The 57,671-nt window shown below is 56.9% G+C and carries 50 protein-coding genes and 1 riboswitch (1 of these 51 cut by a window edge); of the genes, 29 read left to right on the forward strand and 21 right to left on the reverse strand.

What is annotated here, in order from left to right; translation table 11 throughout:
- Positions 1 to 123: 123 nt before the first annotated feature.
- On the forward strand, positions 124 to 1,716 hold the full coding sequence (locus H598_RS0120020; protein ID WP_028114595.1) for an ABC-F family ATPase: 1,593 nt from the start codon (positions 124 to 126) through the stop codon (positions 1,714 to 1,716).
- Between the two features lie 48 nt (positions 1,717 to 1,764).
- Here the strand turns inward: H598_RS0120020 and H598_RS0120025 are convergent, their stop codons facing one another.
- A complete protein-coding gene (locus H598_RS0120025; RefSeq protein WP_028114596.1) occupies positions 1,765 to 2,664 on the reverse strand; it encodes a LysR family transcriptional regulator in 900 nt (299 codons plus the stop codon).
- Positions 2,665 to 2,746: 82 nt separating this feature from the next.
- Between H598_RS0120025 and H598_RS0120030 the strand changes: the two genes are divergently transcribed.
- Both H598_RS0120030 and H598_RS0120035 read left to right on the forward strand, forming a co-directional pair.
- Positions 2,747 to 3,172: a PACE efflux transporter gene (locus H598_RS0120030; RefSeq protein WP_028114597.1), complete on the forward strand. Its 426-nt coding sequence runs from the start codon at positions 2,747 to 2,749 to the stop codon at positions 3,170 to 3,172.
- Between the two features lie 604 nt (positions 3,173 to 3,776).
- Complete coding sequence (locus tag H598_RS0120035; protein ID WP_028114598.1) at positions 3,777 to 4,388, forward strand: chromophore lyase CpcT/CpeT; 612 nt, start codon at positions 3,777 to 3,779, stop codon at positions 4,386 to 4,388.
- A 27-nt stretch (positions 4,389 to 4,415) separates the two neighbouring features.
- Here H598_RS0120035 and H598_RS0120040 read toward each other — a convergent pair whose 3' ends face one another.
- Positions 4,416 to 5,021, reverse strand: a complete 606-nt coding sequence (locus H598_RS0120040; protein WP_371878141.1) for a response regulator transcription factor — start codon at positions 5,019 to 5,021, stop codon at positions 4,416 to 4,418.
- A 158-nt stretch (positions 5,022 to 5,179) separates the two neighbouring features.
- Here H598_RS0120040 and H598_RS0120045 point away from each other — a divergent pair, with 158 nt between their 5' ends.
- The gene (locus H598_RS0120045; RefSeq protein ID WP_028114600.1) at positions 5,180 to 6,988 is read left to right on the forward strand and encodes a sensor histidine kinase; all 1,809 of its coding nucleotides are present in this window, start codon (positions 5,180 to 5,182) and stop codon (positions 6,986 to 6,988) included.
- On the opposite strand, the gene H598_RS26810 is transcribed toward H598_RS0120045, so the two are convergent.
- Complete coding sequence (locus H598_RS26810; protein WP_028114601.1) at positions 6,978 to 7,187, reverse strand: hypothetical protein; 210 nt, start codon at positions 7,185 to 7,187, stop codon at positions 6,978 to 6,980. The two genes, H598_RS0120045 and H598_RS26810, sit on opposite strands and share 11 nt — an antisense overlap.
- Positions 7,188 to 7,416: 229 nt before the next feature.
- On the opposite strand from H598_RS26810, the gene H598_RS0120055 reads away from it, so the two are divergent.
- The 9 genes from H598_RS0120055 to H598_RS0120095 all read left to right on the forward strand — a co-directional run bounded on the left by H598_RS0120055 (position 7,417) and on the right by H598_RS0120095 (position 18,194).
- Positions 7,417 to 7,710 carry a DUF3144 domain-containing protein gene (locus tag H598_RS0120055; RefSeq protein ID WP_028114602.1) on the forward strand — a complete coding sequence of 98 codons (294 nt, stop codon included), beginning with the start codon at positions 7,417 to 7,419 and terminating at the stop codon, positions 7,708 to 7,710.
- A 473-nt stretch (positions 7,711 to 8,183) separates the two neighbouring features.
- Entirely contained in the window at positions 8,184 to 8,735 is a 552-nt protein-coding gene (locus tag H598_RS26655) for a helix-turn-helix transcriptional regulator (RefSeq protein ID WP_156897122.1), read from the forward strand.
- Between the two features lie 179 nt (positions 8,736 to 8,914).
- Positions 8,915 to 11,320: a hypothetical protein gene (locus tag H598_RS0120065; RefSeq protein ID WP_028114603.1), complete on the forward strand. Its 2,406-nt coding sequence runs from the start codon at positions 8,915 to 8,917 to the stop codon at positions 11,318 to 11,320.
- A 94-nt stretch (positions 11,321 to 11,414) separates the two neighbouring features.
- A complete protein-coding gene (locus H598_RS0120070; RefSeq protein WP_028114604.1) occupies positions 11,415 to 12,101 on the forward strand; it encodes a TetR/AcrR family transcriptional regulator in 687 nt (228 codons plus the stop codon).
- Between the two features lie 357 nt (positions 12,102 to 12,458).
- Positions 12,459 to 14,738, forward strand: a complete 2,280-nt coding sequence (phsA, locus tag H598_RS0120075) for a thiosulfate reductase PhsA (RefSeq protein ID WP_028114605.1) — start codon at positions 12,459 to 12,461, stop codon at positions 14,736 to 14,738.
- A 12-nt stretch (positions 14,739 to 14,750) separates the two neighbouring features.
- The gene (locus H598_RS25100; RefSeq protein ID WP_035416328.1) at positions 14,751 to 15,323 is read left to right on the forward strand and encodes a 4Fe-4S dicluster domain-containing protein; all 573 of its coding nucleotides are present in this window, start codon (positions 14,751 to 14,753) and stop codon (positions 15,321 to 15,323) included.
- Positions 15,320 to 16,267: an NrfD/PsrC family molybdoenzyme membrane anchor subunit gene (nrfD, locus tag H598_RS0120085; protein ID WP_028114606.1), complete on the forward strand. Its 948-nt coding sequence runs from the start codon at positions 15,320 to 15,322 to the stop codon at positions 16,265 to 16,267. The genes H598_RS25100 and nrfD overlap by 4 nt, the downstream gene beginning before the upstream one ends.
- A gap of 138 nt (positions 16,268 to 16,405) precedes the next feature.
- On the forward strand, positions 16,406 to 16,714 hold the full coding sequence (locus H598_RS0120090) for a YqfO family protein (protein ID WP_028114607.1): 309 nt from the start codon (positions 16,406 to 16,408) through the stop codon (positions 16,712 to 16,714).
- 100 nt (positions 16,715 to 16,814) lie between these two features.
- Entirely contained in the window at positions 16,815 to 18,194 is a 1,380-nt protein-coding gene (locus H598_RS0120095; RefSeq protein WP_028114608.1) for an FAD-binding oxidoreductase, read from the forward strand.
- A gap of 6 nt (positions 18,195 to 18,200) precedes the next feature.
- Here H598_RS0120095 and H598_RS0120100 read toward each other — a convergent pair whose 3' ends face one another.
- A complete protein-coding gene (locus tag H598_RS0120100) occupies positions 18,201 to 18,701 on the reverse strand; it encodes a CBS domain-containing protein (protein ID WP_028114609.1) in 501 nt (166 codons plus the stop codon).
- 233 nt (positions 18,702 to 18,934) lie between these two features.
- Here H598_RS0120100 and H598_RS0120105 point away from each other — a divergent pair, with 233 nt between their 5' ends.
- Complete coding sequence (locus H598_RS0120105) at positions 18,935 to 19,840, forward strand: LysR substrate-binding domain-containing protein (RefSeq protein ID WP_028114610.1); 906 nt, start codon at positions 18,935 to 18,937, stop codon at positions 19,838 to 19,840.
- A 312-nt stretch (positions 19,841 to 20,152) separates the two neighbouring features.
- Positions 20,153 to 20,983 (forward strand): ammonia-dependent NAD(+) synthetase, encoded by an 831-nt coding sequence (gene nadE, locus H598_RS0120110; protein ID WP_028114611.1) that lies wholly within the window; start codon positions 20,153 to 20,155, stop codon positions 20,981 to 20,983.
- A gap of 53 nt (positions 20,984 to 21,036) precedes the next feature.
- Here the strand turns inward: nadE and lysA are convergent, their stop codons facing one another.
- Together lysA and H598_RS0120120 are read right to left on the reverse strand one after the other, a co-directional pair.
- Entirely contained in the window at positions 21,037 to 22,287 is a 1,251-nt protein-coding gene (lysA, locus tag H598_RS0120115; protein WP_028114612.1) for a diaminopimelate decarboxylase, read from the reverse strand.
- 60 nt (positions 22,288 to 22,347) lie between these two features.
- Entirely contained in the window at positions 22,348 to 23,928 is a 1,581-nt protein-coding gene (locus H598_RS0120120) for a Na+/H+ antiporter NhaC family protein (RefSeq protein ID WP_028114613.1), read from the reverse strand.
- 80 nt (positions 23,929 to 24,008) lie between these two features.
- Positions 24,009 to 24,207, reverse strand: a riboswitch (Lysine riboswitch).
- 272 nt (positions 24,208 to 24,479) lie between these two features.
- Here H598_RS0120120 and H598_RS0120125 point away from each other — a divergent pair.
- A complete protein-coding gene (locus H598_RS0120125; RefSeq protein ID WP_211227337.1) occupies positions 24,480 to 25,418 on the forward strand; it encodes a YeiH family protein in 939 nt (312 codons plus the stop codon).
- On the opposite strand, the gene H598_RS26660 is transcribed toward H598_RS0120125, so the two are convergent.
- Complete coding sequence (locus H598_RS26660; RefSeq protein WP_156897123.1) at positions 25,386 to 25,559, reverse strand: hypothetical protein; 174 nt, start codon at positions 25,557 to 25,559, stop codon at positions 25,386 to 25,388. The genes H598_RS0120125 and H598_RS26660 overlap by 33 nt on opposite strands.
- A 274-nt stretch (positions 25,560 to 25,833) precedes the next feature.
- Here H598_RS26660 and H598_RS0120135 point away from each other — a divergent pair, with 274 nt between their 5' ends.
- A complete protein-coding gene (locus tag H598_RS0120135; RefSeq protein WP_028114615.1) occupies positions 25,834 to 26,739 on the forward strand; it encodes a manganese-dependent inorganic pyrophosphatase in 906 nt (301 codons plus the stop codon).
- 57 nt (positions 26,740 to 26,796) lie between these two features.
- Here the strand turns inward: H598_RS0120135 and H598_RS25105 are convergent, their stop codons facing one another.
- Entirely contained in the window at positions 26,797 to 27,657 is an 861-nt protein-coding gene (locus tag H598_RS25105; RefSeq protein WP_035416330.1) for a hypothetical protein, read from the reverse strand.
- Between the two features lie 166 nt (positions 27,658 to 27,823).
- Here H598_RS25105 and H598_RS0120145 point away from each other — a divergent pair, with 166 nt between their 5' ends.
- Together H598_RS0120145 and H598_RS0120150 are read left to right on the forward strand one after the other, a co-directional pair.
- A complete protein-coding gene (locus tag H598_RS0120145; protein WP_028114616.1) occupies positions 27,824 to 28,219 on the forward strand; it encodes a group I intron-associated PD-(D/E)XK endonuclease in 396 nt (131 codons plus the stop codon).
- A gap of 168 nt (positions 28,220 to 28,387) precedes the next feature.
- Positions 28,388 to 29,665 (forward strand): O-acetylhomoserine aminocarboxypropyltransferase/cysteine synthase family protein, encoded by a 1,278-nt coding sequence (locus H598_RS0120150; protein ID WP_028114617.1) that lies wholly within the window; start codon positions 28,388 to 28,390, stop codon positions 29,663 to 29,665.
- A gap of 32 nt (positions 29,666 to 29,697) precedes the next feature.
- On the opposite strand, the gene H598_RS0120155 is transcribed toward H598_RS0120150, so the two are convergent.
- Together H598_RS0120155 and H598_RS0120160 are read right to left on the reverse strand one after the other, a co-directional pair.
- On the reverse strand, positions 29,698 to 29,910 hold the full coding sequence (locus H598_RS0120155; protein WP_028114618.1) for a DUF7661 family protein: 213 nt from the start codon (positions 29,908 to 29,910) through the stop codon (positions 29,698 to 29,700).
- 98 nt (positions 29,911 to 30,008) lie between these two features.
- Positions 30,009 to 30,752 carry an outer membrane protein OmpK gene (locus H598_RS0120160; protein WP_028114619.1) on the reverse strand — a complete coding sequence of 248 codons (744 nt, stop codon included), beginning with the start codon at positions 30,750 to 30,752 and terminating at the stop codon, positions 30,009 to 30,011.
- Positions 30,753 to 31,685: 933 nt separating this feature from the next.
- On the opposite strand from H598_RS0120160, the gene H598_RS0120165 reads away from it, so the two are divergent.
- Together H598_RS0120165 and H598_RS0120170 are read left to right on the forward strand one after the other, a co-directional pair.
- Positions 31,686 to 32,831, forward strand: coding sequence for an efflux RND transporter periplasmic adaptor subunit (locus H598_RS0120165; RefSeq protein ID WP_028114620.1), 1,146 nt, complete (start codon positions 31,686 to 31,688; stop codon positions 32,829 to 32,831).
- Positions 32,832 to 32,843: 12 nt separating this feature from the next.
- Positions 32,844 to 35,996: an efflux RND transporter permease subunit gene (locus tag H598_RS0120170; RefSeq protein WP_028114621.1), complete on the forward strand. Its 3,153-nt coding sequence runs from the start codon at positions 32,844 to 32,846 to the stop codon at positions 35,994 to 35,996.
- An 87-nt stretch (positions 35,997 to 36,083) separates the two neighbouring features.
- Here the strand turns inward: H598_RS0120170 and H598_RS25110 are convergent, their stop codons facing one another.
- The 5 genes from H598_RS25110 to H598_RS0120195 form a co-directional block, all read right to left on the reverse strand.
- Complete coding sequence (locus tag H598_RS25110) at positions 36,084 to 37,763, reverse strand: flotillin domain-containing protein (RefSeq protein WP_035416334.1); 1,680 nt, start codon at positions 37,761 to 37,763, stop codon at positions 36,084 to 36,086.
- Positions 37,763 to 38,428 (reverse strand): OB-fold-containig protein, encoded by a 666-nt coding sequence (locus H598_RS0120180; RefSeq protein WP_028114622.1) that lies wholly within the window; start codon positions 38,426 to 38,428, stop codon positions 37,763 to 37,765. The genes H598_RS25110 and H598_RS0120180 overlap by 1 nt, the downstream gene beginning before the upstream one ends.
- Positions 38,429 to 38,433: 5 nt before the next feature.
- Positions 38,434 to 39,099 (reverse strand): PspA/IM30 family protein, encoded by a 666-nt coding sequence (locus H598_RS0120185; protein ID WP_028114623.1) that lies wholly within the window; start codon positions 39,097 to 39,099, stop codon positions 38,434 to 38,436.
- Positions 39,092 to 39,586 (reverse strand): hypothetical protein, encoded by a 495-nt coding sequence (locus H598_RS0120190; protein WP_156897124.1) that lies wholly within the window; start codon positions 39,584 to 39,586, stop codon positions 39,092 to 39,094. The genes H598_RS0120185 and H598_RS0120190 overlap by 8 nt, the downstream gene beginning before the upstream one ends.
- Positions 39,587 to 39,815: 229 nt before the next feature.
- The gene (locus H598_RS0120195; RefSeq protein ID WP_028114625.1) at positions 39,816 to 40,511 is read right to left on the reverse strand and encodes a tellurite resistance TerB family protein; all 696 of its coding nucleotides are present in this window, start codon (positions 40,509 to 40,511) and stop codon (positions 39,816 to 39,818) included.
- Positions 40,512 to 40,915: 404 nt separating this feature from the next.
- On the opposite strand from H598_RS0120195, the gene H598_RS0120200 reads away from it, so the two are divergent.
- Both H598_RS0120200 and H598_RS0120205 read left to right on the forward strand, forming a co-directional pair.
- Complete coding sequence (locus H598_RS0120200) at positions 40,916 to 42,649, forward strand: hydrogenase maturation protein (RefSeq protein WP_028114626.1); 1,734 nt, start codon at positions 40,916 to 40,918, stop codon at positions 42,647 to 42,649.
- An 84-nt stretch (positions 42,650 to 42,733) separates the two neighbouring features.
- Positions 42,734 to 43,114, forward strand: coding sequence for a DUF2127 domain-containing protein (locus tag H598_RS0120205; protein WP_028114627.1), 381 nt, complete (start codon positions 42,734 to 42,736; stop codon positions 43,112 to 43,114).
- On the opposite strand, the gene H598_RS0120210 is transcribed toward H598_RS0120205, so the two are convergent.
- The 5 genes from H598_RS0120210 to H598_RS0120230 form a co-directional block, all read right to left on the reverse strand.
- Positions 43,111 to 43,737, reverse strand: a complete 627-nt coding sequence (locus H598_RS0120210; RefSeq protein ID WP_028114628.1) for a 3'-5' exonuclease — start codon at positions 43,735 to 43,737, stop codon at positions 43,111 to 43,113. The genes H598_RS0120205 and H598_RS0120210 overlap by 4 nt on opposite strands.
- Positions 43,738 to 43,788: 51 nt before the next feature.
- Positions 43,789 to 44,709 (reverse strand): YjjW family glycine radical enzyme activase, encoded by a 921-nt coding sequence (locus H598_RS0120215; protein WP_211227335.1) that lies wholly within the window; start codon positions 44,707 to 44,709, stop codon positions 43,789 to 43,791.
- On the reverse strand, positions 44,700 to 46,250 hold the full coding sequence (locus tag H598_RS0120220; protein ID WP_051252909.1) for a YjjI family glycine radical enzyme: 1,551 nt from the start codon (positions 46,248 to 46,250) through the stop codon (positions 44,700 to 44,702). The genes H598_RS0120215 and H598_RS0120220 overlap by 10 nt, the downstream gene beginning before the upstream one ends.
- Positions 46,251 to 46,388: 138 nt before the next feature.
- A complete protein-coding gene (locus H598_RS25115) occupies positions 46,389 to 48,353 on the reverse strand; it encodes a DNA topoisomerase III (protein ID WP_035416335.1) in 1,965 nt (654 codons plus the stop codon).
- A gap of 87 nt (positions 48,354 to 48,440) precedes the next feature.
- On the reverse strand, positions 48,441 to 49,211 hold the full coding sequence (locus H598_RS0120230; protein WP_051252910.1) for a TetR/AcrR family transcriptional regulator: 771 nt from the start codon (positions 49,209 to 49,211) through the stop codon (positions 48,441 to 48,443).
- A gap of 257 nt (positions 49,212 to 49,468) precedes the next feature.
- Between H598_RS0120230 and H598_RS0120235 the strand changes: the two genes are divergently transcribed.
- The 4 genes from H598_RS0120235 to H598_RS0120250 all read left to right on the forward strand — a co-directional run bounded on the left by H598_RS0120235 (position 49,469) and on the right by H598_RS0120250 (position 53,462).
- Entirely contained in the window at positions 49,469 to 50,992 is a 1,524-nt protein-coding gene (locus tag H598_RS0120235; protein WP_028114632.1) for a flavocytochrome c, read from the forward strand.
- A gap of 8 nt (positions 50,993 to 51,000) precedes the next feature.
- The gene (locus tag H598_RS0120240) at positions 51,001 to 51,375 is read left to right on the forward strand and encodes a cytochrome c3 family protein (protein ID WP_035416337.1); all 375 of its coding nucleotides are present in this window, start codon (positions 51,001 to 51,003) and stop codon (positions 51,373 to 51,375) included.
- Between the two features lie 214 nt (positions 51,376 to 51,589).
- Positions 51,590 to 52,306, forward strand: a complete 717-nt coding sequence (locus H598_RS0120245) for a cupin domain-containing protein (protein WP_028114634.1) — start codon at positions 51,590 to 51,592, stop codon at positions 52,304 to 52,306.
- A 22-nt stretch (positions 52,307 to 52,328) separates the two neighbouring features.
- Complete coding sequence (locus H598_RS0120250; protein WP_035416338.1) at positions 52,329 to 53,462, forward strand: hypothetical protein; 1,134 nt, start codon at positions 52,329 to 52,331, stop codon at positions 53,460 to 53,462.
- A gap of 216 nt (positions 53,463 to 53,678) precedes the next feature.
- On the opposite strand, the gene H598_RS0120255 is transcribed toward H598_RS0120250, so the two are convergent.
- Entirely contained in the window at positions 53,679 to 55,316 is a 1,638-nt protein-coding gene (locus H598_RS0120255) for a methyl-accepting chemotaxis protein (protein ID WP_028114636.1), read from the reverse strand.
- A 457-nt stretch (positions 55,317 to 55,773) separates the two neighbouring features.
- Here H598_RS0120255 and H598_RS0120260 point away from each other — a divergent pair, with 457 nt between their 5' ends.
- On the forward strand, positions 55,774 to 57,177 hold the full coding sequence (locus H598_RS0120260) for a wax ester/triacylglycerol synthase family O-acyltransferase (RefSeq protein ID WP_028114637.1): 1,404 nt from the start codon (positions 55,774 to 55,776) through the stop codon (positions 57,175 to 57,177).
- Between the two features lie 99 nt (positions 57,178 to 57,276).
- Positions 57,277 to 57,671, forward strand: the beginning of a protein-coding gene (locus H598_RS0120265) for a TolB family protein (protein ID WP_156897126.1). It continues 2,434 nt past the right edge of the window; 395 of the gene's 2,829 nt are visible here — the first part of the coding sequence; the start codon lies at positions 57,277 to 57,279; the stop codon falls past the right edge of the window.

Here is a 57,671-nt window from a genome sequence, read left to right on the forward strand (position 1 = left end):
CGCTCTGTCTGCCAACAGCGTTTTTTCCACTCTCACGGGTTGATGGCGCCCAAAACTTGCACAAACCCTGCTGGACAGGTACTCTGCGGCGTTTTTTCCATTTTCTAGTCCGGGACCACCACCTTGATCATCAGCTCAAACATTACCATGCAGTTCGGCGCCAAGCCGTTGTTCGAAAACATCAACGCCAAGTTTGGCGGCGGCAACCGCTACGGCCTGATCGGCGCCAACGGCTGTGGCAAGTCGACCTTTATGAAGATCCTCTCCGGTGAGCTGGAGCCTTCTGCCGGTAATGTGAGCCTGGAAGCCAACACCCGCATGGCCAAGCTGGGCCAGGATCAGTGGGCGTTCGAAGAGTACAGCGTCATCGACACCGTGATCATGGGCCACAAAGAGATGTGGGAAGTGAAAGCGGAGCGGGATCGCATCTACAGCCTGCCAGAGATGTCGGAAGAGGAAGGCATGAAGGTGGCGGATCTGGAAGTGCAATTTGCCGAGATGGACGGCTACTCCGCCGAAGCCCGCGCCGGCGAACTGCTGATGGGGCTGGGCATTCCCGAGGAGCAGCACTTTGGCCTGATGAGTGCCGTGGCCCCGGGCCTGAAAGTGCGAGTGCTGCTGGCACAGGTGCTGTTTGCTGATCCCGACATCATGCTGCTGGACGAACCCACCAACAACCTGGACATCCACACCATTCATTGGCTGGAAGAGGTGCTGAACGAGCGCAACTGCACCATGATCATCATCTCGCACGATCGTCACTTCCTAAACGGTGTCTGCACTCACATGGCCGACATCGACTACGGTGAGCTGCGCCTGTACCACGGCAACTACGACGAATACATGACCGCCGCCGAACAGGCCCGCGAGCGTCTGCTGGCGGACAACGCCAAGAAGAAAGCCCAGATTGCCGAACTGCAGAGCTTTGTCAGCCGCTTCTCTGCCAACGCCTCTAAGGCGCGCCAGGCCACCTCACGGGCCAAGCAGATCGATAAGATTCAGTTGGACGAAGTGAAAGCCTCCAGCCGCCAGTCGCCGTTTATCCGCTTTGAGCAAGAGAAGAAGCTGTTCCGGACCGCCCTGGAGGTGGAAGGCCTGTCTCAGGGCTACGACGAACTGCTGTTCAGTGGTCTGGATCTACGGGTGGAAGTGGGCGAGCGCATCGCCATCATCGGCCAGAACGGTGTCGGTAAATCCACCCTGCTCAACACCCTGGTGGGGCAGATGGCACCCAAAGCCGGTACCATTAAATGGTCTGAAAACCACAACATCGGCTACTACGCCCAGGATCACGCCGCCGACTTCGAACAAGATATGAATCTGTTCGACTGGATGGCACAGTGGTCCACCGAAGGCGCCGACGAACAGACCATCCGCTCCTTCCTGGGACGGATGCTGTTCTCCCAGAACGAAATCAAGAAATCCACCAAGGTGATCTCTGGCGGAGAGCAGGGCCGAATGCTGTTTGGCAAGCTGATGATGCAAAAGCCCAACATCCTGGTGATGGACGAGCCCACCAACCACATGGACATGGAGTCCATTGAGGCGTTGAACCTGTCACTGGAAAACTATCCGGGCACCCTGCTGTTCGTTTCCCACGACCGTCAGTTTGTGTCCTCGGTGGCCACCCGCATCATCGAGCTGAAGGCAGACGGCATCACCGACTTCCACGGCACCTACGATGAGTACCTGCGCAGTCAGGGCCTGGAAGGTTAACCTCAACCACCAAGTAGAAAAGCCTGCAGACGCAGGCTTTTTTTATGGTCACCGCTCCGAGGCTCCTCCGGCGACCAGCAATCCTTTTAACGACAGGCTCAACCACTGCAACGCCGGGCCGAAGCCCGCTTCGGGACGGGTCACCAGATCCACCGGCACCTGCCATTGTTGAGAATCAGACGGCATATTCAGCGCCACCAGTCGCTGCGAAAAAGCCGGATCTTGCACCAGGTGACTGGGCACATAACCCCAGCCAAAGCCGCGACAAGCTAACTCAGCGGTCATGTAGAAATTGTTGGATCCCCAGCAATCCTGACTCACCACAGGAAAATCCACCAACGGCTTGCCCTGAGTGCCCCGAACCTGCAGTTGACGATGACCACTTAGGCAACTCAAGGTCAGGTTCGACTCCCCCACCAGAGGGTGGTCCGGGGACACCACCGCCTGAAACGGTAGACTGCCGATGTAGCTGGCATCCAACTCTGCCGGATAGGGGATCTGGGAAAACATCAGCCCCAGGTGAGCCCGCCCCTGGTCCACCAAAGACACCACATCCGGGCTGGCCACCGTCAGAAACTCCAGCGAGGTCGAGCCAAATTGCCGGGTAAACTCTGCCAGGATGGACTCCAGTCCCGGCATCATCAGCACTTCGTCCAGGGCCAGCACCAGATGACTCTCCTCACCGGCACTCAGACTCAAGGCGCTGCTTTGCAGCCGCTGATGATGCAGCATCAGCATTTGGGTTTGCTCAAACAGCACTCGTCCTTCTTTAGTCAGCACCGGTGATCGCCCCTGGCGATCGAACAGGGTCAGGTTCAGATCGATCTCCAGGTTGGCAATGCCCTGACTGACCACCGATTGCGCTTTTCCCAGTTTGCGGGCCGCCGCTGAAAACGACCCCTGCTCTGCCGCCGCCACGAACATGCGCAGCTGTTCCAGGGTATACATATCTACAAAACCGATAGCTACTAACTTTCATCCATCTTAAAAGAAAATAAAATGGCCGCATAGTGATTTTTAGGAGCCGATTATGTCCACCAAAGAACGCATTTTTCATTCGCTGATGTTTGAGCTGATTGCTCTGGTTATCGTGATTAACCTTGGCAGCCTGGTTACCGGAGCCGGCCACAGCATGACCTGGGCCGCCATCGCCATGTCGCTGTTGGCCATGGCCTGGAACTATGTCTACAACCTGATGTTCGACCGCTGCTTCGGCAGCAATCGTGAGACCCGCACACCGATGATTCGTCTGGGTCATGGGCTGGGATTTGAAGTGGGCTTTATGGCGGTGTCTCTACCAATGCTGATGTGGATTCTGCAGATGGGGTTCTGGCAGGTACTGATGCTGGATATCGGCTTTGTGCTGTTCTTCCTGGTGTACGCCATCGCATTCAACTGGATCTATGACACACTGCGACTGCGAGTGCTGGGCCCCATCCAGGCTAAGACAGCATAATTTTGTTATTGAAGTGACTCGCCATTCACGCCCAGGGAGGGGAGTGAACCGACAACGGCGGCGGATTTACAGTAGACGCTTTCCATTTCAGCCCAGAATTCCACCAAACCCCACCCCAAACAGATCACACTTATGCACATATTTGTGACCGCCACAAGCCAGCCACTAACGCACCAACAACAAAGTTCACAGAGCCGCAAACTGGCGACTTTTCAGGCTTTTGTTTTGTTACTATCTCTACTTCGCCTTCCCTGTTTAGGCGAAAAGGAGCAATCGTTTCAGTCTCAGAGCCGTACCAAAGGCCCGATACTGGCACGAGGGTACCAGTCAACGGAATCCAGCAGTCAGTGAGCCGGACTCCGATTACTAAGACGCCATTGTACCGAATTATCGCTCGCCAACTTATCATCCAATTGGCCAGCCAACATTATCCAGGCGCTCCCCCGCACAACCCGGTTGTGCGGGGGATTTTTCTTTCTGCTCCGACGCCCTCTCCCGTGTGCGCTTTACCGCATAACGCGAAATTTTTGCCCTCGCTCAGCCCGCAAGCTTGCCACAATGTGTAACAATCCCATTTCAACTTTGATGCATGGAATTGGCCTTGATGAAGCTCCTGGTCAGCTTACTGTTGATGCTGCCACTGACCGCGAACGCCCAAACAGCGGGGGATTTGGCGACCCTAAGCCAATGGTTACAGGGCAACTTCAGCAGCGAACAGCAATCACAGCAACTGGAAAACTACTTCCACCTGCAACTGCATACCGTGTCTGTCTGGCCAAGCAGCGAGGCCCCCTGGCTGTACATGGAACAAGCGTCGGTCAAACGGCCGGAACGCCCCTATCGTCAAAGAGTGCTGCGGCTGCAGCAAACCGCCCCAGGCCAGTTCACCTACACGCCCTATACCCTAAACCAGCCGCAACGCTACATGCAGGCCTGGCGCTACCCCGCCCGTTTGGCGCCCCTGACCCCTGAGCAAATTACGCCTCGAAGCGGCTGTGAAGTCTACCTGCGCTGGCAGGCTGATAAGCAGCGTTACCATGGACAGACCCGAATTGGTACCTGCACCAGCAAAATGTACGGCGCCAGCTACACCACCATCGAGATCAGCGTCTACCGCGACAGGGTGGTGAAGTGGGCCCGGGGCTACGATGCCGACCACAACTTTATCTGGGGCGGCAACCAGGGGGGCTACCGATTTGATCGTTTAAACCCATAGCCCTCCATTCGTGGGCTGAGGTTAGCCTCAGTGATGCTCTCCCTCAAGCAGCGAGGAGAACTTCAGCAACCCTGCCATATTGCTGGCATTGAGCTTTTTCATCACGTTAGAACGATGCACCTCGATGGTGCGCACCGACACAAACAGGGTATCGGCCATCTGCTTGTTAGTATGGCCATTAATCACCAGCCGGAACACCTGCTGCTCACGCTCGGTCAACTCATTCAGCAGCGCCAGTTGCTGCAGGTCGTGATGCAGTTTCAGGCTGTGGCCCACACCCCGTTCGATGGCTTCATACAGCGCCTTGCCCTGCACCGGTTTCTGAAAGAAATCGAAAGCGCCGTTTTTCAACGCCTCCACCGCCATCGGCACATCACCGTGACCAGTCAGAAAAATCACCGCCAGTGGACTGTGGGCATCATTTAATTTCTGATGCAGCTCCTGCCCGCTCAGTTGAGGCATGCGGCTATCGAGAATGACGCAGCCAGGCTGAGACAAGTCCACCTGCCTCAGGAACTCGGCGCCCCGCTGAAAGCCGGTCAGTGTCACCCCGTAGCCCTCCATCAGGAAACTCAGCGAATCGAGAATGGCGGCATCATCATCCACCAGGTACACCGGCGTGTCGGCACTCAAGGTCATAGAAATTCCTAATACAGTTGTCTCTTATAGAGTGATATCTCAGTTCCCATCAATAAGCGAGATAAAAAGCAGTAACTTTGAATCGCTTCACATTGATTTAACCTCGACCTGCCTTATGGTTAAACCATTGTCCAGCCATTGCAAGGTCCCCTGTGAAACCGCTGCTGCCACTGTTGTTTGCCCTTACCCTCATCAGCCTGTGTCGTATAGAGTGTGCGCTGGCCCGCCAAAGTGGCGAGGCTGAGGAGCAGCACCTGCAGGTCGGAGTGCTGGCCAACTGGGGCTATCGCCAGGCCGAAGAGCGCTGGAAACCGATGATGGACTACCTGTCGGACCGGGTCGATGGGGCCCACTTCACCGTTCGCCCCGGCTCGTTCGAGGAACTCAACACCGCCCTTGGCGCCGGCGAGATTCAGTTCATCGTCACCAACCCGGGTCAGTACCTGTTTCTGTCCAATCAATTCCCGCTGTCGTGGCTGGCCACCATGCGTTCGCGCAAACACAACGGCACCACCTATGCGATTGGCTCCACCATCATTGTTCGCGCCGACAGTGACTACCGAACGTTGTACGATCTCAAGGGCAAGGTCATTGCCGCCAGCGGCCGCCACGCACTGGGCGGCTACCAGGCCACCGTCGGCCTGATGCACAAGCTGGGGATGAATCCGGACGATTTCTTCGACGAAGTGAAGTTTCTCGGCTTTCCTCTGGGGCCACTGATCTTTCAGGTCCGAGACAAAAACATTGATGCCGCCATCACTCCGTTCTGCACCCTGGAGGAGATGGTGGAAAAAGGGGTTATCCGCATGGAGGACTTTCGCGTTATCAACCCCAGCCGTCCTCCAGGCTACGACTGCCAGGTCAGCACCCAGCTGTACCCCAACTGGTCCTTCGCCGCCAGCGAGGAGGTCAGCAGTTCGGTGACCAAACAGATCACCGGCGCCCTGTACGCGCTCACACCGGACGATCCGGCCGCCATTCAAGCCGGCACCCTGGGCTGGACCGCCCCCATCAGCCAACTTAAAGTGATTCAGCTGTTTTCCGACCTGCATTATCAGGAGCAGGAAACCAGCAAGTGGGACCTGTTTCTGTCCTGGCTGGAGGCCAATCGTAAATGGGGCATTCTGGCAGGACTGCTGTTCCTGATTGCTACCTTCTACCACCTGTGGATCGAGTACAAGTTTCGCCAAAAGAGCGACACCCTGGTGGAAACCGAGCGCCAGTTAAAACGCAAAGCCGTGCAGCTTGAGCGGTTGCACAGTGCCGCGGTGGTGGGCGAGATTGGCGCCGGACTGGCCCATGAGATCAATCAGCCCATTGCTGCCATCACCAACTACAGCGAAGGGGGCATTGTTCGGCTGAAACGGCAAACTCAACCAGACACCGAGATGCTGGCACTGCTGGATAAGATCAATCAGCAGTCGGAGCGGGCAGGCGCCGTCGTACATCGCATTCGGGGGCTACTGAAGCGCAGGGAAACCGTACTGATGAACGTCAACCTGCTGAGTCTGGTGGATGAAAGCCTGTCGCTGTTGAAGCTGGAACTGGAGCGTCACCACATCGACGTTCGCACTCAGGTCAAAGGTGAACCCTACTTCGTACAGGCCGATAAAGTCGGCATGCAACAGGTACTGATCAACCTGATAAAAAACAGCATCGATGCCCTGTCTGAAATGGAAACCGATCATCACGGTCAGATTGAGGTCCGGCTGGAGTTCAGCGATGATGAGGCCTGGCTGCTGGTGATCGATAACGGCCCGGGCTTTGCTCAGGATCCCGACTCGATGATCGCCTCATTCAGTACCACCAAATCCGATGGCCTGGGGCTGGGGCTGGCCATCTGCTCGGATCTGGTAAAGGAACAACACGGCCAATTCCAGATTCGCAACAACGAGCAGGCTCAAGGGGGCTGTACCGCGAAGATCACTCTGCCCCGACGCCCGGCAGAGCCTAAACCGTAAAGGAGAGTTCCCCATCGATAAACATCTCAAGGCACAGTTGGCACAGCGGATTCGAGAGCAGATCGCTGCCCTGGAGTACGATCTGCACCGTTGCAGCCCGGACGATGCAAGTGGCTGTCGCCTGCGCATCGAGCGACTGCAGACCGCTTTGATGCGCCTCCCCTGCCAACACTTTGGCCTGTGTTTCAAATGCGAACAACCGATCCCAATCGCTGTTCTCCTGGGCTCGCCAGAGCGCAGTATCTGCCCGGCCTGCCTAAAGGCCGCCCCATCGTCTGATACGGAAAAACCACCGGCTTAAGCAGGAATAGACGAACGCCATCACATCCATTATTGTGAACGTCATTACGGTTTCCTGCGGGCAAACGCCCTAGTGTTAGAAACCTGATTGCGAACCCCGATCCGCACAACAACAGCGAGAACGAACAATGTCCGATTCCAACAACAGCTTCTACGACCGCGCCAACGCCCACATCCACCTGGCCAACGACCACAATAAAGACCCCAAGGTGGAAGCCGGCGAGGTCAGTGCCTCCTTTATGTGGGGCGTGGCCCGTTACAACGCCTGGTTTGGCGCTGCGGGCTTTAAAACCAAAGAGGAGATGGCGGTTCGTAAGGTCGAAATGATGGAATACTACATCGAAGAGTACCGCAAGATGCTGGAAGCCAACATGGACGACTACATCGAGAACTTCGACCGCTACATGAAGCCACAAAACTGATTGCGCACCAAGGCGGCTTTCTGCCGGAAAGCCGCTCTGCCCCCCGTCTCACCACAGTTCGCCTACCCGCACGCCACCGCACTGTTGCTATCACCGAGAGCGCCTAAGACCACGCCTGTCGATGGCAGGGTGCTGCGGATCACAACGGCTACTCGAGCCAAAAATCGAATATAAGACCCATATATTCAATAGCTTATAATTTTAGGCGGCCTTGCTTCTGCTCAATACTGACACTTTCTCAAAAACCATCGAATGACCAAGCGCCGCCCTCAGACAGATTGAGACCCCGATCCCGTGGCGGGCGCTGACAATCGAAAAAGTTTACCTCAAAATCACTCAGAACGTGCACCAGGCACCGAGCCGGCTTACCGCTCGATGTCGTAAGCGAAGGTGTTAGCTGCATTCACAAAGGCCAAGGCGCTTATCTGTATCATTTTCATCATCGAGGTTTAATAACGAAAACAGGTGAAAGTGTGGACTGGATTATTTTCAAAAACGAAAACACCTGTTCTCATTCTGATTTTGAATTGAATAAACAATCCATTACTCAATTCAACATGGATTTTTTAAAAAGCAGCCATTACTGGGTCTCTCACAAAGATCTAAGAAAATACGCCATTAGGCTAATGACACTTTTCGGAGCGCAGGGACAATCGCGACACCTAGAACAAACCGTGCGTTCTCTCGGGGTTAATTGTCTTTATTTAATTACTAACGGTGTTAGCGATGAATCCTGCGGTCTGATGCTGTGTATCAACCACTCAAGCCAGCGACGGGCATGGCAAGTTGTGAATAGCTTATGGGCTGAAGCGCATCCAGTTCCTGAAAATAAAAGAAAGATAAGCACAAAGACAAAAATGGTAATCCAACTGACGGCACTGGGTCTTAATACCAGCGAAATATCGGACGTTCTTTACCTGACAACCCGAGGGGTTGATTACCACCTGGATATTGCCAAAAAGTATTTTGGTGCCATTAACAAACCAAATTTAATTTGGTCTGCGGCACAAGAAGGCTGGCTCTAATACCAACAACACTCACCACACTGTTATCTGTCATACCAATAATAGCAACCTAATATAGGTACCATGTCATTATGAAACGTAAACAATCAGCCCTGGCTCTCGCCGGGATACTGTCTTTGACCCTTAATGGTTGCGACAGCGATTCCGACTCGCAAGCTGTCGCACCGGAACTTCCACCCGTGGCAATACCGCCCTCGAACGCCGCCGGTCCCGATAACCCGGCCTGGAAGCACGTCGATCAGGGCTATATCGATCTCAATGGCAAGAGCGAGTCTACCGGCATCGTCACCATCTCTCTGGGTCGAAGAATCAACAGCGTTCAGCAATGGATGTACGCCTGCGCCATCGACGCCAATGGCAACCCGGTGACCAAGGTGGCCGAAAACGGAGCCATCACCCAACTCTACCCCAAAGATCCCGATGGCACCTTTGCCATCAGGGCGGCAAAGCAGTTGGGCAAGTCGGTCAACGACCTGACCGAGCAGGATAAAGGGCGCTTCTTTGGCACCGATTGCGTCAGCAATAATACCCTCATCGACGTTGACGGCGTCCAGTATCCCAAGTTGCTGCAGATACGCGCCCGAGCCAGCGGCGCCGAGCCGGATTCCGATTTTGCCGATGTAAACAACGACGGCATTATCATCAATTATGATGCCGCGGCACAGGGCATCGCCACTCACGAACCCAGCATCAATTCAAAATACCCAACCACTTTTGAGGTTAATCTGGATGACGTAGAACTTTGGCTAAATAACGTTGGTGACGCACTGACCAAAGGCACTTCCAGGCCGGACCTGTTTCAACAAGGGCACTTCTCTGCCTTCGATGTGTTCCGCTACGTCGATTACCTTCGTTCCGATCTCGAGATCACCATTACCGCCGTACCTTATAACTTTGAGGGCAACGATTACCCCCTGTCTGAGCTCAACACCTATGAATTCACAGTGAACTGGGACGTCAATGGCGACGGCATCTTCGATGCGTCCGACAATCAATTCTCAACCTCTGAGATAGACGATGCCACTCCGGCATTGGAACAACGCTATGATCGCCAGTACCCGGCGTATTACAACAGCAATCGCTGGCATTTCAAATTCAATAACAGTCGAGGTTACGGCAAGGGTGATCGCACCACTCTCAACGGCCAGAATTACATTCAAATTGACCGTTTCCTGGCCCGGGAAGATCAGGAACTGCGATTCTTCCCTGAGCTTGCCGGCTACACCGAACGGCGCGAGTGGCTGATGAAACACGACATCAAACGCCACCTCGCCAATGGCGGAAAAATCAATGTACCGAATGATCAGGCCTACCCTATCGATGAACAAGGGCGTCCCTACACCTTTATGGAACTGCCCTATTTCCTCGATGGCGACGTATACGATCCCAACAACCTGCCAACCCCAATTCCCTATGCCGCTCACATGAAGGTGACGCCGCATAATTTGCGCAGCGACATGTATCAGCCCGGTGTCATCACCCTGATGGACATCTTTCTGTCGGCCAACGATCACATCGCCAACGACGACGGCACCGTTCTGGTTGACGACCCGGGCACTCCGACCTTTGCCTTCTCGTTCTGGCCGGTTCTCTCCTCCGGTGCCATCGTCAATCAATTTGGCCTGGATAAAGCCCCGCTGTTTGGCCAATCCGCCGGCGGCATTCCCGGTGGCGGCATCATGATCGGCTTTGGCAGCTTTTTCTCCTCCGGCGAGTTCGGTGCCAACGTACAGGATTGTCGCAAATTCAATATCGATGGCGAGCAGCGCCTGGCTGGCAATGGTACTCCCATTCCCGGGGTTGATCAGTCCATCCCCTATCAGGCCGACCGCCTGTGCCTGCTCAACTTTAAAAACAACGGCAGCGGCGGCTACTTTGTCCCTGATATGCTCAGCGCCTACCAGATGCCCTATGGCATGGAACGCTTCTCCATCATGCCCTATCCGATCGGCCGCGATCCTGATGTCAAAGACTTCCTGTTCTACCTCAACGAGTCCTACGATTTTAACTTCAACCGCTATGAGTCACGAATTGCCAATAACATTCCAGGCTCTGAAGGCAGCATTGCCGCCGATACCGCCACGGTTCGTCGTCTGGAGATTCCACCTAAGAATCACTCGACCGGCAACGCCCCGCTGCTGAATCAAACCCACTTTGGCTGGAAGATCGCCGACTGCACTCAGTGTCACAACGACCAGAAAGATCCTAAAGGTCATGGCGGCTCCTCCTGGCCGGTCAACTCTGCCGAGGGCTTTGACAACGTCCAGCCCTACTACTGTGCCTCCTGTCACGGCAACAACGGCGCCCCACAAGGGCATGGTGCTATTGCCACCTGCTATTGGTGCCATGCACCGGACTCCGGCTTGAAAAACCACGGTGCCGCCAGCAGCAACCGCTTGCTGCACGAGCAAGACTGGATTGCCAACATCATTGATGGTGGCACCCGCAACCCCAATGACTGGGGCAACTTCTCCCCTTACGGCGCCCGTCACGTGTCCACCAACAGCTACTACGACACCGACAAAACCTGGCCAGATCCCTGGGCCTGCGGCACTTGCCACCAAGACCAGAGTCACACAGACTAACATTGACTGACTCGCTGCCGGTGTTCCCCTGCCTAAAGGCCGACACCGGCAGTGAGCGTCCCCGCTCACCCGATTGACCAGAGGAAAACCAGGCATGAGCAAAGTAGATAAAAAAGACCTGATTGCCCGTACCGCACTGACCGCGATTCGGGAAGAGGGCGTATTTCGTTTCTCTCTCGGTGGCGTCGCACAACGTGCCGGGGTGTCGGTCGGCACCATCTACAACAACTTCGGCTCAAAAGAGGAGCTGCTGGCCTACTTGCATAACCAGGCCATTAACTCCGTGTTTGAACTGGTTCTGAAACTGGAGCATGAACCTCTGAATCTTCGTGAGGTGATCATCTGCACCACCTGTTTTCAGTTTTACATTCGTTCCCTGCACAAGGACAACTCCGGCATCGACCTCGTCAGCACCAATAGACAGCTGTTTGGTGCCCCGGATTCAGAGTCCGCTCAAGCCATGAAAGCCTCCATGACCCGCATCATTGGCTACCGTCGGCAGCAGTTTTTGCAGGGGATCGCAGCCGGGAAGATCCTTTCCAGCCAAGAGCACGCCCTGAGTGTTTTTCGAAAAATGACCGTCATCTCCCGTGGCACCATGATCTTTTCCAACCACGTATTTGTCCCCTGGGGCGCCCTGCCGCTGACGGAAGCCTTTGAGTTGTGCGACCTGGTGTTGTCCACTCTGGATTGGAACGCCGACTGCCAGCAAGCCGACCACACCAAAATGAAAATCGCGCTGCGCTCTATTATCGACACCGGTGCCAGTTTTCCCTACTGATCCCCCACGCCATTGCCGGCGACGCACTCGCGAGTGACTCAAGCCGCAAATCCGCCGAAAACTGTTCCTGATACCACTAAATTGGCCACCATGTGGTTTCCCACAATAGACGCGTCAACGCCGATTAATTAGGCACTCGAAGCCGCTGTGGCCAAGCTCACACTCCCGTCACCCACGGCGGCGATATGTGGTTTACCACAATACCCCCCTGGCCGTTCCCGGCTTAAAACTGATGCTGACAACGAATTGTGGCACCGACCTGAGACACACAGTAGCCACAGCACAATGACCTATCCATCCGGCTCAGCCGGACACGACTGACGCCCGTTGGGCTCAGCATCGAAAAGGGGAATGAAGATGAAACTCGATCGGCGAACCTTTATCAAAGGTGCCGGTGCCAGCACCGCAGGCTGCGCCTTGGCCAGCATGCTGCCAGGTACTCTCGGCGCCTTTGAACAGCCCATGCTCAAAGGCTCCGACAAGGCCATTCACAGCATCTGTGAGATGTGCTCCACCCGCTGCCCGATTTCCGCCCGCATCGTCAACGGTAAGAACGTGTCGATTCTGGGCAACAGCAACGCCAAGTCCTTCGGTGGTGCCGTCTGCGCCCGTGGCGGCGCCGGACACAGCCTGCTGTACGATAAGCAGCGCCTGGTCAAACCCATTAAACGGGTGGGCGCCCGCGGCGAAGGCAAGTGGCAGGAGATCGAGTGGGATGAAGCCTATGCCATGATGGCGGACAAGCTGGGCCGCATCAAACAGCAGTATGGCCCAGAAGCCGTGGCCTTCTCCTCTAAGTCCGGCTCCAACCACAAGCACCTGTTCCACCTGGCCAAAGCCTTTGGCAGCCCCAATACCTTCACCCATGGCTCCACCTGTCCGTCCGGCTACAAGATTGCCGCCCTGGCCATGTTTGGCACCAAGATGAAGCGGGATCTGAGCAACTCCAAATACATCATCAACTTCGGCCATAACCTGTACGAAGGCATCAACATGTCCGAGACCCGCGGACTGATGAAGGCCCAGGCCGACCGCGGTGCCAAACTGGTGGTATTTGAACCGCGATTCTCCATCGTCGCCGATAAAGCCAGCGAATGGCACGCCATTAAACCCGGCACCGACGTCACCGTAGCCCTGGCCCTGTGTCATGTGCTGATTTACGACAACCTGTACGACAAAGCCTTCATCGAACGCTACGTCAATGGCTTCGACGCGTTCGCCAAAGAGATGAAGGCCTACACCCCGGAATGGGCCGAATCCATCAGTGACGTGCCGGCCGAGGACATTCGCCGCATCGCCCATGAATACGCCGCAGCGGCCCCCCATGCCGTGGTCGATTTCGGCCACCGTGCCAGCTTCACCACCGAAGAGTTTGAACTGCGCCGGGCGCTGTTCGCCGCCAACGTGCTGATCGGCAACATCGAACGCAAAGGTGGCCTGTACGCCGGTAAGAAAGCCAAGACCTATAACAAGTTCGCCGGTGGCGACGTCACACCTGGCCTGGCCAAGCCCAAGGTCAACGGCATGCCTAAGCCCACCGCGGCCCGCATCGACTCGGTGGACAAGCAGTTCGCCATGCTGTGGTCCAACGGCGGCATCTATCAAAGCATCCTCGATGCCACGCTGGAAAACCAGCCCTATAAGATTCATGGCTGGGTGATGAGCCGCACCAACCCGATGCAGACCATGACCGACCGCGCCCGAGTGGTCAAAGCCATCGAAGCGATGGAGTTTGTGGTCTGCTGTGATGTCTACGTCAGCGAAACCGCCGCCTACGCCGATCTGGTGTTGCCCGAGTCCACCTATCTGGAGCGGGACGAAGAGATCTTCGACAAGTCCGGCAAAAACCCGGCCTACTACGTGCGTCAGCCCGTGGTTGAAACCATTGGTGACACTCGTCCCTCCTGGTTGATTTGGAAACAGGCCGCCGATGCACTGGGCCTGGGCCAGTTCTTCCCCTGGGAGAACATGGACACCCTGCAGTTGCTGCAGGTGAAAAAGGACGTGCCGCTGCTGCAAAAAATCAAGCAGGAAGGCTACGTCAGCTTCGGCACCCCGCTGATGCTGCGTGAACCGTCAATGGTGGCTAAATTCGCCGCCGCCTACCCCAACGCCCACGCCGTGGACGCCGACGGCACCTACGCCAGCGCCATGAAGTTCAAGACCCCCAGCGGCAAGATTGAACTCTCCTCCGACAAGGTGGAAACCATGGCACCAGGACGAGGAGTGATCAAATACCGCGAGGTTACCCTCAAGAAAGCCGACGAGCTGTTCTTCATTCAGGGAAAAACCGCCATCCACACCAACGGCGCTACCCACAACGTGCCCTTCCTGTCCAACCTGATGTCCGACAACGCCGTGTGGCTGCATCCGCTGACTGCCGGTCTGCTGGGGATTCAGAGTGGCGATGCCATTCGACTGCACAACGACATCGGCAGTGAAGAGGGCACCGCGCTGGTGACCCCGGGCATTCGTCCGGACACCGTGTTTGCCTACATGGGCTTTGGCTCCAAGAACAAAGAGCTGGCCCGGGCCTACGGCAAAGGGGTGCATTGCGGCAACCTGCTGCCACACGTTACCGCTCCGGTTGTGGGAATGAACCTGCACACCACCGGCGTGAAAGTGGAAAAGATCTAATCGGAGTTGGTCATGAAAAAACGTTACGTAATGGTGCACGACGAAAACAAGTGCATCGGTTGTCAGGCTTGCAACGTGGCCTGCCGCAGCGAAAACAGCATTCCGGATTCAGTCACCCGGCTGCAGGTACGCATTGAGGGGCCTATGGGCAACTTCCCCAACCTGCATTACAACTACAGCCGCGTCTCCTGTCAGCAATGCGAAGACGCCCCGTGCGTCAAGGTATGCCCCACCGGAGCCGCCTACGTCGGCGACGATGGCATCATCACCATCAACAAGGACAAGTGCGTCGGCTGCCAGTACTGCATCGCCGCCTGCCCCTATAAGGTGCGCTTCATCAACCCCGAAACGCGAGTGCCGGACAAGTGCAACTTCTGTAAGGACACCCGGTTGGCCCGGGGCGAACAGCCGGCCTGTGTCAGTGTCTGTCCGACCCAGGCACTGGTGTTTGGCGATGCCGCCGATGCCAACAGTGAAGTCAGCCAGTTACTGGATACCCGTCCGAATTACCAAGAGAAGGCTCACCTGGGCACCAAGCCCCGGGTTTACCGCATTCCCGGCACTAAGGGAGGAATCAAAGCATGAACAACGTCTGGGGCTCTATGGAGCAATACGATCCAGTCGTCTGGAACTGGATCATCGCCGTCTATCTGTTTATGGCCGGCTTGTCCGCCGGCTCCATGCTGGTTGCCATCGGCCTGCGCTGGTACAAACAAAGCCGCGGCCTGCCGGTCGATGGCCTGCCGGTCATCAAGGCATCGGCCATCATCGGTCCCGCCGCCATCTGTGCTGGCATGGCCTTGTTAGTGCTGGACCTGACCAAGCCGTTTGAGTTCTACCTGATTCTGCTCAACTACAACCTCACCTCGGTGATGGCCTGGGGGGTGTTGGTGCTGCTGGTGTACATTCCACTGGTGTTCATCTACGCGGCGCTGGTGTTTGAAAAACCGTTGCTGTCGGTGATGCCGTCCCTGAAAGGACTGTTGGGCTTCTGCCGCTCCATGGAAAATGGGCTCAATAAGTTGATTTTCGCCCTGGCCATCGGCGTCGGCGTCTACACCGGCTTCCTGCTGTCGGCAATGATCAGCTACCCGATCCTCAACACCGCGGTGTTGCCGGCGCTGTTCCTGGCTTCGGCACTGTCGGTGGGCTCGGCGGGCAACATTCTGGTGGCCACCCTGTTCTTTAGCAAAAAACCGTCGGACTGCATCGAGCAGGTGCACCGCATCGAGTACCCGGTGGCGTTCAACGAAGCCCTGTGCCTGGTGCTGCTGTTTGTTGGCCTGAACTTCTCCGGCCCGGCGGCACAGGCGGCCACCGCCGCCATCAGTCACGGTGTCTGGGCTCAGGTGTTCTGGATTGGTGTCGTCGGTCTGGGACTGGCGGTGCCGGTAGTGGCCAACACCTTTGCCCCCAAATCCTGGAAACACACCAAGCCGTTTCTGATCACCGTTTCCTGCTGCACCATCATGGGCGTGCTGGCCCTGCGCCACTTCGTGGTGTACGCCGGCCAGACTTACATCAGCTAACCCAATCATCCTTGCAAACCCAAGGGAGGCCTCGGCCTCCCTTTTTTATTGCCAGTGGCAAAGACCCACTAAACCCGCATCGCCGCGATCGAAGAAGTGAGCTACAGTACACTCAGGTCACTGCAGGAGAGAGAGCCTATGAAAAAGCTGGAGTTTTACGTACCTAAGCCCCATCTCAACCAGGTGCTGGAGGCGCTGTTTCATGCCGGTGCCGGCCGCATCGGCGACTACGACAGCTGCTGCTGGTTTACCGAGGGCCAGGGACAATTTCGCCCCCTCGCCGGCAGCCAGCCCTTCCTCGGCCAACAGGATGCGGTGCACCGGGAGCCGGAATACAAGGTGGAACTGGTGTTTCAGGCGGCCCTGCAACCGGACATCATCGCCGCCCTGAAGCAAGCCCACCCCTATGAAACTCCGGCCTATCAGGTACTCAGCATCGAGGTCTGAACTTTCATAGCCCGCGGCTCAATCCTTATATCGAACTAGACTAAGGGCTCCCCCTACGACTCCTAGACTTGGGAAAGGCTCGCTTCCCGAGGAACACCCCATGCCAACCGCCAGTGACATCACTGACTTCGAAGCCGGATTACGTGGCCGCCTGCTGCACCCTGGTCACCCGGAGTACCACGATGCCAGGACTCTGTATAACGCCATGATCGACAAGCATCCGGCGGTCATCGTTCAATGTCGCAACGCCGCCGACGTCATCTCCTCGGTGCAGTTTGCCCGCAATCACGATCTGCTTATCGCCATTCGCGGTGGCGGGCATAATGGCCCCGGGCTGGGCAGTTGCGACGGTGGATTGGTCATCGACCTGCGGCTGATGCAGTCGGTACAGGTGCACCCCGATGAAGCCACCGTCACCGTAGAGCCCGGTTGCAGTCAGGGCGACATGGACCATGCCAGCCACGCCTTTGGCCTGGCCGTTCCAGCAGGGATCGTGTCCACCACCGGCGTGGCAGGGCTCACCTTAGGGGGCGGTCACGGCTATCTGAGTCGCCAGTATGGGCTCACCGTCGATCACCTGCTGGAAGCCGATGTGGTGTTGGCCGACGGCAGTATGATTACCACCAGTGCCGATCGACATCCGGATCTGTTCTGGGCCCTGCGCGGGGGAGGAGGCAATTTCGGAGTGGTGGTTCGATTCAAGTTTCAGGCCAGGCCGGTGCAGATGATCTACGGCGGTCCGGTGTTCTGGGCCGTAGAGCACGCCCGAACCATTATGCAGTGGTATCGCGACTTCCTGCCATCGGCACCACCGACGCTGTGTACTTTTCTGGGACTGAAAACGGTACCGCCGTCCCCGCCATTTCCAGAGGCAATCTGGAACCGAAAGATCTGCGCCCTGATCTCCTGTTTCAACGGCCCGGAAGCCGCGGCCAAAGCCGCTTTGGCCCCCATGCTCAACGATCTGCCCGAACCACTGTTCCAGCACATGGGCAGCATGCCATTCCCGGCAATCCAAGCCCTGTTTGACCCCCTGCTGCCGCCGGGATTGCAGTGGTATTGGAAGGGCGACTTTTTCAATCAGCTCAGTGACGACGCCATCGACATCCACCTGCACCATGCCGCCAAAGCCCCGTCGGCGCTGTCTCTGATGCACCTGTACCCCATCGACGGTGCCGTCCACGACGTCGCCCCCGAGGACACCGCCTGGGCCAACCGCAGTGCCACCTGGTCAATGGTGATCGCCGGCATCGATGCCGATCCGGCCAAAGCCGCCGAGCTCAAACAGTGGGCCCGGGACTACTGGCAAGCCCTGCACCCTCACTCCAGTGGCGGCGCCTACATCAACTTTATGATGGAGGAGGGACAGGAGCGCATCGAGGCCACCTACGGCCTCAATCACCCGCGACTGAGGCAGGTTAAGCGCCGCTACGACCCGGATAACGTTTTCCGGGTCAACCAGAACATTCGACCCGGTTGACCCGATTCAGGCACACCCGGCGTACAGCGGTCTCAGCGCCTGCATCAGATCCCGGCGGCTGACCATTCCCACCAGTTGGCCCTGGTCCACTACCGGGTAGTGGTGGGGCCGCCACTGGCGACTGCGCCGGGCCCGTTCACGCAGAGGCAAGGCGCACAGAGAGGTGGCGCTGCCGCCATCGGAGGTGGGGAACACCGAGCCCACATCCACACAGATGGTCTCCGCCAGCTGCATCAAGTTGTCCCCGGGCGCCAGGGCATCCACCTCGGCCTGCATCAACTCGGCCACCGTCAGCGGCTGGTCCGGCTGGTAGTCACAACACCAGAGGTCGATCAGCAGATCATGCTCCGACAAAAAACCAAGCAGGCGACCATCGTTGCCCACCACCGGGGCAGCGGAGATACCGGCCGCCAGCAGGGCGTCCAGGGCCTCGGTGACCGATTGCTGCGGGGATAACACCAAATTCGGGGTGTGCATTACCTGGGATACGGTCATCTGTGCGTGCATAGGCCACCTCATCAAGGTCGGGATGACGACGGATCTGCGTCCGCGTGCAAACGTCATCTCTGTGGGTACGTGGAAAAGGTTTTATTTTTTTCTACGGTTACAGTTTATTAGGTCTCATCGTGGCGAGATAATTGATATTTCTTCCAGTTTTGTTCAGAAAAATTTATAACTCGACTCAGCTGTGCTTCAATGCAGAATGAACCTCATTAACTCTCAAATCTGGAGCAGCAACGGTGCGCTTTTCCCTTAAGCAACTGGCCGTTTTTAACGCCGTCGCCGATCATGGCAGCGTCAGCAAAGCCGCCAACACCCTGTCACTGACACAATCAGCGACCAGTATGTCTCTGTCTCAATTGGAGAAGTCTTTGGGCCGGCCGCTGTTTGAGCGCCAGGGCAAACGCATGGTGCTGTCCCACTGGGGCTGCTGGCTGCGGCCAAAAGCGAAACAGCTACTGCATGACGCCCGCCAGATTGAGCTGGGCCTGTACGATCAACACCTGATCAGCGGTGAGATTCAACTGGCCGCCAGCCAAACCGCCGCCGAGCACCTGGTGCCAGAACTGATTAGCAAAATTGACAACGATTTTCCGGAAATACGCATCGATCTTGCGGTTAAAAACACCGAAAAGGTGATCAATGGCGTTTTGGATTACCAGTTCGACCTGGGCATCATCGAAGGCCGCTGCGACGACAGTCGTATCTGCCATGAGGTCTGGTGCGACGACCACCTGGTGATCGTCGCCGCCAAGCACCACCCCTTCGCCCGTCAGAAACAGATCAGTGCGGCGCAACTGGAACAGGCCAAGTGGATTCTGCGTGAACCCGGCGCCGGCACCCGGCGGATTTTCGACAGCGCCATCCACGGGCTGGTATCGGATCTGGACGTGTGGCGAGAGTATGAGCACGTGGCAGTGCTGAGAACCATGGTCACCAAGGGCTATTACCTGAGTTGCCTGCCCTACCTGGATGTCGCGACTCAGATTGAAAGCGGTGAACTGGTGGCATTGGAAGTTCCCGGCTTGAACATGGCCCGAACCCTGTCGTTCGTCTGGCGCGCAGACTCCTCCGATAACCCGGTGCGTGAATGCATTCGACATGAAGCCAGGCAATTAATCGCCAAGAAGCCGGTCACTCGATAATGCATCAGGGTTAATGATGACCCCCATCAACAACCCTGATGCACCACCCCGACCAAATGAGAGCTTAATCACAAACCCGGCAACACCCAGAATTACACGAATCACACCTTTCCCAGAAGTGCGACACCCACCCACCCTGACAGGTTGGGCATGCAGTCGCCAGCGTCAGCGAATGAGCGGTATTTCAACGCTGGATCACGGCATCAGCAGCGTCAACTTCGGCGTCCACAGCCACCGCCGCGCTTTTCCCTTATCACGTCCGATGTTAGATTAACGACTTTGACATCGGCAGCGTCCAACGGGAGTAACACAGTGAAAGGACAGATCCTCAGAGAGATGAAAGTACTGACCGCCATCGAGCCAGAGTTTGAGGTTCAGCGCCGGGTTGCCTTCATTCAAACCAAACTCAAAGAAGCCAGGTGCCACACCCTGGTTCTGGGGATCAGCGGTGGTGTCGACTCCAGCGTCACCGGCCGCCTGTGTCAACTGGCCGTCGATGGCCTCAATCAGGACCGGGAACAGGCGGACTATCAATTTGTCGCGGTTCGTCTACCCTACGGCATCCAGCAGGATGAAGAGGAGGCACAGATGGCCTGCCGCTTCATTCAGCCCTCTAAGCAGATCAGCGTCAATGTGAAGTCCGGGGTGGATGGCATTCACGCCGACACTCTGGCGGCCATGAGCGACGCCGGATTGCTGACCGACGACCAGAGCAAACTGGATTTCGTCAAGGGCAACGTCAAGGCCCGTATGCGGATGGTCGCCCAGTATGAAATTGCCGGTCTGCTGGGCGGCTTGGTCGCTGGCACAGACCACAGCGCCGAAAATGTCACTGGCTTCTACACCAAGCACGGCGATGGTGCCTGCGATCTGGCGCCGCTGTTTGGCCTGAACAAGCGCCAGGTACGGCAGCTGGCTGGCTACCTGGGAGCACCAGAGCGGCTGGTGGTCAAGGCGCCAACGGCGGATCTCGAAGAGGACCGTCCCCAACTGGAAGACGAAGTGGCCTTGGGACTGAGTTACGATCAGATTGATGACTTCCTGGAAGGCAAAGCCATCGACGCCAGCGCCGAGGCACGCATCATCAGCATCTACAAAGCGACTCAGCACAAACGCCAACCGATCCCCACCATCTACGACTGACTTTTGCCAGCGTAAAACTGAACACGCCCGCGAACGCGGGCGTGCTGCTTGGCTCAGGCCTCGGGCAAGCAATGCTCTCCCCGCCACAGCTGCTCCGGCTTCTCCCGCTCTCGAATCAGGTGCATCCGGTCACCGTCCGCCATCACCTCTGCGGCTCGAGGACGGCCGTTGTAGTTGGACGACATGGTAAAGCCATAAGCCCCGGCGCCACGCACCGCCAGATAGTCTCCGGCGGCAATGGCCAACTTCCGGTTTTTACCCAGAAAATCGCCGGTCTCACACACCGGGCCAACCACGTCATAGGCACGCGGCGACGCCGGGCTGGCGGTCACCGGCACTATCTCCTGCCAGGCGTTGTACAGACTGGGGCGCAACAGATCGTTCATGGCCGCATCGACAATGGCGAAGTCCCGGTCTTCCCCCTGTTTCAGGTATTCCACCTTAGTCACCAGAATGCCGGCATTGGCCATGATCGCCCGTCCCGGCTCCAGAATCAGCTTCAGCTTTCGCTGTCCCAGAGTGGGCAACAACGCTTGCACGTATTCGGTGGGCAACGGCGGGGTCTCCTGACCGTAGCTGACACCCAAACCACCGCCCAGATCCAGGTGTGCCAGCTCAATCCCCTCCTCAGCCAGGGTGTCCATGAGCGCCAACAGCCGCTCCAACGCCTCCACAAACGGCCGCGACTCGGTTAACTGAGAGCCGATATGGCAATCCATGCCCAGCACCTGAATGTGGTCCATGGCCGCCGCCCGCCGGTACACCGGCAACGCCTGGCTGGTAGGAATGCCAAACTTATTCTGCTTCAATCCAGTGGAGATGTAGGGGTGACTGTTGGCATCGATGTCCGGGTTGATGCGCAGCGACACCGGCGCCACCAGGCCGAGTCGAGCCGCCACCTGCTGCAGCCGCTCCAGTTCAGGTTCCGACTCCAGATTAAAGCAGTGAATGCCGGCCTTGAGGGCATACTCCATCTCCGCCTCGGTCTTGCCGACACCGGAAAACACCACCTTGGTGGCATCGCCACCGGCGGCGATGACCCGCGCCAGCTCGCCACCAGAGACGATGTCAAAACCGCTGCCCAGCCTCGCCATCAGGTTTAAAATGGCCAGGTTGCTGTTGGCCTTGACCGCATAGCAGATCAAATGGTCCCGTCCGGCCATGGCATCGGTAAAAGCCTGCCAGTGGCGCTCAATGGTGGCTCGGGAATACAGGTACAGCGGCGTACCATAAGCTTCGGCAGCCTCAGTGACCGAAACCCGCTCTGCCATCAATTGGCCATTGTCGACGTTAAAATAATCCATAACCCTCTCTCTGCGTTATTCGGCCAGACTGCGTAGCCCGGCCCCTCTCCATGGGTGGTTTCAGGCCAGCGCCACCTGGCCTCGATCAGCGGCCCGCCGCTTAAGCAGCGCCACCGTCACCACCAGCAAGGTGGCAGACACCAACAAACCGGCCAGGACTGACCCGGTGACTCCCAGAGTCAGATACCCCAGTACCGAAATGATCGCCGCCATCACCGCGTACGGCAACTGGGTGGCCACGTGGTCGATGTGGTGGCAGCCGGATCCGGTGGATGACAGGATGGTGGTATCTGAAATCGGGGAACAGTGATCGCCAAACACGCCACCAGCCAGCACCGAGGCCATCGCCGGCAGCATCAACGACGGTTCCAGCACCGCCGCCAGGTTGGCGGCGATGGGCAACATGATGGCAAAGGTGCCATAGCTGGTGCCGGTGGAAAACGCCGCCAGCGCCGACAGAATGAAAATCAGTGCCGGCACCATGGCCACGGGCAATGCCCCATCCGCCAGGCTGGCCAGGTAGTGGCCGGTCTGCAAGTCCGAGATCACCCCGGCGATGGTCCAGGCCATCAGCAGGATGTACACCGCCGGCGCCATGGAGCGAACCCCTTTCGCCATCGCCTGCAGCAACACCGACACAGGCACGCCCTGGGCGATCATCGCCAGGCTGGTGATCACCACGGTAATGGTGCCGGCGGTGAACATCGACCAGGAGCCGGCGGCATTTTCCAACGCTCCGATCAGGGTAAAGTCCAGCCCCTGGGCCGCCAGCGCCATGTCACCGGACAACAACATCAGGCACACCACCAATGAGATCAACAGTGCCAATGGCCCCATCAGGTTCATCACCCGGCCACGGCGAGCATCCGGTAGCCCCAGGTCTTCCCCCGCCGGCATGCCCTTGGCCGGATCCCACAATTGCCCCTGGGCCGCGCGCCGTTCCGCAACTGCCATGGCCCCGAGATCCAGATTAAACCAGAGCACGCACAGTAATAGCAGCAGCGAAAATAGGGCATAGAAATTCATTGGAATCATCTGCACAAACACCGACAGGGCGCTGACGTCCCCCATGCCATGGGTCACCAGCAGTCCCGCCAGCAGCGACATGATGTAGGCGCCCCAGGTGGAGATGGGCGACACCACGCACACCGGGGCCGATGTAGAATCGATGCAGTAGGCCAACTTTTCCCTGGAGATGCCGTACTGATCGGTCACCGGGCGGGCCACGTTGCCGACCAGCAGGGCATTGAAGTAGTCATCGATAAAGATAATGGCACCGAGAAACACCGTCATCAGTTTGGCATCCCGGCCGTGGCGAATGCGCCCCCGGGCCCATTTGGCAAAGGCACGGGTGCCGCCGGAAACCGAGATCAAGGCCATCAGTATGCCCATGGTCAGCAGGAAGCCGATGGTGTACAGGTTCCAACTGCTGAAACTGCCGTCCTCCCATACCAGAGCCGTTGCCCGCCGGGCCACCTCTGACACCATGGTGGTTACCGAGAAGTCCGCCAGCATCAGGATGCCGGTGAGAATGCCCAGCCCCAGTGACAACAGCACGCGTCGACTGATGATCGCCAGGCCAATGGCCACCACAGGAGGAACAATTGATAATGCCGATTCGGCGTAACTTACTAAAGCCATCGTTTTTTAATCTTATAGGTACGATGGAGGCTGCTGACGCGACGACAGGTCGCGGACGGGCCACAGGACGTGACTCGTCTTCCTTCAGTAGCGCTCCACAGTAAATTTAATCCCCAAACTCCTTTTGGGATTTACTATGGCAGTGCCGCACCTGTTGAATGCGGCCCCAGCAAAGCGGGATGACGCCCGTTTCACTTCGGCATCGACTCCTTTCAACCAGGGTCATCGGGGGTCACCCTCGACTGGTTTACTGATAGGCGATGCGCCTCTACGTGTTGTCCGGGAGGACAACCTGTTTATCTAAGCATGCAGAGTAACCAAGGCGACCGCGGGAATCCAGACAATTGTGATAAAAATCTCAACTTGGATTCAAAAGTCAGTCCAAAAGGCCAAAAAAACATCGTTGCTCGGATTGGCGCACCGCGTCGATGCCAACAACGGTTAAAATGCGCCCATAATCTGCCAAAACTGTGATCCCGCGCTTATCTCTTGGTGGCGACGGCTCTATACTGTGCCCCCTCCAAAGATTGCTCGAGTGTCGTTTCATGCCAATCCGCTTTGCTTCGCTGTTCTCTCGTCCCACCGACTGGCTGTTCTGGCTGGTGGCAGCCTTGTGCCTGCTGCCTGCCATCAGTTCACCGCTGGCACTGATCTTTGGCGTGGTCATGGCCAGCCTGGGCTGGATTCCAGAAGGCCTGAAGACCGGCCCGGTGGCCAAGAAACTGCTGGCGGGGTCCATTGTGGCGCTGGGATTCGGTATCCACCTGGAGCAAGCCATCGCCGCCAGCAAGGCCGGACTGGGGATCATCGTGATCTCAATATTTGGCACCCTGATTCTGGGCTGGCTGCTGACCCGAGCCCTGAAGCTGGAGCACAAAACCGGTTACCTGATCTCTGCCGGCACCGCCATCTGTGGCGGCAGCGCCATCGCAGCCGTCGCCCCGGCCATCAACGCCAAAGATCACCACACCTCCATCGCTCTGGGCACGGTGTTTGTCCTGAATTCGGTGGCCCTGTTCCTGTTTCCCGCCATTGGCCACCTGCTGAACATGAGCCAGGAACAGTTTGGAATCTGGAGTGCCATCGCCATTCATGACACCTCATCGGTGGTCGGCGCCGCCCAGGCGTACGGCGATCAGGCGTTAATGACCGCCACCACCCTGAAACTGGCCCGGGCGCTGTGGATCATTCCGGTGGCCTTTATCAGCGCCCTGTTGTTTCGCAGCAGCGAGCGACGCATTGCGGTGCCGGGATTCATTGTGCTGTATTGCGTGGCCATCGCCATCGCCTACCTGCTGCCTCAGGGCGCGCCGCTGTATGAACTGACGTTTCAAACCGGCAAGCGGGTGCTGGTGTTGTGTCTGTTCCTGATCGGCTGCGGCATCTCTGCCAAACGGCTGAAAGAGGCCGGGCCCAAGCCTCTGCTGTTGGGGGTTGGCCTGTGGCTGACCATCAGCTCACTGTCCCTCATCTACCTGTTGAATCGCTGAGGTTGCGGGGCGGCACAACAGCAGCCCCAGCACCAGCACAAAAGCCACCAGCTCCAGGGTGGCCCTGACGCCACCTTCGGTGGTCAGCGCCACCAGCACCATCAGCGGCAGCAAAGCCAGCAGCAGTCCATTCCTCATCATCCGCACTTCCTCTTAGTTCGAAGGCTAATCATCGGAATAAAAAGCACTTTCATCAAAAGCGTTTTCAACTAACCCATGCTCAATCAGACTAAGAGGCTCGTGTTCCGTCAGCGCCGAACGGCGGTCACCGTTGTCGAACAGGTACCGGAAGCGACCAAATTGAGGGGAAATCCACCGCCAAGGCTTTACACAGACCGTCGGGATTTTTATAGTAGCCGCCTTCTGTCCGAAACTGGGCCACAGCTGCGCCCGCGGTAGTTTTAAGGAATCCCCAATGATCAACGTATTTGGCCACAAGAGCCCTGATAGCGATTGCGTTTGCTCCGCAGTCATCGCCACCCACTGGTTGGGCGCCCGCGGCAAGCAAGCCACCCCTTTCCGCCTGGGTGAAATCAGCCGCGAAACCCAGTTCATCTTCGATTTTGCCGGTGTCGAAGTGCCACCGCTGCTGGAGAAGCCGCTGAAGGGCGAGCAGGTGTATCTGGTCGACTACAGTGAAGCGGAGCAAGCCCCGGACGACATCAACGACGCCGATCTGGTGGGCATTGTCGACCATCACCGTCTGGGTACCCTCACCAGCGCCGCACCGCTGGAAGCCTGGCTGATGCCTCTGGGCTCCTCCGCCTCGGTGCTGTTTGAACTTTGTGGCATTCACAACGTCGAGATTCCTCAGCCGATGGCCCGCCTGATGATTGGCGCCCTGCTGTCCGACACCGTTGGCCTGAAGTCGCCCACCACCACCGAGCGCGACGCCGAGATCGTTGAACTGCTGGCACCGCTGGCCGGTGTCGAAGTCGAGCCCTTCCTGGCGGATCTGCTGGCGGCCAAAACCAACGTCGAAGGCCTGAGCACCGAAGCGCTGCTGGACAAAGACGTCAAAGGCTACGAGATTGCCGGCAAGTCCACCAACCTCGGTCAGCTGGAGCTGGCGGATTACGGCCAGGTTGAGCACGAACTGGCTAACCTGCAAGCATTGATGGAACAGCGCGTAACCGACAAAGGCCTGGACCTGATCGCCCTGATGCTGACCAACATCCGCACCGAAGAGACCACCCTGATGGTGGCCGGTCCATTGTCCGACACCATCAAGAACGCCAACAATGGCAGCCTGGTGTTCGAAGGCTTCCTGAGCCGCAAGAAACAGATGCTGCCCTGGGTTACTCAGGTTCTGGCTGGTTGAGACACCGTGCCAACCCCATAAAAAAAACCGGCCATGGCCGGTTTTTTTTTGTCCCTGTCAGTCACCGCTGATGGTAAAAGTCTGGTAATCGTAGTGCCCATCCGGTAACACCGTTGCCAGCCCGTACTCACCATTGGTCAGCAGGGTATACACCGCCGAATCCCCCAGCTTGACCTTGTCCGGGGTATTGAGTTTCCACTCGTGCTCAATCTCTTGCAGACGCCCCGGGTGGCTCTGGCCACCCAACAATGAGGTCAGCGCCCAGTAGGTGTACTCGGTCACCATGCAGCTGTAATCGCAGCTTTCATCGTCGTAGGTGTACCAGGCGCCATCGGGGTAGCTGGCCGGGATCGACTCAAAACGGCCACCGCGGGCCTGATCCATGGCATCGGCGATCTGCGATTCCGCCACTTCGCCGAAGATTTTCGGATACACCGAGGCATAGCCCTCATGGGTGATCAGGTGCAGCACCTCCTCCAGGGTGGCGTCAAACTGGCCCGGCGTCGATCCTTGCGGATGCACCTCTGAACCATACAGATCCTGAAACGCTCCCCCTTGCGGTAGCCCTTCCCCGACCGTTTCCAGGTCCGCTTCATCTGGCACCATGATCAGGGTGGCCCGCTTGTTGACCAGAGCCTCTACCACCGCCTGATTGTCTGCCAGACCATTTTCATCATTATCCAGGTACTGGGCCATCACATTGGCCGCATGCAGCATCTTGGCTTTATCGATGTTGCTGGTGGCCCGAATGCTCACCCCAAACACACTGGTATGCAACGGAAACGCTTTTTCCAGCGCGGCGTTCCCCTTATCCGGAGTCGGGGTGGGGGCGGGGCTGCTCGAGTTACTGCTGCTGTTGCAGCCGCCCAGAGTCAGTACTGCCAGGGCGGTCAACACAGCCCAAGGTTGTGCGCTCATAGCGCCTCCTGTTGTGCCTTTAGGTAAACAAAGTGTTATCGGCAGTATCTCAACCTGCGGAGACTGCCGGGGTAAGGCCCAGCAAGCGCAAGTAAGCCTTTGTAAGCTCTTTGTTTGGCCATTGGCTATGCTAACTGCAGCGATTGTCACCGTCACAGGAGTCGGCATGCCCATTCGAACTACCGCCACCAAGGCCGGTACCCACCAGGCCCTGATCAACACCTCGTTTGAAAGCCGGGTAATTTCATGGCTGATGCAGGATGGCTGGCAGGTGTTTACTCCGGTGCTGGACAACGGTCACGCCACCGACATCCTGATCTCGGACGGCCCCCATTTTCATCGGATTCAGGTGAAAACTGCCGAGGCCAAAGGGGATGATCACGTGATAGAAAATCGTTGGCGGGACAGCCACGTCAATGTGGTGGTGTACTTTGCCCGCAACTCAAACTGGGGCTACGTGATGCCGGCGTTTGACGACCCCAGGCGGCCAATGAATCATCCCCAGCATCAGAAATTTGAGCAGGGTAAGAACGCCTTCCTAAAGGCATTTCACAAGCTGTGACCCCCTTGAACGGCGGCGCCCCAGCAAAACCGACCGCCCCCTGCCACTGCAGCAGGGCGATGACTTCATAACCAATTCCGGGTAGTTATTTACCATTTTTGACTATTTATTAGCCTCCATTGGGTGGTATGTTTAAAGGTTCCACTAGTAGAAACAGGAAGTAAGAGCATGAAGCTGGAGTCCCTTGCCCTGCACCACGGCTATGAATCTGAAGCCACCACCAAGGCGGCGGCGGTGCCGATCTATCAAACCACCTCCTACACCTTTGACGACACTCAGCACGGGGCCGACCTGTTTGACCTGAAGGTCGCAGGCAATATCTACACCCGCATCATGAACCCGACCACCGCGGTGCTGGAACAGCGTGTGGCAGCCATGGAAGGCGGCATTGGCGCCCTGGCACTGGCGTCAGGCATGGCGGCCATTACTTATGCGATTCAGTGCTTGTGCGAAGTGGGCTCCAACATCGTCAGCACCAGCCAACTTTATGGTGGCACTTACAACCTGTTTGCCCACACCCTGCCAAAACAGGGGATTGAAACCCGAATGGTGTCGGCGGACGATTTCGATGGCTTTGAGGCCGCCATCGATGCCAATACCAAGGCGATTTTCTGCGAGTCCATCGGCAACCCTGCCGGTAATGTGGTTGATCTGAAAAAGCTGGCGGACATTGCCAATCGCCACGGCGTGCCACTGATCGTCGACAACACCGTCGCCACGCCCTTCCTGTGCCGCCCCTTTGAACTGGGTGCCCACATCGTGATTCACTCACTGACCAAATACATCGGCGGTCACGGCACCGCAGTGGGGGGCATCATTGTCGATTCCGGTAAATTTGACTGGGTGGCCAACAAGGCCCGCTTCCCGATTCTCAATGAACCGGATCCCTCCTACCATGGCGTGGTGTACACCGAAGCCTTAGGGGAAGCCGCCTTTATCGGGCGTTGCCGAGTGGTGCCGCTGCGCAATACCGGCGCCGCTATCTCGCCCCATAATGCCTTTTTGATCCTGCAAGGACTGGAGACCCTGGGGCTAAGAATGGAGCGCCACTGCAAAAATGCCGAAAAACTGGCGGCCTACCTGACCGATCATTTCAAGGTCAAATGGGTCAACTACGCCGCCCTGCCCAACAGCCCCTATTTCGAGACCTGTAACAGCATCTGTGGCGGCAAGGCCTCAGGCATTCTGAGTTTTGGCATCAAGGGCGGACGTCAGGCCGGTGCCCAATTCATCGATGCCCTGAAGATGATCCTGAGATTGGTCAACATCGGCGACGCCAAATCCCTGGCTTGCCACCCGGCCACCACCACTCACCGACAACTCAATCCGCAGGAACTGGCGGCCGCCGGAGTCAGTGAAGATCTGGTGCGCATCTCTGTGGGCATTGAGAACATCGACGACATCATCGCCGACGTCAGCCAGGCCCTGGACGCCGTGGAGTCATAACCTGTCTCGGCCCGCTCCGGCAACGGGGCGGGCTAGAGGCGGCGTACCGACGGATGGCGAGGACTGGCTCGCTCATGAAACACGTCATCCAGATACCGTCCCAGCTCCGCCTCGGTCAACTGCGGTGGAATCACCACCTCGTACACCCGCGCCCGAGCGCCGGTGTCGGAGTCGCGAAACAGCCACCACTCGCCCTCTTTCCTGAGCACCGACATAGGCGTTCCAAACACATCAAACCTGAGCACGGCAGTCTCCTCCTGTGGACGCAACACCAGTATCGAGCAGTGACCACCACACAGGCAACAAAAAGGGGCCCTGTGGCCCCTTTTGTCATCGCTACCGGTTACAGGTGATACTTCACAATGAACGAGTAGGTGTTTTGATCGATGCCGTCGACACCGTATTTGTTCTGCCAGTAATCGTACTCAATACCCACAAACAGGGTATTGGATTTGGCTTCTCCAAACAGCGAACGGCCCAGGTCGTACTTGATCTGTGGGTTAAAATGCAGGTTCTCTTGGTAACCGTCATTATCGGCGGCCACCACCCAATCGATGAAACCGTCGACCACCAGGTTGGCATCGCCAACCGGAATGTCGACCCGGAATACCGGCGTCAACTGCCAACCGTCACTGATATTGTCGTCATTGATGGCATCACGCTTATAGGCATTAAGCTGAAAGTAGGTGAAACCAGGCAGGGTCAAATCGGCACCGACACCATAGAGGAAGCTCTCCACCGGGCCCTTTCCGGTTTCATAGGTCAACGCCAATGACAGATCGGTCACCGGCCCCATGCTCAGATCCTTCCCCAGCATCTTTCCAAAGCTGAAGCGAGGCGAGATTTCGCCGTAAGAGGCCGACTCACTGGTGCCGTTAAAGTCGATGAAATCGTAGAAGGCAAACCAGTCGCCATAGCTCCACGCTCCAGCCGTCTCCAGAGTCAACGTGGTCTGACGATGTGATGGAGCCAGATCATAGTCTTCACCGTGCAACACGGTGGCACTGGCGTCCCACCATTGGATTGGGCTTTCGGCGTACGCAGACGTGGACGCCAGCAAAGCCAGCGCCAGGGTGATTTTCTTCATTGTAGGGTCTACCTTGTTATTGCCGCCGGCCTGCATGGGCACCGCGGTCTCATTTTTGTTGGGTGTACAGAGTCGCCGACGGTGGCTGCATAGACGCACCGGAACGGCAGTAAAACCCGCGCAATATAGAGAAGAATCCCCTCAGACACAAAAATTTTCACACAATCGCAGTAAAGAGTGTCCGCCAGCGCCAACTCTGGCCATTTCTGAGACCGGGATCCTATTGCACGTTTACCTCTTTGTAACATTGCGCTTTCGGGGACAGCGATAGCACCTGCCTTAAGGCCGCCAGGCCACCCCTATGACCAAGGGACAACAACGGCCCTGGGCCATCAAAGACACAGCCACGACCACTTTGAGGATTGAAAGCGCCCGGAGACCTCGAACGGTCGGTCCTGATCAAGGAAGCAACAGTGGAATGAAAACGGATAAAGAGTGATGAAATCCCCATAGACAGATTGGCAGGAAAAAACTAATGCCAAATATGTCGAGTCTAAATAATACTGAATGAAGCCTGAATATATTGGCAATTCCACACCGATGTTATTCCCACTAAAGTTACCATTTAGCAAAGCTTTTTGTTGACAATATAAAGTTTCTATGAGCACTCAAATCGGCTATCGATCATCGCCGAGAAAAGATAAACCACTGAAAATAAACAATATTTATTTACTGAAATATCAAGATGCAGAATATGAACGAGATTTCCCGAGCCGAAGAAAACCAAATTTTCTGACTATTCAACAAAACCGCAACAGTGATGAATTTACCCTGTGTGGCTATTTTATCTGTTTACACTTTTCCTGTTCTCTTCAGCTTGTTTCATCCCCAGCAAATATGAGATAAATGCACCATCATCAAAAATACTTTCAAATTTTTGCGCCCTCGGCTGTGCCTTGGGCGCAGAGTGCACCATTCTGTTTAGGAGTCCTGATGCGGCAAACGCTGAAAATGGCTGCAGTTATCTCTGCAGCATTATGGGTAACGGCTTGTAACTCAGAGGGCAAGGGCCCTCAAGGCCCAGCTGGCCCACACACTACCGAAGTTAATGTCATTACCGTCGAGCCGCAGTCGCAGGAGATCACCGTTGAACTGCCCGGACGTACCCGTGCCTTTATGAAAGCTGAGGTCCGTCCCCAGGTCAGTGGCGTCATTGAAGCCCGCAGCTTTACCGAAGGCGGCAATGTCACTGCCGGCCAGTCTCTGTACCAGATCGATGCCGCCCCTTATCAAGCCGCACTGATCAGCGCCAAGGCCGACCTGGAACGAGCCAAGGCCAATGAAATCTCCACTCGGGCAACCGCCGAGCGCTACCGCGAGTTGATTGGCTCCAACTCCATCAGCAAGCAGGACTTCGATCTCGCCGAAGCCGCCTACCTGGAAGCCAAGGCCAGCGTCGAGATGGCCAAAGCGGCCATCAACCAGGCAGAAATCAACCTGGCTTACACCAAGGTGGAAGCTCCCATCTCCGGTCATATCAGCCGCTCCGGCGTAACACCGGGTGCTCTGGTCACTGCCAACCAGTCTCAGGCCCTGGCCCAGATCTCTCAGCTGGACCCCATCAACGTCGACATCGTTCAGTCCAGTACTGAAATGCTCAAGTTGAAAACCCAACTGGCCTCCGGCGCCCTGCAGCAATCTGCAACCACTGAAGTAACCTTGATCCTCGAGGATGGCAGTGAATACCGCCACCCTGGCAGCCTCAAGTTTGCCGAAGTCACCGTCGATGAAGGTACCGGCTCCGTTACCATGCGGGCCGAGTTCCCGAACCCTGACGGCGTTCTGCTGCCAGGCATGTTCGTTCGGACTCGCATGACCGTCGGCACCGATCCCAGTGCCATCCTGGTTCCACAGAAAGCCATCAGCCGTACCCCTCGAGGAGAAGGCCGAGCCATGGTGGTCACCGCCGACAACAAAGTCGAAGCCCGCAACGTGACCACCGCTCAGGCGATTGATCACCAATGGCGTATCCTCGACGGCCTGCAGGCCGGTGACAAGGTGATCACCGAAGGGTTGCAACGTGTACGTCCCGGAGCCTCGGTGACGATTCAGGAAATCACTGCTCACGCAGCTAACTAACGGGAACGATACATGGCTCGTTTTTTCATCGATCGCCCCATCTTTGCCTGGGTGATCGCCATCATCGTGATGCTGGCGGGTGCGCTGGCCATCACCACTTTGCCGGTGTCTCAGTACCCCAGCATTGCGCCGCCGACCATTGAGATCAATGCCACCTACCCGGGTGCCTCGGCCAAGACAGTGGAAGATACGGTTACCCAGGTGATCGAGCAGCGGATGACCGGTCTCGACCATCTGCGCTACATCGCCTCTCAAAGTGACAGCTTTGGTAACGCCACCATTACCCTGACCTTTAACGCCGAAGCCGATGCCGACATCGCTCAGGTTCAGGTTCAGAATAAGTTGCAACTGGCGATGCCGTTGCTGCCCCAGGAGGTTCAGGCCCAGGGCATCAGCGTCAACAAAACCAGCAGTGGCTTCCTGATGGTTCTGGGCTTCGTGTCCCAGGATGGCTCCATGGATAAGGCGGACATCGCCGACTACGTGGCCGCCAACATTCAGGATCCCATGAGCCGGGTCGCCGGTGTGGGTGACATCACCCTGTTTGGCTCTCAGTACGCCATGCGCATCTGGTTGGATCCGCTGAAACTGAACCAGTTCAGCCTCTCCACCAATGACGTGGTCGCCGCCATCCGGGAGCAGAATGCTCAGGTTTCCGCCGGCCAGCTGGGCGGTACCCCCTCGGTACAGGGCCAGGAGCTCAATGCCACGGTGTCGGCGCAATCTCGCCTGCAGACGCCACAAGAGTTCCGCGACATCGTGCTGAAGTCCGACTCCAGCGGTGCCAAGGTGTTCCTGGGTGACGTTGCCCGGGTGGAAGTGGGCGCCGAAAGCTACTCGGTGACCTCGTTCTACAACGGCCAGCCGGCCTCCGGCCTGGCGATTCAATTGGCCACCGGCGCCAACGCCCTGGATACCGCCGAACGAGTCATGAGCCAGATCGAGGAGATGAAGCCATTCTTCCCTCAGGGGCTGGATGTGGTACTGCCGTTTGATACCACTCCGTTCGTCGGCAAATCCATCGAAGGCGTGGTCCACACCCTGCTGGAAGCCATCGTCCTGGTCTTTTTGATCATGTACCTGTTCCTGCAGAACTTCCGTGCCACCCTGATCCCGATGATTGCGGTACCGGTAGTACTGCTGGGTACCTTCGGCATTCTGGCCGTCACCGGTTTTTCCATCAACACCCTGACCATGTTCGCCATGGTGTTGGCCATCGGCCTGTTGGTGGACGACGCCATCGTGGTGGTAGAAAACGTCGAACGGGTGATGTCCGAGGAGGGCTGCAGCCCGCTGGAAGCCACCCGTAAATCCATGGACCAGATCACCGGCGCCCTGGTAGGCATCGGCCTGACCCTGTCGGCGGTGTTTGTGCCCATGGCCTTCATGTCCGGCTCCACCGGCGTGATCTACCGTCAGTTCTCCATCACCATCGTCTCCGCCATGGCGTTGTCGGTGCTGGTCGCGATCATCCTGACACCGGCCCTGTGTGCCACCATGCTCAAGCCGATCAAAAAAGGCCATGCGCATACCGATAAAGGCTTCTTTGGTTGGTTTAACCGCACCTTCGATCGCTGGACCAATCGTTACGAAGGCACCGTGGGTGGCATTCTGAAACGCACCGGCCGAGTGTTCTTCATCTATCTGGCCCTGGTGGTTGCCACCGCCTGGATCTTCATGCGGATGCCGACCGCCTTCCTGCCTGATGAAGATCAGGGGGTGATGTTTGTGCAGGCGATTCTGCCACCAAACTCCACCCAGGAAAGCACCCTGCACGTGCTGGACAAGGTCGAAGAGTACCTGCTGGAGCAGGAAGGTGACTCGGTGGAATCAGTATTCACCGTCTCCGGCTTCTCGTTTGCCGGTATGGGTCAGAACATGGGCCTGGCGTTCGTCAACATGAAGCCATGGGAAGAGCGCACAACCGCTGGCAGCGATGTCCAGTCGGTCGCCAACCGGGCCATGGGCGCATTCTCGCAGATCAAAGAGGCGATGGTGTTTGCCTTCGTGCCTCCGGCGGTACTGGAACTGGGCACCGCCAACGGTTTTGACCTCTACCTACAGGACAAGAACGGTCAAGGTCACGATGCCCTGATGGCCGCCCGTAACCAGCTACTGGGTCTGGCGGCGCAAAATCCCAACCTGGTGGGCGTTCGCCCCAATGGTCAGGAAGACGCGCCCCAATACCAGCTGCACATTGACCACGCCAAACTGCGGGCACTGAGCCTGAACATCAACGACGTCAATGCCTCCCTCGCCACCGCCTGGGGTAGCTCCTACGTCAACGACTTCATCGACCGCGGTCGAGTGAAGAAGGTGTTTGTTCAAGGCGAACCGGAATACCGGATGCAGCCGGACGATCTCAACGCCTGGTACGTGCGCAACAGCCTGGGTGAGATGGTGCCCTTCTCCGCCTTTGCCACCGGCAGCTGGGAGTACGGCTCGCCACGCCTGGAACGCTTTGGCGGCCTGCCGGCACTGAACATTCAGGGGGCCACCGCGCCCGGCTTCAGTACCGGTGCCGCCATGGACATTATGGAAGACCTGGCCAAACAGTTGCCTCCGGGCTTTGGCATCGAGTGGAACGGCCTCTCCTATGAAGAGCGCTTGTCCGGCAATCAGGCGCCAGCCTTGTATGCCCTGTCCATTCTGGTGGTGTTCCTGGTTCTGGCGGCGCTGTATGAAAGCTGGTCGGTGCCTTTTGCGGTGATACTGGTGGTGCCATTGGGCGTTATCGGCGCACTGCTGGCAACCTATGGCCGCGGATTGTCCAACGACGTATTCTTCCAGGTGGGGCTGCTGACCACCGTCGGTCTGGCCACCAAGAACGCCATTCTGATTGTGGAGTTTGCCAAGGAGTACTACGAAAAAGGTGCCGGCCTGATCGAAGCAACCCTGCACGCGGTCAGAGTCCGTCTGCGGCCGATTCTGATGACCTCTCTGGCCTTTGGCCTGGGGGTAGTACCGCTGGCCATCAGTACCGGTGTTGGCTCCGGGGCTCAGAACGCCATTGGTACCGGCGTACTGGGCGGCATGATGAGCTCCACCTTCCTGGGGATCTTCTTTATTCCGTTGTTCTTCGTCATTATTGAGCGCCTGTTCAGTAAGCGAGAGCGCCAGGCCAAACACGCCATTGGTGAAGCAAAAACCGAGTCTGAAATCTGACACTGACTGCAGACAACAAAAAGCCCGGCAGATGCCGGGCTTTTTTATGGATGTCGCTACCATGGCGACGACATCCCTTGCGAGGCGTTAGCTTTCTTTGGTCAACGCTTCAAGGCCCTGATCCAACCCGCACTCTTTGAGCAAACTGTCCACCAAAGGCGCCTGGGCACGATGCTTCAATGCACTGTTGACCAAGGCTTCCGGCAGGCTGCCCCCTTGATCAGACACACCACCACCGCCAACGCTTTGTTGACCATTGAGGCCATCGACACTGATGATCTTCATACCATCGATCTGCTCAAGCGGCTTGACACTTTCACGAATGATGGCCGGCAAGGCATCGTGCAGACTCAGGATGCGTTTCAGCGCAATCTGATTCTCGTTGAGCGCGTTCAGAGCCTCGTTCATCAGTCGAGTACCTTCGGCATCAATGCGATACTGCTCCTGACTGGCTTCGGCGCGAATCTTAGTGGAGGCTGCATCCGCTTCCGCTTCAATTTTTAGCGCTTCGGCCCGATCTTCCGCCGCAAATTTTTCCGCCTCGGCTGAGACTTTAACGCCGGTCGCCTGCTTCTCCGCTTCCTTCTGAGCCTCAATGATCTCAATCTGTTTATCCCGCTGAGCCACCTCGACCTGACGGGCGGTCATCACCTCTTCTTCCGCTTTCACCGCCTGAGCACGCGCCTGGTTCGCCTCTTTGTCGGCCAACGATTGCTGCTGAGACTTTTCAGCCACCGCGATGGCTCGATCCTGCTCAGCCAGCTCAACGGACTTCTGGCGGGTAATGTCCTGCTCAGACAACAGTCGATCCCGTTCAATCTCTTGAGTCTTCAGCTCCTGATCTTTGGAGATTTCCGCGGTTCGAGTCTGTTTCTCTGCCGCAATTTTGGCCTGTTCCACCTGGCGGGCAGCAGTAATCTCAGCTTCTTGAGCCTCACGTTGACGATCGTGTTGCTGCTTGGCAATTTCCGCTTTTTGCTGAGCTTCACGGATGGAAATCTCCCGTTGCTGCTCCAGCTGGGCATAGCGTTTCTGCTTGTTGATCTCCAACTTATCCTGCTCGGCACCGAGGTTCTTGCGCTCGATCTCGACCATGGTCTCCTGCTCAATGTCGTTGATCTCTTTGCGGCGCGCTTCCGTTGAGCGAGTCATCTTGGCCAGACCTTCGGCATCGAACACGTTGTCCTGAGTAAAGAACTCTTTCTTGGTCTGATCCAGTCCGGTCAGGGACACCGATTCCAGCTCCAGACCGTTTTTCAGCAGATCCTCACTTACTACCTGTTGCACCTTCTGAACAAACTGCGCTCGCTGCTCATGCAGTTCATCCATGTTCATTTCCGCCGCCACAGATCGCAGCGCATCGACAAACTTACCCTCTATCATGTCCTTTAGGGCGTCCGGGTGCATGGTACGACGGCCAAGAGTCTGAGCCGAGTTGGCGATGGCATCCAGGTCCGGCTTGACTCGCAGATAGAACTCGGCCAACACATCGACCCGCATGCGGTCTTTGGTGATCAGCGCTTGCATCTCTTTACGGCTGACCTCCAGTCTCAGGGTATTCATATTGACCGGAATCACTTCATGCAGCACCGGCAACACCATGGCACCGCTGTTCATGATCACCTTCTGGCCACCAAAGCCCGTTCGAACAAAGGACTGCTCCTTGGAAGAGCGCACGTACAAGCGGGAAAACACCACCCCGAGTAGCAGCAAGCACACGAAGGCGCTGCCGGCGACGGTGAGAATAAAAGAAAAATTTGTGGTCATTACTGAGACTCCATCTCATTCAAAAGAGAACTGCTTGGGGTTATTACTGAAAAATGTTGCCCGTGGTACTGCACCAACAATACCGACTCACCCTGGCGATAGCGGCTGTTCGGTTCGTCGGGCACCACCATGACGTAATGTTGGGTGCCGAAACGGTCTTTTACTCTGGCCTGAGCCGGAAAGTCAGCCTTGGCCTCACCGACGGTGATGACGCCGACGCAGCCGACAAGATCCCCTACCTCTACCACCTGAGAGGTGTCTGCCCCCACGTAGCGAGCCAACCTCGCGGCAAAAAAGCGGACAACCGGCAGGCTGGCAAACAACACCAGCGGGGAAAGCAGCCAACCGGATATCGACAGGCCCGCCAGTCCCAGAATCAGGTATTGAACGGTCAGCCCCAGAATGCCGAAGGTCGTCAGCAGCAAAATCAATAACATGATCGCCGGCACCTTGCCCACCAGTAGCCAACCAAGCAAGCGGGATACCGTCCCCTGCGGCATCTCGGCGCCATCGATGGACAGATCCAGGTCCGGCAACAGACTGTCGAGGAAAGCCGACACGCCAACACCAAGAACGGTTGCCACCCCTTCAAACAGAGCGATAAACAGCATCAACATCAGCGCAATGCTAAAAGGGGTGTTTTCCACGGCAAACAAAAAGGCCATTAGGATCAATCCTCGGCTGCAAGCTTGGCCTTGGCCAAGCGCTGGGCGATGGCACTCTTACGGGCCAGAGACTCCAGCTCCGCCAATTTCTGGTGGTCCTTACCTGCCCCTTGCTGACGGACACCGGTTTGCCGAGACAGGATCTTGTTGAAGGCACGCTCAGATTGCTCGGCACTCTGGGTGGGCGTGGTCGCTTGCGGCTGTCCGGATACCGACTGACTGCTCTGCTTCTGGGCTTCACGGAAGTCATTCAGTGCATTGAGCATCTCGCGTCGTTTTGCCAACAGCGCATCGATGTAGCCCTGAGTCTCGGTTAATTGATCACTCTTTTCGGACAGCAGGCGCTGCAACACCGGCAATTGAGCTTCGATGTCCATCTGCCTGGCGATGGCCACTTCCGCCAGATCATCCCGACCCGCGTCCAGTGCGGCGGTCAGACTCTCTGCCAGTTGATCATGCTCGGCAGATGCCTGTTGATACTGCTTGGCGGTCAGGTGCTTGGCGGCTTCCAACTTGCCGAGTTCCAGGCGTAATTCATCCACCGCCTGCTCCATCTCTGCAATGGCGCCTTCCATCGCCATTTCAGGCGCGGCGTCTTCCATGCTGTCGACCAGACTGTTAGCAGACGCCGTCACCAAACGGCCAATGCGACTAAAAATGCCTTCATTCATCTCGTTCATCCTTTTTATTCAGTTCCAGAAACAATGTCGCCAGGGCAGTCAGACTCTCAGTCTGTCCCTTGCTGGCGTCCTCATTCAGATAAGACGGAACCAGGTTCATTCGCAGCGTATGCTGCAACAGTTCCAGAGTTCGTTGCAGCGCCTGAGCCTCCATGGCCGACACTGGCATTGCCGGGTTGGTGCTGGCCAAGGGGGCGAGACTGGTGGGCAACCAACCGAGCAGGTGCGCCAGCAGCGGCGAGCCTTGGTCGGTCATGGCGTGGCTGAATACCCGCTCCCGGGCTGGTGCCAATAGATCTTCCACCACTTTGTAGGCCTGGTTTGGTGTCCGCTCGGTGCCATGGAAAATCCGGTACACCCGAATTAACTCACGCAGTTTGTCACTTTGGGTGTGAATCCCCTCTCCCTCTACCGACATCAACAGATCGAAGTCGGCATCGCTGAGCCGGGCACTGACTGGATGCTTGCGAGTCGTCATCGCCATTGCCTCAAAAATACGGTGTATTCATTTGTATACATCCCGCCCTCCACTGTCAACCAATGAGTCTAATTCACAATGAAATTTATTGATTTTTAGAACTAATCCCGTCAATTTTCGGCATAATTAACGGCAGGCACATCGACATTCAGCGATCTCAGCGCGTCAACCAGACAACAAAAAGCCCGGCAGATGCCGGGCTTTTTTATGGATGGGTACCGCTGTCGAGTTACGCTACCTGGGCCTCCAATTGAGCCACCAACTCCGGTGGCAACTGCAGCTGTTTCGCCAGTTCCTTCAGATAGGCCTGCTCCATGAAGTTCTGTTCATCCACCATCAACACCGAGGCCAGGTACACTTCCGACGCCTCCTGGGGAGAGCCAACAGCAGCGGCAATCTCGACCGGATCCAGCGGCTTATCCAGCTCTTGCTGCACAAAGGCGCTGACGTCAGCACTGGCTCCTATGGCCTGTACCGCCTGAAAAATGCGACTCTTTTCATCGTCATCCACATGACCATCGGACTTGGCCGCAGCGATCATCGCCTTAAGCACCACCATCGAATGCTGCTCCGTTTGTGGCGGTAATGCAGCCGTGGGCTGAGACGGCACCGCTTCAGGAGTCGAGGCAGACTGGGACTGTGGCTGCTGATTGGATTGCCAGTCGTTGAACACCTTAAAGGCCAACGCCCCCAGCGCCGCCGCCCCGCCCAGTTTGGCGGCCTTTTTCCCCATCTTGCGGCCCTTTTTCGACCCCACCAACATGGTCAACAGGCTGCCTCCCACGGCTCCACCGATGGCTCCCTTGGTCATGTCCGACATGCCGCTACCCCCACTGGAGCTGCTCTGCCCCATGCTGGTTTTCGCCTGTTGAGCCAGATCGCCGCCAGACGCCATCACCTGATTGAGTAGGCCTTTGAAATCCATTCTATTCCCCTTGTTTTTGTCACCTGTGCCATTAGAACCTGCCGGGCAGGCAAAGGTTCACCCATTCCACCTGCTCACCATCGAGACATTGAGCTTAAACGAGACCGAATGGGACTGTTAAGCAGACAGTTGTAACCGAACATTGACACCGACGCAGCTCGCCGGGTATCGACAGGCTCGAAGCTGAAGCTGGAGGCAGTTCACAATTTCCCATCACAACCACAACAAAACAATCATCAAAAATGCCACATTTGTGATCCTCGTGGGCTTTTGTCCATACCCAAGCGCCCAGGAATGGGTCACTATGTCGACCAGACTGCGGCAACGACTGCAACGCCAGTGCCGATTTCAGCCCAGGGCACCCATCGTGCTTTAGCACCACCTGTAACAACCAATGAGACAGCATGCGAATTTTACTGTTGGTCACCGCCTTTAATGGCCTCTCACAACGAATTCATCAGCAGCTTAGCCTGGAAGGGCACTGCGTCAGCGTGGTGTTTGCGACCCACGAACGGGAGCTTAGAAAAACCCTGAATCAGTTCCAACCCGAACTGATCCTGTGCCCATTCCTGAAACACCGGATTGCCGATGACATCTGGCAAAACTACCTGTGCATCATTATTCATCCCGGCATCACCGGCGATCGGGGCCCCTCGTCCCTGGACTGGTCAATTCTCGAGCAACAACCGAGTTGGGGCGTTACCGCCTTGCAGGCGGACCAGGAGATGGACGCCGGTGACATCTGGGGCAGCCAGCCGTTTCCCATGCGCTCGGCCCCCAAGGCCAGTCTCTACCGCCAGGAGGTCAGCACCGCCGCCGCCCTGTTGGTCACCGAATTAATGCAGCATCTGCGCCAGGGAGGGTTTGCTCCTCGCCCTTTGAACTACGCCGATCCCAGCGTCAAAGGCGAGCTGAAACCGCTGATTAAACAAGCACAGCGCCGCATCGACTGGCTCAAAGACGACACCGACACCGTCCTTCGCAAAATCCACGCCGCCGACAGCGTACCCGGTGTGCTGGATGAGCTCTGCGGCCTGGCGGTGCACCTGTATGGCGCCCACCGGGAGACGCAACTCACCGGGCCAAAGCCGAAATCGATCCTCGCCACCCGTCACGGTGCCATCTGCGTGGCCACCAAGGACGGTGCGGTCTGGATCTCTCACCTTAAACGGCAAAAGACCGACGACACCCTGTTCATCAAACTGCCCGCCACCTGGGTGCTGCAATCGCGCCTGCCCGATGTACCCGAAGCCGAACTGCCGCTGCTGCCAGACTATGATCCGAATCGTTTCAGCGAGATCAGCTACCTTCAGCAGGATGAGGTCGGCTATCTGTGGTTCAATTTTCACAACGGCGCCATGGGCACCGAGCAATGCCAGCGTTTACTGAGCGCCTATCGGCAAGCCTGTCAGCGGAACATTCGAGTGTTGGTGCTGATGGGGGGGGATGACTTCTGGAGCAATGGCATTCACCTCAATCACATTGAAGCCGCCGCCGATCCGGCGGCCGAGTCGTGGCAGAACATCAACGCCATCAACGATGTCGTCGAAGCCATTCTGCTCACCGACGACAAGCTGACGGTGGCTGCGGTCGGCAACAACGCCGGTGCCGGTGGGGTGATGATGGCGCTGGCCTGCGACACCGTGGTGGCCCGGGACGGCGTGGTGCTCAACCCTCACTATCAGTCGATGGGGCTGTATGGCTCAGAATACTGGACCTACACCCTGCCCAAGCGGGTTGGCGAAGCGATGGCACAGCAGTTGACCCAGGCTTGCTTGCCGGTGGGCAGCGCGCAGGCCCGGCAGCTGGGATTGGTGGATGAGGTGTTGCCTGGCACGATGGCTGAATTTCAGCGGCAACTGGCTGACTACGCAGTCACGATGGCAACGTCCGAGCTGTATCACAGCCGACTGCAGGCCAAGCGCCAGACTCGCCACCTGGATGAACAGCAGCGCCCCCTGGCCGATTTCCGGCGCCAGGAACTGGAGCAGATGCACCAGTGCTTCCATGGTTTTTTAAGCGACTATCACCGCCTGCGCTATGGTTTTGTCTATAAGATGTGCCCTCGGGTCACGCCGCCGAGGTTAGTCCATCCGCTCGCTCGCAAACGGCCGACCTCAGCGGTCCGCAGTCGCTGACGGCTCTCGACTTCGACAGCCGCATACCGATCCACACGCGCAACATGCTAGGGTAACAGGCTGGTTAGCTTAAGGAGTTCACCCTTGCTTCTGCCCCGTTTTTTGGCCCTGTGCACCGGCCTTTATGCCGGTATCGGCCTGGCGATAACAGTGGCCGGTACCGCCAGCCTGGCACCGGCTCTGGTCTATGCCACCCTGTATGGAGGACTGCCGCTGCTGGCCGCCATCGGCCTCTGGCGACAGCAACGCTGGGCGATGATCATGGCGCTGCTGCTGTTTGCCAGCCAGATCATCCGCCCGCTTGGGGCCGGGCTGGGACTGGCTTACTCCCCTCCGATCTCATTGGGCATTCCCATCTGGAGCACCACTCTGGCGCGAGGTTGGCTGCTGGATCTGTTAGCGCTGTTACTGACGCTGGCCCTTGGCTGGCTGCTGCGCCGCAGCGCACCGCAACCAGCGCCTTAACGCGCCAACGATGCCAGGTAGTGGTCGATTTTGGCCTTCGGGGTTTTAGCCAGCTTCTGCAACTGAGAGAATTGAAGTCCTGCCAGCCGGTGCCGCTGTTGCATCTCGTTGACCATCATCATCCACAAGCGGGCGGTCATTTCGGAATCGGCCAAGGCTCGGTGAAACACGCCATCGTTTTCGATCTGCCGGTAGGCCACCAGCGACCCCAGCTTATGGTTTGGCGCCTGCGGGTACCAGCGCCGGGCGATCAACATCGAGCAGGCAAACCCACCTTGGTAATTCCGACCGATGGCGGCCAGTTCGGCATCGAGAAAACGCTGGTCAAACGAGGCGTTGTGGGCCACCAGATTGGCTCCGGTAATAAAATCGGCAAACCGATCCATCACTTCAGCGCAACCTGGAGCAGCGGAGAGCATGGCATTACTGATGCCGGTGTAACTCTCGATGAAGCCACTGACCCGAAAGCCCGGGTTCATCAACTGCTGAAATCGATCCACCACCTGGCCCTGATGCAACTTAACCGCACCAATCTCGATGGCACGATCTCCCTGGCCCGGTGACAACCCGGTGGTCTCGAAATCCAGAACCACCACGGAATCGGCAGATTCAGCCGTAACCATACACACTCATCCAATCAACGTCGTTAAAGCCGGTCAGGATACCGGAGCCGGTCACTGGATCCCAGTTCTTCTGACCTCAATCCCCGCCTGAGTCAGTTGAGCGTCCAGCTGATCCAGCCGAGAAGCCAGGGTCGGTGGGTGGGTTTCAGCAAACTCCGGCCGCACTCCATGATGCTGAAAGCCGTTGAGGCGGATCGGAACCGGACTCTGTAGCTGCCGATGCAGCCGAATCAGTGCGGCAACTTCGGCGTCAGTATCATTGCAGCCGGCGATCACCAGCCAGCGCAACTCCTCGAGTTTATTGGCCTCGGCCAGCAAGCGAGCGGACGCCAATACCTGGTGGTTACTGCGTCCGGTTAAGCGGCGGTGCAGGCCATTATCCAGCGCCTTGATGTCCAGCATGACCCCGTCCACCCGCTGCAGCAGCGCCGGCCAGTGTTCGGCGGCCAGCAAGCCATTGGAGTCCAGCAACCGGGTCAAGGGTCGACAGGAGGGCGTTAGCGCCATGGCGTCACACAACCCCTGAATCCAGCGTCGCTGCAACGTGGCCTCGCCACCGGAAAAGGTGACCCCATCGAGCAGAAGCGCATTGGCGCTGATGCGGGCCAGCATTTGCGAATGAGTGAATCGCAGCGCCGCCGGATTGCCGCCTCTGGGGCAATGCGGCAGGCAGTCGTCGCACTGTTGGCACAGCGCAGGGTCGCAGCGCAGCGCCTTCCTTTGCCCCGAGCCGCGTACCAGAGTCAGCGCATCCTGGGGGCAGTGTGACACACAGTCGCCACAGTGATTGCACAGGCCGATGGTCTGGGGATTGTGGCAGCTGCCACAATCCATGTTACAGCCCTGAAAAAACAACACCATGCGACTGCCGGGGCCATCGACACAACTGAAATCCAGCACCTTGCTCAGCAGCGCCGTCGCCGGCTTTTGCTTTGGGACCGGTGCCAGCGGTGCCAATGCGGTTATTTCCACAGTGCCGCCGGGTGCTGCTCGTGGCTGATCACCCGCGCCTGACGCTCGAGAATTCCCACCACATCCACGGCCTCCGCCCCCAAGCAGGTGGAGTGGTGCCGCTCCGCCTGCTGACGGAACTTGTCGATGTCGGATTTCTTCACCATAAAACCGGTGACCCGAACCAAATCGTTATCGCTGAGGTTGGCGGTAAACATTCTCAGCCCCAGCCCCAGCCCCCCTTGGACCAGCCGGGTCAACGCGGTCGGATTGTGGCGTATGGTGGGATCAATGGCGAAGATGTCACTGATGCCGCCATCGAAGTAACGATGCATGGGGGCGCACACCTTGATGTGATTAAGGGTATCGGGTTCACTGCCGACCGGAATCCGGGTGCCGGCGGTTTCATCGGCGTCGCAGGAGATCCCGGACTGAGAGTGGAACACCAGCTTGCCACCGGCGCAATAGATCATGTCGATGGCGTCCACCTGCAATTGATAGGCGGCCACGATGCGCTGCCCAATCTCGGTGGCCTCGGCATCCAGCCCATAGCGCCCCGGCTTACCCTGATGATCCATCAATTGGTTCACCAGCTCCGCCAGGCCATAGATACCAAACATGGCGGTAAAGCGATCCAGTCGCACCAGCCCCTCCCGACACAGGAAATGAGACTGGAAGAAGCTGGACTCCTCCACCAGGAAGCGGATTCTGTGGGCCATGGCTTCGGCCATCTGCTCGGCACACTCAGACACCACCCGGCCAAGATAATCCTCGACACTGCCGTCACAACGGGCAAAGGAGGCACGCAGATTCAACCGCATCAGGGTATGAGAGCCACCGCCGATGGGCAGGGAGTTATAGCAGCTCACCACGCCGTAGTCGCCGTCAAAGTCGGCACCGATAAGCGGATGATTGGCGATATGAGGTTTATTGCAGGCGATGATGTTGTCCACCACCTGCTGCAGTAACTGCGGGGGCGTACACTGAGGGTCGTAGCGAAAGGTCAGGTTGGGCACCGACTGCTTGAGGCTGGCGTCCACCCTGAGGATCGCCCTGCCAACCCGGCTGTCTTCGGGGCCGATATTGGCATGCACAAAGGAGTCTGGCAGGGTGCGGTCGATCATTTGCCAGAACAGCCTCAGCTTCTTCTCCAGCTGGGCATCGGTCAGCGCTGAATCCACGAAAGGTTCCAACAACTGGTCCAACTGCCCCAGGAACACTGGGTAGCTGGTTACGGAAGGGACATGCTGATACAGGATAGTGAGAAAATTGATCGCTTCGTCCAGATCTTGCGGCGGCTCCAGCTCGAGAAACTCGCAGCCCTGGCGCATCGCCATGGCGTAATCTGGCAGGACGTAGCGAGGCTTATAAGGGGCGCTACTTTCAAACATGTCGTGAAACACCCCCTGCTCCAGTCCTTGCTGAATCTCGGTCGAAAACGCCGGTTCCGGCAGCATCGACTCCGCCAGCTGAGACAGGGCCAATTGCTTCTGGCTCTGAGTCAGATTGGATTGACGAATAAGGGAGAGGGCTTGCTGCTGAAACTGTTGGAGTTGCACCATGATTGGACCACTGCTTGTTGATTGTGACAGGACGGAGCTTTCGGTAGCGCCCGGACGACGATACCGACGTTCTCTAGCAGCATTCTGACCCTTTTCCAATGCGATTAGGAGTGCTCAGCTCACAAAGCCGGCACCGGACTAGGCCTTTCTTTTGCTGGCTGGCGAACGGCCCGAGGCCTTGCTTCGCCCACCCCGGCCCGCGGGAGATTTCCGCTTGCGTCGGGGTTTAGGCGCCTGCACGCCCCTTAACGACTCCGGCACATGCTGGCGCGCCTGCTCGACCAGGCGCTGCAGCTGTTGCTGCAACGGGTTCATAAAGCCCTGATAGCTTTGCTGACGCTCCCGTATCGCTTCCAGAGCCGCTTCCCATTGCGCGGTCATGTCCGGCGTGGTTGCCAGTTCAGGTAAACTGTCGATCAGGGCGCGACCGGCATCGGAGGCCTGAATCTGCTTACCTTGACGGATCAGAAACCCGCGCCGGAACAACAGCTCAATAATGCCTGCCCGGGTGGCTTCGGTGCCCAGACCGTCGGTCTCCTTCAAGATGGCCTTGATGTTCGGGTCGGCCACATGGCGGGCGATGTTGGTCATGGCCGCCAGCAGGGTAGCATCGGTGAAGTGCTTGGGGGCTTGAGTATGCTTCTCCACCACCTCCCCCTGCCGGCAGTGCAGCGACTGGCCCTGCTGCAGCACCGGCAACGATGCAGCCTGGTGTTCCTCTTCGGTCTCCGCCTTGCCTTCTTTGGCCGGAAACAGCGCCTTCCAGCCGGCCTCTACCGGCACCTTGGCGGCGGCCGTAAACACCCCGGTGCCGATGGTCACCGTTACCTTGGTCTCATCGAAGCGGTAATCCGGGTAAAACTGCAGTAAGTACTGGCGAGCAATCTGCTGGTAGATCTTCGCTTCGTCGGCACTGATGCGGGCACTGCCCTGCTTGCCGGTGGGAATAATGGCATGGTGGGCGTCGACCTTGGCATCGTTCCAGGCCCGGCTTTTGCGGTTCAAATCGGCGCCGGTCACCGCCTCCGCCAGTTCGTCACAGTGATGGGCCACCGCCTGACACACCTTGGGGGCATCCCGGTGTTGCTGTTTAGGCAGGTAGCGACTGTCGGACCTGGGGTAGGTAATGAGTTGATGGCGTTCATACAGGCTCTGACACAGATCCAGCACCTTTTGGGCGCTGAAGCCAAACCGTTTAGCGGCATCGATCTGCAGTGCCGACAGGTTATAGGGCAAAGGAGCCGACTGAGATTTGCGCTTCTTCTCCGCCTTGGTTACCTCCGCTGGCTGATCGGTAATGCGTTCGGCCACATTCTCCGCCAGCCGCTTCGACAGCACCCGCCCCTCTTCATCCTGGTAGGGCTGACAGGCCTCACTGGGTTGCCATTTGGCAGTGAACGGCTGTTGATCCTCGGTCACCAGCTGTGCCAACACGTCGTAAAAAGGGCGCGATACGAAATCGGCAATCGCCTTATCCCGGCGAACGACCAGCCCCAGCAGCGGCGTTTGCACCCGCCCCACCGACAACACGCCCTGATAGTGGACCTTTCGCCCCTGCAGGGTATAGGCCCGGGTCATGTTGATGCCGTACAGCCAATCGGCTCGCGACCTCGCCAGTGCCGATACCGACAGGGGCACAAACTCACGGTTTGGGCGCAGCTGCCCCAGCGCCCGGGTCACTGCCGCCGGCGTTAAATCGCTGACCAGCAGGCGCTGAACCTGCTGCTGCTTGGTGCGACTGACCTTGCAGTGATGAATCACCTCATCCACCAGCAACTGCCCTTCTCGGTCTGGATCACCGGCATGAATGAGCTGCTGCGCCTGCTTCATCAACTTACGCAACACCGTCAATTGTTTTTGGCACCCCTTGCGGGTTTTCAGCTGCCACTCCTCCGGCACAATCGGCAGATGCTGCTCCTGCCAGGATTGCCAGTGAGCCTGGTAATCACCGGGCTCAGCTTGCTCAAGCAAGTGGCCAACGCACCAACTGACGCAATCGCCGTTACCCAGCTCGATGTAGCCTTCATGGTTTTTGTGCGGTTTGGGCAGCACCGCCGCAATGGCGCGCCCCAGGCTGGGTTTTTCGGCAATGTAGAGTTTCATGGCGACACAGTAACTGTATGAATGAACAGTAGTGTAGCGAAAAGCGTTAAAGAGTGCGACCTGGGGATTCTGTGGTCGTCACCGACATTAAGAACGACGGCGAATTTTGAGGTTGGCGTCGAGGCACTTCTTACAGGACAACTTGGATTTTATCCCCTTTTCAATAAAACGAGCCACCCGCTCTCTTAATTGACGATACTGGTTTACCGTCACTTTTTCATTCCAGTTAAAGGAGTTAACAATGGCCAAAATGCACTCCATCTCAACATTTTCTCGCTGGTGCTCGACCATTTTATCAATCAACTTACTTTCATAGGCGGTCGATTGACCATACAGCTGGAAATAGATCATCTGCGCCAGTAACAGTGTCCGATCCGGCGTTTCATCCAGAGCCCCGTTGGCCTGAGCATCCAATGCCAACTCATGGATTAAATCAAAAAATCGATTGGCCCTGAGTTTAAAGCGATCCACTTTTTCGCAACTGGCGAGAGTCCAGACTTTGCTGTTTACCGACACCGATCTAAGTGACATGAAACTGCTGCTTTTAGCTACAGTTTCATAGGTGGTTAATATGGGGATAAGAAAGCGTTCCTGATAGCTAAGTGATTGTTCAGAATCTAAAATATCTGGGATATTATTGGACGTGGCGCTGCGAAGAAACAAACACAACAACACATCCTCCTTACTTTCAAAAAACTTGTATACCGAACCGGTAGAGCAGTTGGCCACCTTGGCAATATCTGAAAATTTAAACGAAATAATTCCTTGCTCTTCAATTAGTTGCTCCGCAGCATCCAACAGAATCTGGCATTTAATTTCCGCTTGTTGCGTATTGGGACAGTGCATAGTCAATGGCATTCCTGATTCAGTAATTCAAAATTACCTTTTCTTCAGAAATTTTGTTGTGACTCCTATCAACAATCCCCGTGGCCCAATTTTGTTTTAAAACAGACCTCCACAAAACCCACCATTACTCACAAAAGAGAAAAGTTCACGAGGGCAGTCATGAAACTCTTTTTCACCTCAGGCCTGGTGTGAGTCAGATCTCACTAACCCCATCACCGCATCGCCATAGTGACCGAAAAATTCGGATGACACACCGGGAGACCATCACAATGACCACCGATACCACCAAGCGAACAACGCTGAAAGCCCTGGGGGCGTTGTCTCTGGGCGCCACTCTGCCTTTTACCAGCCAGGCAGCCAGCTGCAGCGCCACTGACTCCACTCGCTGGGATGCCAGCTACGACATCATCTGCGTCGGCTCCGGCTTTACCGGACTGGCGGCCGCCATCGAAGCCAAGCGCCGCGGCGCCCAATCGGTATTGGTCATCGAGAAAATGCCATATTGCGGTGGCAACGGCGTGATCAATGCCGGCCAGGCCTGTTTCGCTAACACCCCGCTGCAAAACAAACTTGGCATCGAAGACTCCGCCGAGCTGATGGTCAGTGACCAGTTAAAAGCCGGCCGGGGCATCGCCGACCGGGCCCTGCTGGAGCACAATGCCAAGCTGGGTCCATATGCATTTCAGATGACTAAGGAATGCGGTGCCGTGTACCTGGACTTCTGCCAGCAACCAGGGGGCCACTCGGCACCACGAAGCCATCAGGTGGTTGAGCGTTCCGGAGCAGGCATTATTCGGCCCATGCTGGCCGAATGTGAAAAACAGGGCATCATCGTTAAAACCCGAGTCAAATTTGACGACCTGGTTTTCAACGAGCAAGGCCGGGTCAGTGGCATTCGAGTGATGGAAGGCCACTATCATGACCGCCCAGGTCTTGGCAAACCCGCCACTCTGCAAGCCACCAAGGGGGTGGTCATGGCCACCGGCGGCTTCACTCAGAACATCCGTCTGCGCATGGCTCAGGATCCAACGCTCACCAAAGAGGTGGTCAGCACCAACGCTCCGGGTGCAACCGGTGATGGCCTGATCGCCATGATGAAAGGCGGCGCCAATCCGGTGCACCTGGCCCACATTCAATCCGGCCCCTGGGCATCACCGGATGAAGGCGGCTTCGGCTACGCCCCCAACTACGCCATTTTCAACTTCCCCCACTCCATCGCCATCGATCTGATGACCGGTCGACGCTTCATGAGCGAACTGGCAGATCGGAAGACTCGCGCCGACGCCGAGTTGCAACGAAGGGATGCCGACGGCAATCCACTGCCGGCCATTTTGCTGACCGCCAAAGCCCACTCCAGCCAGAATCAACACAGCCTGGACAACGTACTGGAAGCCAAAGTGGGCTGGGAGTTTGACTCTTTGGAAGCCGTCGCCAGCCACTTCAACATTCCACTGGCACCTTTGAAAGCCCAGGTAAAGGAGTGGAACGACTACGTCACCCAAGGTAAGGATGCCCAGTTTGGCAAGCCGATGAACCTGACCCAGGGCAAGCAGATGTCCGCGCCCTACAGCGTCATCCGTCTGTGGCCCAAGGTGCATTACTGCATGGGCGGTGTGCAGATCAACACCAAGGCCGAGGTGATTGCCGCGGCCACCGGCGCGCCGATCCCTGGCCTGTACGCCGGCGGCGAAGTGGCTGGTGGGGTTCACGGCGTCAGCCGCCTCGGCGGTTGCTCCATTCCCGATTGTCTGGCCATGGGCATCACCGCCGCCCGCTCCATTATGAAAGCATGAGGTTATCCATGAACCGTTCCATTGTTGTTACTGCCGCCCTGGCCCTATCGCTGGCCGCTGGCGTCCATGCCGGTACTCTGACCAAAGCCGGCGCCAAGCAGGGCCGAAGCTACCACTTGAGCAACTACGAGATGGGCTGCAAGACCTGCCATGACCGGGGAATGCGCAAGCCGCCCTCCGATAGCCTATGTCAGGACTGTCACGATCTGGAGGAGTTGATAAACCAAACTTCCAACCATGAAAAACCGTGGAAGAACCCGCACAACAATATGCATTACGGCAAAAAAGTCCCTTGCATCGAATGTCACGGTGAACATCAACCTAAACAGCCGCTGTGCAGCAATTGTCACAACTTTGAGTTTAACAATTTCAAAGAAAATTAATCTCGATATATCTTTATTTACGGCCCCATTAAGGGGCCTTTTTATTTGTTGGCAAGAGGCATTTAATTTCGTTGCCAATTCTCATTTTTTCGTAGCATTTGAACTGGATCATGAAACTTTCTTCCTACAAAAACCACCCGTGATCCATCCCGCATTTTAGCCGCCAGCAACATTGAATAATTAAATCGAACTAATTAATCAAACAAGGAAACAGATGATGAAAACAACACTCGCAATTGCAATCTCGACCCTGCTTATTGGCGCCCCGTTATCGGCGCTGGCCAAAGATCACAGTCCGGTTCCAACCCCACTGACCAGCTCCACCTATGCCCCTCAGTGGACCATTCCTGCCGAGTGTAAAGATCCTCTGGCCGAAAAATACATTGCCGGACTGCAGTCAGGCAAGTTCACCCTGGCCAACATTAAGGCCGACGACACCATCGCCAAAGATAAGCGTAACTGGCTAACCTTCGATGACAGCGGCAAAAACGTGGTTGAATGCAAAGACGGTGACATTAAAAACTCCCCCTCCAACTACTGCTGGAAAGAGCTGTCCGACTCGCCATCGGTAATGGGCATTGTCTCCATGGGTAAAACCGACCACGCGCCCCACTTCCATCCTCAAGGCGAATGTTACTACATTGCCGATGGCAAGACCGAAACGCTAGCTCAGAATCAGATGCAGACAATCGAAAAGGGACAGTACTTCTTCATTAATGATTACGCCATTCATAATATTCCAAATCTAAATGACGAAAAACTTACCATCTTTTATTGGTACCCCGGCGATGCCAACTGGGGTTCATTTAAATATTACTGGAAAAGTGACGTTGAGAATCATCAGCCGGCAGAGGCCGCTTTTGACAAAGTGGATGTGATTCGACAAGCCGCCTGGGGCTTTGGTCCATACGGTACTGAAAACCTCAAATAACTGAATTATTCTGGATAATAAAATGACTGTATTTAAATTAACCCGGTCAGCCTTAATTATTTCCCTGGCTCTGGGCTCCCTGTCTGCCACCTCCGCTCAGGCCGAGGATGGCATCAGTGTCGGCGGCGCCGTTCGGGTCAACTATGGCCTCAAGATGTACAGCGACGCCTCCAAAGACAAAGGCGGCGACCTGAACTTCGACATCCTGGCGCTGAAGTTTAATGGCCAGAAAGGCGACTGGGGCCTGGCGGCCGAATACCGCTTCAACGCCTCCACCAACTTCATCAAATACGGCTACGCCTACTACGACCTGGATCCGGAGTGGCAACTGCAATTTGGTGTGGCCAAGGTGCCGTTCGGCAACCCCGGCTTTATTTCAAACAGTTGGTGGTTTGGCCTGCCGTATTACCTGGGCTTCGAAGACGACTACGATGTGGGGGCCAAGGCGGTCTACCGCAGCGGTGACTGGCAGACCGACATCGCCTTCTTTAAGAACGGCGAGTACAACTCCAGCAACAACAAGGCCTACACCCCAGATCTGTTCAGTGGCACGGTCAATGGCACCGATTACCATAACGAAGAGATCAACCAGATCAACCTGCGTCAGGTGTACCACTACGCCCAGGGCGATCTACTCGTTAAGGCCGGTGGCTCGGCGGAGTTTGGCCAAATCTACAACAGCAAGACCACCGATACCGGTGATCGCTACGGCATCGCTCTGCACCTGGATGCCAGCTATCAGGGCTGGAACCTGCAGATGCAGGCGATGCAATATGAATTTGATGCCGAAAACCCTGCCGGTATGGATGGCAACAAAATCGGTGTCGCCGGTGCCGGCTGGCAGTGGGAAGTGGCCTCCAAGGGGCAGATCTACTCCTTCAATGTTGCCAAGAGCTTCACCACCAGCTTTGGCAGCATCAAAGTCTACAACGATTTTGGCCTGTTAACCCCGGATGTGGACGATGCCAGCTTCGATGACAGCTTCCAGAACGTCACCGGCATGGCCATTGCTGCCGGTCCGCTCTACATCATGGCTGACTTTATTCAGGGTAAGAACATGACCTTCTCCACCGAGTTGGATGACCATGTCGGCCTGCCTGAAGCCGGTGACGGCTGGGATCAGCGAATCAACCTCAACTTTGGCTACTACTTCTAAGCCAATCCGGGCCAGGGAAGCGGCGAACATCCATCACCGCCGCTGCGTATCAACCCACAGCCTTTCCTGACCTTGCCAGCTCCCCGTGAGCTGGCTTTTTTCAGCCCTTACTCCGCCCCCTTCGCTGGCATTGCTTGCACAAAAAAGCCAGCTGTCACTGACAACTGGCTTAGTCAAAAACCGTCTAGCTATGTTTAAGACGGGTCCAACCTGCCGTCAGGACAGCCGGTACCGAGACACCAGTTGATGCAACTCATCGGCGTGGCTGAGGATCTGCTCTCCCACCGCCAGCGCCTGACTGGCGTTGGCTTCCACCGACTCTCCGACTTCCTTGACCCGCAACACGCTCTGGCTGATCTCCTCGCTGACCCGGCTCTGCTCCTCGGCCGCAGCCGCGATCTCCATATTCATCTGACTGATGTGACTCACTTCGCCGGTTACCTGGGTCAGCATGTCATCCACTTCCTGCGCCTGTCCGGCACAGACATCGGCATACTGCTGGCCATGACGGATAGAGGAAACCGCCTCTTCAGTCTCCTTCTGCAGACGCTCGATCATGGTCTGAATCTGCTGGGTCGACTCCTGGGTCCGGGATGCCAGAGACCGAACTTCATCGGCTACCACCGCAAATCCCCGTCCCTGCTCACCGGCCCGGGCGGCTTCGATGGCCGCGTTCAGAGCCAATAGGTTGGTCTGATCGGCGATGTTGCGAATCACATCGAGGATGGCGCCGATCTCCTGACTTTCGTGTTCCAACCGCTGCATCACCTCACCGGACTGGCTCACGGCCCCCTGCAGTTCGATGATGTTGCGTTTGGTCTCATCTAGGCCGGCCTTACTTTGCCCCAGACGACCATTGGTCTCTGCCACATTGTCGGCTGCCACCTGAGCGCTGTTGCTGACCTGAGTCACCGACGCCACCATCTCGGTCATGGCACTGGCCATCTGGTCGGTCTGGGTATTCTGCTCATGGATCTCCGCTCCGCTGGCGCTCATCTCCTGTTTCAGAGTCTCGGACTGAGCCCCCAGGGCATTGGACACCTTGACCAGGTTCTGCACGATCACCACCAACTGTTGCTGCAGGTCACGGGCATCCTCGGCCAGTTGCCCCACCTCATCGCGTTGCTGCAGGGTCAGCGAAGCGGCAAAGTTGCCCGACGCCAGCTGCCGTAGAAACGCACCCAGCTCCCGGGTCGGCCTGACAACCGCCGCATTGCCCACTGCCATTCCCATTGGGATGGCAATAATGATGGCCGCAATCAAGGCGATGATGCCCACCAATAGCTGCTCTTCGGCATGCTGTTGGTTCTCGTCAATTAACCGGGTCTGATTCGCCGTCATCTCGTTCACAATCTGTTCCAACAGCGTCGACGGGGTCCGATCGATGCCACGCAGTTGCTGATCCGTAGCCACCGCGTCAAACTGGTTGTCCTTCAGGAACTGGTGCCCCTGCCGGTATTGCCGGTTCAGGCTCTGCAGTTCGGTGAGAAACGCCTGCATTTTGGGTGCTTGAGCACTTTGAAGCTGCTGCAACAGCGCCAGAGTCTCCTGGGCATGCTCAAGCACCTTGGCTTCCGCCTTCTGATACTTGCCCCAGTACTTATCCTGGTCTGCCTGGGAACCGGTTCGAATCAGCACGTTTTTCCACGCCTGTACCTGATTCTTAAACTCCACTTCAACCACCAGCACCTCTTCACGGGCACGGATGTCGTTGTGCAACATATCCTGGTAATAGCCCACCACGGACAGCTGGCTGGACAGGGCAAAGCCGGCGCCCACCAGGATCAACACAATGCCGATGAGGTTGGCAGCCACTAATTTTGTTTTGATACTCAAGTTTTGCAGATAAGTCATTCAGACATCCCAAAGACGGTACCCGGACGCGGGCAAGAAGGGTCGTAGCGTACGCAGTCGCTGCTGGTGGCGACTTTCAACCCTCGAATAGTAACAAAGGGTAAATTAAGTATTTGTACTTTAATCCGTTAACCGAACTACATTTCTCTGTAGTAACAAAGAATAAGTACATTTTATAGTCGACAAAGGCACCAGAAATCTGGCCAAAACCAGTGGAATCAGCTGATTTATTTGAGTTTTAGCCCGGCGGTCGCTTTTTGAGACCATCAACAGGTACGACCTTCACAAAAAGTGATAAACATCAAATATCAGCCGTAATTAACTAAAACCGCATTTCAATGACTACTTAAACTAAGTCATTGACCCACAAGCGCTATGAGCTTAATTTAAAGTTCCGGCCTGAAACGGATTGGTGCCGGTTACAATTTGCCCTACGAAGTAGATGGAGTTTGCTGATATGGCCCGCTTGTCATTGATCGATGCCTCGTTTGTCCTGTTCGAGTCTGCCCACACCCCGATGCACGTGGGGGGGCTGTTTATGCTCGAACCCGACGACCGCAATTTCGCGACCGAGCTGTTTCAGCACTTGCTTCAATGCCATATCGCCAACCCGCCTTTTAACCGAATCCTGAAAGTCGGTGCCGGCGGCTGGCCTTACTGGAAAACCACCTCCAGCCTCAATATTGAACAACACGTCTTTCTGCACCAGGCTCCACAGCAAGGAGACGAACTGGCACTGCAGCGCATGTTGGCTCAGCTGCACAGCCAGTTGATGGATCGGCGTAAACCGCTGTGGGAGTGCCACATTGTCGAGGGGATTAAAGGCGGCCAGGTGGCGCTTTACATCAAGATTCATCACGCCTGTGCCGATGGCATGAAGCTCAGTGCCATGGTAGACCAGTTGCTGTCCGAGGTGCCGGATACCAACATCAGCCCGGCCTTCTGGCAATTCAACAGCCCACGGCGAGCACGGCAGAACAACACCCTGAAACAGGCCTACGACTTTGGCAGCGCCCTGTATCACCAAATTGTGGAACTGCCCAACCTGGCCAAGCTGACCGGCAAACTGTTTTCCCGGGCTTTCTACCCCACCATCAGTCGCATGCCAATCCCGTTCACCGCCGAAAAAACCTTTTTCAATCAGCGTCCGATCAACGACCGGGTCATCGCCCAAGGCAGCCTGCCCATCAGCTCCATCAAGCGGATCAGCAAATTCACCGGCGCCTCGGTCAATGAAGTGGTTCTGGCGGTGTGCGACGCGGCGCTGCATCAATATTTGATCGACCACAAACGTCCCAGTGACAAGCCTCTGGTGGCCATTATGCCGGTCAATATGAAGGTGGATGCCAACGACAAGGACAACCACTTTTCTCCCGCCCTGATTGAGCTGGGTAAACGCCAGAATCAACCCACCGAACGACTGAAGGAGATCATGATCTCCAGCCGTCAGATCAAGCATGAGGCCAAAGCCTTTTCACCCACGGCATTCATGAACCTCTCGGTGGCCACCAATGCGCTGATGCTGCTGATTGGCAAGCTGAAGCTGGACAATCGACTGCCCACCATCAGCAACCTGGTGATCTCCAATGTGCCGGGCCCGCGGGAGACCCGTTACCTGTTCGGCGCGCCGATTCGCTCCATCACCCCCTACTCGGTGCTACTGCCGGATCAGAGCCTCAATATCACCTTGTTCAGCTACGATCAGATGCTGCACGTGGGCATTACCGCCTGCGAGCGCGCTCTGGGCGACATTGAACTGCTGGTGCCCTACATCAGCAAAGCCCTGACGGCACTGGAACTGGATCTGCTGAGCGTGACTCTGGAGAAAGTGGAAGCCCAACTGGAGCAGCAGCGACACTGAACCGGCTTAGATACTCGTGCGGTTACGTTTTGATTTTGATAAATAAAATCAAATCTGGCTACAGTACTTTTATGTCTTCAACAAGGAAGTGAGCCGCCCGTGTCTCTCAAACCCATGCTGTTGTTGCTGGTCCTGGCTTTGCTGGCGCTACCGGCGCTGGCCGAACGTCCCAGCGACGACTGGCACACCCTGGAAACCGATCTCTACCGCATCCATTTCACTCCGGAATACGAACTCTGGGCCAGGCAGTTGGCGGCGGACGCCGATACCATTCAGCGCCACGTCGGCGACCAGATAGGCCATCATCTGGATCAAAAGGTCGACATCGTGGTGCGCGATCCCCTCAATGCGGCCAACGGCTTTGCATTGCCGTTGATCGGACGCAGCCGCACCGTGTTCTATACCACCGCGCCCCTGTCCGATTCGGTGCTGTCCTACATGGACGACTGGCGAACTTTACTGCTGGTCCATGAACAGGCTCACCTGAATCACCT

The sequence above is a fragment of the Ferrimonas kyonanensis DSM 18153 genome (genome assembly GCF_000425405.1).
GTDB lineage: Bacteria > Pseudomonadota > Gammaproteobacteria > Enterobacterales > Shewanellaceae > Ferrimonas > Ferrimonas kyonanensis.

Bases quoted from the DNA above. Each gene is read 5' to 3' on its own strand.
- H598_RS0120180 (WP_028114622.1), bottom strand. From the start codon at position 38,428: ATGGCCTTTTTGTTTGCCGTGGAAAACACCCCTTTTAGCATTGCGCTG.
- H598_RS0120070 (WP_028114604.1), top strand. From the start codon at position 11,415: ATGAGCAAAGTAGATAAAAAAGACCTGATTGCCCGTACCGCACTGACC.
- H598_RS25105 (WP_035416330.1), bottom strand. From the start codon at position 27,657: ATGAGCGCACAACCTTGGGCTGTGTTGACCGCCCTGGCAGTACTGACT.
- H598_RS0120190 (WP_156897124.1), bottom strand. From the start codon at position 39,586: ATGACGACTCGCAAGCATCCAGTCAGTGCCCGGCTCAGCGATGCCGAC.
- H598_RS0120210 (WP_028114628.1), bottom strand. From the start codon at position 43,737: ATGGTTACGGCTGAATCTGCCGATTCCGTGGTGGTTCTGGATTTCGAG.
- H598_RS0120170 (WP_028114621.1), top strand. From the start codon at position 32,844: ATGGCTCGTTTTTTCATCGATCGCCCCATCTTTGCCTGGGTGATCGCC.
- H598_RS0120095 (WP_028114608.1), top strand. From the start codon at position 16,815: ATGCCAACCGCCAGTGACATCACTGACTTCGAAGCCGGATTACGTGGC.
- H598_RS0120035 (WP_028114598.1), top strand. From the start codon at position 3,777: ATGAAGCTCCTGGTCAGCTTACTGTTGATGCTGCCACTGACCGCGAAC.
- H598_RS25115 (WP_035416335.1), bottom strand. From the start codon at position 48,353: ATGAAACTCTACATTGCCGAAAAACCCAGCCTGGGGCGCGCCATTGCG.
- H598_RS0120260 (WP_028114637.1), top strand. From the start codon at position 55,774: ATGGCCCGCTTGTCATTGATCGATGCCTCGTTTGTCCTGTTCGAGTCT.
- H598_RS0120240 (WP_035416337.1), top strand. From the start codon at position 51,001: ATGAACCGTTCCATTGTTGTTACTGCCGCCCTGGCCCTATCGCTGGCC.
- H598_RS0120100 (WP_028114609.1), bottom strand. From the start codon at position 18,701: ATGCACGCACAGATGACCGTATCCCAGGTAATGCACACCCCGAATTTG.
- H598_RS0120235 (WP_028114632.1), top strand. From the start codon at position 49,469: ATGACCACCGATACCACCAAGCGAACAACGCTGAAAGCCCTGGGGGCG.
- H598_RS0120255 (WP_028114636.1), bottom strand. From the start codon at position 55,316: ATGACTTATCTGCAAAACTTGAGTATCAAAACAAAATTAGTGGCTGCC.
- H598_RS0120090 (WP_028114607.1), top strand. From the start codon at position 16,406: ATGAAAAAGCTGGAGTTTTACGTACCTAAGCCCCATCTCAACCAGGTG.
- H598_RS0120200 (WP_028114626.1), top strand. From the start codon at position 40,916: ATGCGAATTTTACTGTTGGTCACCGCCTTTAATGGCCTCTCACAACGA.
- lysA (WP_028114612.1), bottom strand. From the start codon at position 22,287: ATGGATTATTTTAACGTCGACAATGGCCAATTGATGGCAGAGCGGGTT.
- H598_RS0120160 (WP_028114619.1), bottom strand. From the start codon at position 30,752: ATGAAGAAAATCACCCTGGCGCTGGCTTTGCTGGCGTCCACGTCTGCG.
- phsA (WP_028114605.1), top strand. From the start codon at position 12,459: ATGAAACTCGATCGGCGAACCTTTATCAAAGGTGCCGGTGCCAGCACC.
- H598_RS25100 (WP_035416328.1), top strand. From the start codon at position 14,751: ATGAAAAAACGTTACGTAATGGTGCACGACGAAAACAAGTGCATCGGT.
- H598_RS0120120 (WP_028114613.1), bottom strand. From the start codon at position 23,928: ATGGCTTTAGTAAGTTACGCCGAATCGGCATTATCAATTGTTCCTCCT.
- H598_RS0120220 (WP_051252909.1), bottom strand. From the start codon at position 46,250: ATGGTGCAACTCCAACAGTTTCAGCAGCAAGCCCTCTCCCTTATTCGT.
- H598_RS0120245 (WP_028114634.1), top strand. From the start codon at position 51,590: ATGATGAAAACAACACTCGCAATTGCAATCTCGACCCTGCTTATTGGC.
- H598_RS0120030 (WP_028114597.1), top strand. From the start codon at position 2,747: ATGTCCACCAAAGAACGCATTTTTCATTCGCTGATGTTTGAGCTGATT.
- H598_RS25110 (WP_035416334.1), bottom strand. From the start codon at position 37,763: ATGACCACAAATTTTTCTTTTATTCTCACCGTCGCCGGCAGCGCCTTC.
- H598_RS0120195 (WP_028114625.1), bottom strand. From the start codon at position 40,511: ATGGATTTCAAAGGCCTACTCAATCAGGTGATGGCGTCTGGCGGCGAT.
- H598_RS0120250 (WP_035416338.1), top strand. From the start codon at position 52,329: ATGACTGTATTTAAATTAACCCGGTCAGCCTTAATTATTTCCCTGGCT.
- H598_RS0120055 (WP_028114602.1), top strand. From the start codon at position 7,417: ATGTCCGATTCCAACAACAGCTTCTACGACCGCGCCAACGCCCACATC.
- H598_RS0120185 (WP_028114623.1), bottom strand. From the start codon at position 39,099: ATGAATGAAGGCATTTTTAGTCGCATTGGCCGTTTGGTGACGGCGTCT.
- H598_RS0120025 (WP_028114596.1), bottom strand. From the start codon at position 2,664: ATGTATACCCTGGAACAGCTGCGCATGTTCGTGGCGGCGGCAGAGCAG.
- nrfD (WP_028114606.1), top strand. From the start codon at position 15,320: ATGAACAACGTCTGGGGCTCTATGGAGCAATACGATCCAGTCGTCTGG.
- H598_RS26660 (WP_156897123.1), bottom strand. From the start codon at position 25,559: ATGATGAGGAATGGACTGCTGCTGGCTTTGCTGCCGCTGATGGTGCTG.
- H598_RS0120145 (WP_028114616.1), top strand. From the start codon at position 27,824: ATGCCCATTCGAACTACCGCCACCAAGGCCGGTACCCACCAGGCCCTG.
- H598_RS0120150 (WP_028114617.1), top strand. From the start codon at position 28,388: ATGAAGCTGGAGTCCCTTGCCCTGCACCACGGCTATGAATCTGAAGCC.
- H598_RS0120230 (WP_051252910.1), bottom strand. From the start codon at position 49,211: ATGCCATTGACTATGCACTGTCCCAATACGCAACAAGCGGAAATTAAA.
- H598_RS0120135 (WP_028114615.1), top strand. From the start codon at position 25,834: ATGATCAACGTATTTGGCCACAAGAGCCCTGATAGCGATTGCGTTTGC.
- H598_RS0120165 (WP_028114620.1), top strand. From the start codon at position 31,686: ATGCGGCAAACGCTGAAAATGGCTGCAGTTATCTCTGCAGCATTATGG.